The following is a 43,173-nucleotide window of genomic DNA, read 5'->3' as shown; positions in this document are numbered from 1 at the left end:
GCCGGTTGATGCAGATCAAGGACCATCGGGCATGCTGCCCTATCAAGGCGTGTTCGCCATCGAAAGGATCGCCCCGTCATGCTGCGACTTGCCCTGCGTCAAACCCTGGTGACACTGATGCTGACGGCACCGGCGTTTGCCATATCGCCAGCCGAGCAGCGCGGCAAGACGTTCGCGCTGACCAATTGCGCGCGGTGCCATTCGATCGACCGGGTAACTTCCAGCCCGCTCCAGATCGCGCCGCCATTCCGAAGCTTGCACAAGCGCTATCCGATAGAGTCCCTCGCCGAAGCCCTTGCCGAGGGAATCGTCACCGGCCACCCGACCATGCCGGAGTTCCAGCTTGAGCCCGACCAGATTCATGATCTGCTATCGTTTCTGAAGACGCTGGAATAGCGCGTTCGCAGCTATGCGGCTGAAGCGGAGACCCAAACCCGCTGCCGGCGTTATCGTCGCTTCATATTCGTAGCTTGAGCTTGACGTTGCAAATGCCATGCTCGTGAGGATCGGCTTTCACTTCAAATCCGAGGTCCCGGCACATCCCCAGCATCACGGTATTTTCCTGCAGGACGTCGCCCGCGATCACCTTGAGGCCCTCTGACCGTGCGTATTCAATGATCAGCTGCATCAATGCCCAGCCGAGCCCCCTGCCCTTGAGATCGGACCGCAGCAGGATGGCGTATTCGCCGCTCTCGTAAATCGAATCCGAATGAACTCGAACGACGCCAACCACCTCATCAGTGGACTCGTCCACGGCGACGAAGGCCATCGCGCGGGCATAGTCGAGCTGAGTCAGCCGGGCAATGAACTCGTGGCTAAACTCTTTCATCGGCGCAAAGAATCGCAACCGCAGATCATGGCTGGTGACGTGCCGCAGGAATTCATGGATCAGAGGTTCATCCTCGGGGCGGATCGGGCGCACGAAGATCCGCCAGCCGTCCTTGACCTCGATATGCCGCTGCCATTGAGACGGATAGGCCCGCACGGCAAAATTGCCGGGGCCCGACCCCTTGAATTTTCGCTCCGCCGTTCCGACCACGACACGCGCGTCGACCGCGAGCGCACCGGCTTCGTCAGCCAGCAGCGGATTGATGTCCAGCTCGCGAATCTCCGGAATATCCGCCGCCATCTGCGCCAGCTTGACCAAAACCATTGCGACGGCGTCTGGCTTGACCGCAGGCACATCCCGGTAGGCGCCTAACAAACGCGAGACACGGGTGCGCTCGATCAGGTCACGGGCCAGTTGCAGGTCGAGCGGCGGCAGAGCCAGCGCCTTGTCGTTGATGATCTCGACCGCAATACCACCTCGGCCGAACACGATCACGGTGCCAAAGGTGGGATCGTCGGCGAAACCAAGAATGAGCTCGCGCGCCTTCAGCCGAACCGCCATCGCCTGCACGATAACGCCGGCTATTCGCGCTTCCGGGCGAAGCGCCCTGGCCCGCGAAAGGATCGCGGCCGCCGCGTCACGCACTCCCTCGGGGCTGGTAAGATTGAGAACGACGCCGCCGACGTCCGATTTATGAACGATGTCCCGCGACATGATCTTGAGCACAACGGTAGCGCCCTGCGCAAAAATCTCGGAAGCGTAAGCAACCGCCTGCTCGGCATCGGCGGCCGCATATGTCGGAACCATCGCGATGTCATAAGCCTCGAGCAGCCGCCTGACTTCGATCGGGTCGAGCCACCGGCGGTCATCGGCCAGCGCGCTTGCCACGATCCCCCGAGCAACCTCGCTGTTGGGCGCGAACTCGCCTGGCATGGCGGGCGGAACCTGCGCCAGCGCCGTCACGACCTCGCGATGTTTTACGAGGTGCATGAAGCCGCGCACGGCATCATCCTCGGTGGGATAATTGGGTATCCCGGCGCCGCTCAAGAGGTCGCCGATGGTCTGATGCGCCCCGACCCAGACCGCAAGCACTGGCTTGGCCGACCGGCCATGCTTCTCGCGATACTTGCCGACCACGGCGGTCACGGTAGCGGCGATGTCGTCAGCCGAAGCGATCGCGGTCTGGACGTTCATGACCAGGACGGCATCATTGCTCGCATCGGCCAGCAACAGCTCGAGCGCCGCGGCGTAACGCTCGGGGCCGGCGTCGCCAACGATGTCGACGGGATTTGAGCCGGACCATGTCGGCGGCAACACCGCATCGAGCTCCTGTATGGTCTCAGGGCTGATCGCGGCGGAAATTCCCCCGAGATCGGCAAGCCGGTCGACCGCGAGAACGCCGATGCCGCCGCCATTGGTCAGAATAGCCAAGCGCTTGCCCGGCGGCGATTCCAGACGGCCCAGCGTCTCGGCACAATCGAACAATTCCCGCAGATCTGATACCCGCAAGATGCCGGCACGGCGGAACGCGGCATCGTAGACCGCGTCCGATCCAGCCAGCGCGCCGGTGTGTGTCGCAGCCGCCATCGCGCCTTGCTCCATACGACCGGACTTGACGACCACGACCGGCTTGATCCTGGCGGCGGCGCGCGCTGCTGACATGAACTTGCTGGCATCCTTGATCGCTTCGACATAGAGCAGGATCGCCCGCGTCTTGCCGTCCATCGCAAAATAATCCAGCAGATCGGCGATATCGACATCGAGCTGGTCGCCGATGGAGACGATTCCGGAAAAGCCCACCGCGCGTTGCGCTGCCCAATCCACCATCCCCGTGGCGATCGCACCCGATTGGGAGATCAGCGCCAGATTTCCCGATCGTGGCATGTTCGCGGCAAAACTGGCATCGAGATTGCCGCCTGGCATCATGACGCCAAGACAATTTGGTCCTATCAGCCTCATTCCGTACTTGTGCGCGGCGCGTTGGGCGGCGTCCGCCAGTGACCCCGCACCGTGGCCAAGCCCGGCGGTCACAATCAAGGCGCCCGCCGCGCCCATTCGTCCCGCTTCATCGATGATTCCGGCGATCGCGGTTGCGGGCGCCGTAATCACCACGAGTTCAGGGACAAACGGCAATTTATCCAGGCTGCCGACGGTAGGAACCCCGTCGATCTCCGCATACCGCGGATTCACCAGCCCGAAGTCACCCGGGAACTTTGCTTTGCGAATGTTTCCAAGAATGGCGCGCCCCACCGATGCCCGTCGTGGACTCGCCCCAACCAACGCGACCGAACGAGGCGAAAGCACATTTTTCAATCGATAGATCGACATCGGCTCAACTTCCGGCTCGCGCCGTCCTGATGGTTGCAGTCCATCGCTTCAGCGTGTCATCAGGTCACCCAACATAGCAATCATAACCCGGCATGGTGGCCGCTGGATGACTGTTTTGGCCGCACGAACGACAAGCGATAGGCTATCACACACATCTGTTGTTGATTTTCATCAAAACGACAAGAGCTCCACAAACTGAGCATTATCCCGCCCGACATCCGGGTTCCTTCGGGCGGAAACAGGTGCGCGGTACGGCGCGGCATCTGGAATATCCAAACAAACTCTGGAACACTACTCAACTCGGATCGTTTGCGGTGAGGCGCTCAGGCCGATAAACACGAAATTGCAATGGCCCCATCCCCGAAATCAGGCAGCCGAGCTGCCGCCCGCACCAGACGAGCGCATCCACGCCGCGATCCTGCCCCGCGACTGAATACAACGATGGCATGCGACACCGCATTTCGAGTAATCGCGCGTCGCCATCTGGTCGATCTGACCAGGCATCACGATGCGACCTGCAAAGGCGACCCGGTTGCCTTACACCGGATGCGCATGGCGTTGACGCACTTGCGTACAGCCATTCTGTTCTTCTCGCCGATGGTCGCGGACGCCACGCGAACGCGAGTAAAGGTTGAATTGAAGTGGCTGAACGCTCATCTTGGGATCATGAGGGATCTGGACGTCGCGATAGAACGCCTGAAGGCAATCGACAAGCGGCGGCCGCAAGCCGCACCCCATTATCGCGCCTGGACCACAAAGCGCGCAGAAATTCACCGACATCTGGCGCGCGCACTCCGATCCGCCAGATATCAGCGTCTGGTCAAGAGTGCATCCGATTGGATCGAACGCGGACCATGGTCAATCAACGAAGAAAAACAAGCCGTGTTGATGCGCGCCTCTCCAGTCGCAGCCTACAGCCTGCGCAAGCTGGCACGATGGCAAGAGAAACTTCTAAAGAAGAGCCGAAAGCTTGTCACAATGGGCGTGAAGAAGCGGCATCGGGTACGCATTCTGAACAAGAAGTTGAGCTATTCGATTGGCTCTTTCGAGGACCTGTTTTCGGACAAAAAGTTTTCGCGGTATCAGACCGCGCTCAAATACCTGCGCAAGGCGCAAAAGTCGCTCGGGCAGTTGAACGACGATGCCCGAGGTCATTCTCTGGCCGCCGCCCTGGAGCGAGAGGGCGTCCGGGTGTCCTTCCAATTTCTCAGCCACAAGCGCGAAAAGAGACTGATACAGGAGGCGACCGCGGCCTACCGAAATCTGGCTACGCTGGAGTGAGCGCGGCCGGACGAAGTCCGGCACCGCTGCTGGCGTTCGCGCCAGCCCCGCTGCACCCGTATGCGCTATACGCGTTCGATGATGATCGCCGGCGCCATGCCGCCCGCGGCGCACATGGTCACCAGGCCGCGCCTGAGATCCCGCCGCTCCAGTTCATCAAGAATGGTCCCGATCAGGATCGAACCGGTCGCGCCGATGGGATGACCAAGCGCAATCGACCCGCCATTGACATTGACCTTGGCGCGATCGAGTTCGAGATCCCTGATGAATTTTTCGGTCACGACCGCAAAGGCCTCGTTGATTTCGAACAGGTCGATATCATCCAGCGTGAGCCCGGCCTTGGCCAGTACCTTGCGCGCCGCGGGGACCGGTGCATTGAGCATCAACGTGGGCGAGTCGCCCATATTTGCCATCGCGACGACGCGCGCGCGGGGCTTGAGGCCGTGGGTTTTGGCGTAGCTGGGCGATGCCAACAGGATGGCTGCGGAGCCGTCGACCACGCCGGACGAATTGCCGGCGTGATGCACGAAATCGATCTCAAGGTCGGGAAATTTCTGCAGGATCAGGTTGCGGTAGGTGGTACCCTTGTCATCGAGCGGATAGTCCGCCACCGCCGTGAAGGCGGGCTTCAAACCGGCCAGCCCTTCGAGCGTGGTCTGCGGCCGCGGATACTCCTCCCGGTCGAGCGCGAGGCTGCCGTCCTCGCGGTAAACCGCAACCAGGCTCTTGTTGAAGTAGCCGGCTTTGATAGCGGCAGCGGCCTTCTGCTGACTTTCGAACCCGAGTCTGTCGACGTCCTGCCGTGTGATGCCTTCCTGCGTCGCAACGGCGTCAGCGCAGACACCTTGATGCGATTGCGGGTGCCTGGCGCGCAGCCGCAGATTACCTGCGTCCATCATCAACGGGCCTTCGCCACGGCGGCCTTCCATCGACATCATCTCGGTGCCACCCGCGATCACCAGATCCTCGCAGCCCGCCATGATCGAAGCAGCCGCCATGTTAACGCTGGTGATGCCCGATCCGCAGAAGCGATCGAGCGTGACGCCGCTGGTGCGAACGTCATAGCCGGCGTCGAGCGCCGACATCCTGCCGAGATCGCCGCTCTGCGGGCCACGCTGGGAACTGGTGCCCCAGACGATGTCCTCGACGTCGGCAGTATCGATTCCGGTGCGGTCGGCCAGCGCCCGCAATACCGCCGCGCCGAGCTGCTGCGGGTGAATACCTGCCAATGCACCCTTTCCGGCCTTGCCGATTCCCCGGGGCGTTCTGCATGCGTCGATGATCCAGGCCTCAGCCATGATGTTTCCTTCCGTAAAATCGCGGTCCGCATTTGCAGCCGGCAGAGTTTCAAAGTCAACTCAAGCGGCCGATTTGGGGCCTACGTGACCGGCTCGGCTGCTGTCGAGATCTATGCTATCACGAATCTTTCGAAAGCACCTGGCGGCTCGCCACAGCTGCGAGGCCTTAGCAATTTGACGGTCACCCGCGGCTGACCGCTAAAGAGGCTTGCCGCCGGCCCGAAGAACGACCCATCAAAATTTGCGATCCGAATCTGATGGGCGGACATGCAGCGAGGCAGTGACGGAGACATTTCATGCATACCCTCTCCAAAAGCAAAAAAAGCCCGGTGGCCGTCAGGCCACCGGGCGGGTATCGCAGTCTCGGAAGGAGCCGCAACATTCGCGTCCCTATATTACAGATTTTCGCCAGTAAAGTGTGTTCGGGTACGCCCATGGATATGGTGGCTGGTACAGCCAGTAGCCGGCGCGGATAAAGTTGTTCGAGGAGGCAAGGTTGTCAGTGCTATCCGAGACCACGGAACTCCATCCATTGCGCCGTGCTCGAACTTCCAGCGCACGCATGAGCCGCAATTGCAGCGCATGGCCACGGTGCTTCTTCAATACGCCGACCCGGCAGAAGTATCCCGCATTGTGCGCGCGAGTCGATTGAACCACACCGGCAAAGGCGACCGGGCTGGCTTCGTGAAAAGCGCACCACCAATGCCCCTGCTCGAATTCCGGCATCGGAGCTTCATCGAAGAAAGTGAGCCGGTGAAGATCCGTCAGCGTGTCCTCGACCTCATCGTCATGCGCGTCGACCTCACGGATCCTGTACATGTTCACCCTCTGGAAAATCAACCGCCAAACGGCGTCAGGCGGGTCAGCGTCGAAGCCGCAGACGGCGGCGCGGGTCATTTACCGAGCATGACCTTGACGCCTAGCCACACCGCTCCGACAAAGCCAGTAACGATCACCGTGATCATGGCCTTGAAAGTATAGCTCTGCGCCTGCTCGACGCTCTTGCGCCAGCGACGCAGATGCTGGAAGTCCGCGCGCAATTCTCGGCGGTCTTCCTCCTCGATCCCGAACGAGGTCAGGATAGTGGCGACGGTGCGGAGGGCCACGGTGTCGATTTCACCGTGATGAAGTCTTTGCTGTTCGGCCAGCGTCTCGATCACGATAGCCCGGATTTCCTCGCAACGCATTTCGATCATCGCAGGCTTTTCTCCGAAGTCATCCCCTGATAATCTCTGCGGTCATCGCCTGATGATCCGCGCAACGTTCTCAAAGCCCCGCTTGGCGAAATAGAACGACATTACAAGCCCGGCCCAATTGGCGACCTCGCCGCTGACCGCGTCGGTGGTTCCGAGCCCCAGGCATTTGTCGTAGATCAAGACCTTCGCATAGAAGAACAGCGTGACGTAGGCGAACAGCTTCTCGGGCTCCCAAAAATGCCCGATCTCTGCTATCCGCAACCGCGTCTGCGCTTCGATCTCGGCGCGCTGTGTGGCGACCTCCGACGAGGCTAGATCGGCGGCAATCTTCTCGGATGTATTGCCGGCCGTGAGTTTGGCTTGATACGCCTTGATGAGGCCGCTGACGACGGGGCCTCCAATGAAGGAAAGCAAGGTCATCCACATATCAATCGTCCCCCTTCACGCCGGGTTCCTGTGTCGCGATATTCCTGGTGCCAACCGGACCTGTCGTGATGTAGCGCAGCCAGACGCCGATGGCTGAAACGACGAAGCCGACAAGGATGGCCAGCCACCATGTCATGTATTGCGACAGATCCATCGACGCGAGCTTGTCGAGCGAAACCAGAACGACCGGCGCGACGCCGAGAAAGCCGTTCCAGATGATCGTTTTCCAGCCGTTCAGCTTCTTCTTGAAACACCGCCACATGCTTAAAGCGCTTCCCTGATCGCCCTGGCCTTGGCCCCAAGTCGCCTGACGAAGCTTGCGGTCCGGCCATAGGATTTGATGAGCCAGTCCCTGGAGAACCAGCAGGCGGCGAAACCGGCGGCGAAGACGATGATGTCAAAGATCGACCACATGAGGATTATCTCCGTTTGAAGATGATGTTGAGGATTGCAGCCAGCCAGCCGGTCGCTGGCTTGGGCGCTACTGGCGGAACGTCGATTGGCCGGGGGCTCGGGAGGATCACGGCGGGGCCGCGCGGAACAGGAACAGCAACCATCGCCGCCTTCCATTTGGCGAGCCATTGCTTCCGCTGATCCAGACCCACCGTGCCGCCGTTCAATCGCCTGGTGACCCCGAGCAAGTCGTCACTCTTCGCGTAAGGAAGGCAACCGCAGTTGATGAAGTCCGCGACGCCGCATTCCATGAAGTACCGGGGGTCGTTCACCAGATCCGGATGATTGACGACATCAAGCCCCGTCGCCCTCGCAAGCCTCCGATAACCTTCACGTCCCGTAGTCTGCGACGCCCCCCGCCCGCGGAAATGGTATCCGTCGTCCGAGCCCAAGGCATTGCCCATGCGCCCGTTGTAGACCTTGTTCGCGAGCGCCCTGGGATTTCCGGCATAAGGCGCTCCGCTCGCCAGGGTCGGAAAGCGGGACGGCCAGACCTGCATCATGCGGCCGGCCGTATAGTTCAGGTTTTCAACCACGTCATGCCCGGCGCCACATTCGTGGGAGATTTGCGCCATCACATGTGCGATCAGCAGCGGGGAATTGATGCCGTGTTTGCGGAATACTGCGGGCGCGGTTTCGATCATACCCGCCCGCAACCCCGGTATCTTCTGATCGCCCCGCGGCCACAGCCGCGTCAAAGCCTCGCCGAAAGACGATTGGGACATGCTTGCTCACTCTTCAATTGTGATGATAGAAGCGCGGATGCCCAGCACCCGAGCGATGAAGATAATTTGCAGTATTCTCTGCCTGCTCGTCCTGGCGTCGAACCTATGGACGATGCGGAACTGGACGGAACGAACTGGCGTCTATGACGACATTTGCTACCTGAGGCAGGCGCACTTGTTCCAACGCTTCGGTCTCGGTGGATTTGATACCAATATCACTCGCGACGACGATCAGTACTTCGCAACTCTCGCCCGGGAGATCGGCTATCCGGCCTGGGATGATCAGGCACGCGCGCCCTGTCACACTCCAATAGGGGATAAACACGTCATTCAGTATCCGCCCGGCACGGGTCTTGCGCTCTCATTTTTTCCAGCAGGCTTCCAAAGGGTGCCGCTGTACGCAGTAGCGAATTTCGTGATTTTCCTTGTTGCGACTCTCGCGATTTGGTCAGCCCGTTCACGCCGCGCAACTGCCGGCGCCGGGGTAATCGGTATGGCTGCCATCTACTTCATGGTGAATCCGTCGAAAGCCAGCTCTTCGATGGCCCCCACGATGATCGTCTGCGCGGTCGTTGGTTACCTGACAGCCATTTTGGCGAACGCTGCTGAACGATCGCGCCGGCTCACAGCAGCTGTCCTGATCGGCCTTCTCCTGGGGCTGGCCGTTTCGTTCCGGCTTCCAAATCTCTTTCTGTCCGCCGGCTACTTCATTGTTCTGCTGGGGATCGCCGTTCGATCGAAGGCGTCTCGAGACATCTGGCGGTTTTCTGCTTTCGGTGCGGCCTATCTGTTGGGACTGATGCCGACCTTGATCGCCAATGCGATCAATGCCGGCAACGTCCTGGCGACCACTTACGGCGCGGTTGATGCAACGCCACCTGACTTTAGCCTTAGCATCGCGCGAGAATATTTCACGGATATGCAAGGCGCGCTGATCCTGCTGACCGCCACTTGGACCATCGTGGCTCTAGCTTCCAATGTTCAGAAGACTGCCGCATCCATCGTTGCCATCAACCTCGCGCCAAATCTCGCGTTTTTTCTGACCCATCCGATCTCTACGCCGTACTATCTGATGCCACTGGCGATGCAGTGCTTATGGACGCTGCTATTCTCCTACTTGAATGATCCGCGTCATGAGAACGGCGGACCGCGCGATGTTGCAATCGGCACGAAGGCCGCCAAGAATCATTGATGCGGTGTGCGGTCGATACAACGATGTCTCATTGCCAGGGCGAATGAGGCCACATGCGCGCGAGGCCCCTCTCACAACTGATGAGCGGTGCACGCCATTCAAAACGTGCGTGGAAACCCAGTCCCAAGAATCGCCTTGCACCAGCGACGGGACCAATTCTGCGAAGAATCTCGCTGGTGCGTCACGGCCATAGGACTACGGGATACCGGTCCTCTTCTAGATGGTCAAATTGCGCTGTATCAGCCATAGTTCCGCGCCCCTTCTAGTGGAGTCGGGCCTTGCTCGGTGTGGAGGTGGGATGGTAGATTTCAGTAAACGGATGAAATACAATTAACTTCCACATCGGTGACGGCATCCCTGCTTCTCGTGTTGTTGCTGTTAGCTATTGGCGCTGCACACGAGCTAGATAATCGAAAAAGAGGCTAAGCGGATGCGCCAATTAGTTGTGTCTGCCCTGAAGGGACTGAATTTTGTCGTCAGGAAGGTTTCCGCCTTCACTCATTTTGCCCAGTTCGCCGTGCAATGGGGCTTCCACCCCCGCCCGGAGTGGTTCGACCATTACCTTGATCAGCACTGGCAGCATTCGGCAAAAAACAACGGCCTTTGGGTAGAACGTGGTGTATTCTCTCGCATGGTCTTAAAACCGAACTCCAAGATGCTCGAAATCTGTAGCGGCGATGGGTACAATGCGCGCCACTTCTATTCATCAGCCGCCTCGACTATCATTGCCATTGACTTTGACAAGGACGCCATCCCTCACGCAAGACGATATAACTCGGCCCCAAACATTACTTACCTACAGCACGACATCCGCAATGGATTGCCGCCCGGCCCCTTCGATAACATCGTGTGGGATGCGGCCATTGAACATTTTACCGAAGCTGAAATCGATAAGATCATGCGCGAGATCGTTCAGCGGCTGGGTCAAGACGGCATACTGAGCGGCTATACACTGACCGAAGCCAAGGACGGGAGAAAGAGTAACGACCTTCACGAGTATGAGTTCAAGGACAAGGAGGATTTGCGCCGTTTCTTCACGCCGCATTTCAAATTCGTGAAGGTCTGGGAGACATTTTACCCAACGCGCCACAACCTTTATTTTGCTGCCTCGCAAATGCCGATCGAATCCTTCGATTAAACGATGCGCAGAATGTAATTGCAGATTATCGTTGGCTGCACATTGTTATGGGCACCACCGCCGCCAGCGCTGGCATTGATTATAGTAACGCCAGTGGTGTTCATTGCTGTGGTTGACCCGGTACCATTTCTAGCACTCTGAATAGCAGAACCACCAGGAGCATCAGCTACTTGACCATAGTTATGTGCATGGCCTGGGTCGATTAGTGTGTTAACGTGGGTATGCGCGGCAAGTTGCGCTGTTGTCAGAGTATGGCTTTCACCGCCGCCGACTGCACCAAGAGCTGCTGCGCTTGTTCCAAAGTAACTTGGCGTCAACCGAGACGCTGGGTTGCCGCCCATGTCATCCTTGCCGGCCAGAACGCGCCCACGAAGATCAGGGACGTTGAACGTGGTCGATCCGTCGCCAGTGCCGTAAGTCGTACCAAACAATGCGAACAGGGCTGAATAGGTCGCTCGAGAAATCGCCTGACCGTAAGGAAACACAAACGAGCTGTTCGGTGCAGTCGGGCCGAAGAACGGCAACCCGCCCCCCAACGGGATGTTATACGGATTGCCAAAAAATCCATGGAGGTAGAAAGCAGCACTCGCATGATTGTAGACCACGACATAGGGCGTGCCCTGGATCAGCGTGCCTGCTAGCAACTCGACGCCGGGCGCCGACCGCAGCGGCCGGGCACCGAGCGAATCCACATTCAGCGTCACTGTCGCGCCGTTCGTGACATGCGGCGTGAACGCGATCATCTGGCCGTTGAGGTGGACGAGCGTTTCGAACACTTCGTAAGACGAAACCGTGTATGCCGTCGATATCCCCGCGGTGACGATGGCGCCGGCAATGTCGTCGCGGTATTTGGCCGTCGCGGCCATCATGGCGCGGGCGGAATCGTTGACGCTGGAGGGCGACTGCCCCTCCGCCCAGTTGATCGTGCTGTCGGCAGTTGCGTCCGCGGAAGCCGTCTGCGACCATTTGTAGAGGGTCATGCCTGTATCCCCTGAAATGAAAACGGCGACCGCGAGGGTCGCCGTTCGTTGCTGGCGCTTTCAAATTCGCGACCGGAGCCGTTGCGCAAGTAACGGGAGTGACGGCTGGAGCCGGCCAGCGAGTATCAATGGAGCAGAGGCTACATTGTTATCGGGTTGCGGATACTCGTGCCCCGCCTTCTTGACCCTCGCCGCTGATCTCGAGGTATTGCGCGCAGGGGCAGGCCGGCGCGCGCGCGGTCAGCAGGCTGCGGATCACACCGAGCGGAACGCCCGGGCTTTGCTTCGCCGCCGCCTCTGCCCGTGCGTCGACGATGGCGTCGATTTCGGAGCGAATCTGCCTGATCCGTTCTTCAAGCGGCGGCGTTCGGGTCGACTTCACGTCCTTTGCGATCATCTGCTGCTGTTCCTTCTGCTGTTGTGCCGCCGGTCGCCGCGGGTTGCTGCGCCTGCAGTGCTGCCAGTTTCTGTCTGGCGATGGCCGTCTCGTTCTGGGCCCGCCGCAGCGCCTTTTCGCGCTGCGCCTCGTGGGCAGCGACATACACCTGCAAATCATAAGGCAACGATGCGAACCGCTGCTTGCGGTCGTCTGGCCAGGAGCGTGGCGGTAAAATACCGCCGACCTTGTTGATGGCAACTGCCGCAACGCCGCCGAGCGTCGGATCGGCAAGACCGAGGGAGCTATGTACTTTCGAGATTTCCTGCACCGCCGGCCACAACCGTTCAATACCGAGCGAGACGCCATCTGCGACAAACCTAGCGACATCGGCGGGCGCCGCCGGGCACCAGGTGGATCCGTTCAGCTCGCACCATTTGGCAAACATGGGCGCGGCGCGCATGCGCGCCTGCGCGAGTGCGGCCAGCACCGGGCTCCCCATCGCTCCACCTACCGCCTGGCCTTGCGAAGCACGGCATGGACACCGCCCATCTTCCTGCGCAGCGCCATCAATTGCACCCGCCGCCGCAGACTATGCGAACCGGAATCGACCTCGTCCCGCAATTCGCCATCGAGGTCTTCCAGCGCATCGGCACGCTTCTTCACACCATAGAGCGCGAAATTGTCCGCGATCTGCTCGATCGTCGCCGGCTTGCTGGAGAGCTTCTCGGTCAAGGACTCGCCGCGTTCGATGAAGGCTCGATCATCGTCTGACATGGGGAATTCCTCCTTACAAGCGCGTATGGTGTCGGGCGCAGCAGCGCGCAGTCTATCTCAGTCAGTTCTTTCGACCGAAGCGCTTCTGGCGTCGATCATATAACGGCAGCGGGAATGGCAAGTCCGGCATCGGTTCGCGTACGGTAGCAATCCATACGCATTTCTATGTCGCTGCGAACCGGCGGTTACGGCCCAGGGTGAGAGATTTCCTTAGCGCCTGGATTTTCGCGCATGATACAGCGCCACCGCATCCTTGATGTCACCCGAGCTTGAGAGCCTTGCGTTGAGCGACCGCAGGTCCGCATGTTCGCGCTCGGCGACCGTTCGCGCCATGCCCGGACGCTGCACCGGCGGCACCGGCCTGGCGGCAGCTGCGTCCCTGGCTTTCAGCATCAGACGATATTTTCCGGCATCATACATCATTTGCTGGAACACCGCGTTGCGCATCAGCGGTTCGCTGTTGAACAACCTCGTCAGCTCGGCGGGCTCGACGCCGCTGGCCCTCGCTGATGCAAAAATCTCGGCGGTGACGGCCTGCTGGACTTCCTTCGACTCGCCCTTCAGCATGGTTTCGAGGCGCGCGTCCTCCGATTTCGCATAATCATGAAAATTCTGCTGCGCCAGCACGGCCTGGCGCCGGCTTTCCTGCGCCTGCTGTGCGAACATGTGTTCGGTTGTCGCGATCATCGCCTCCACGCGGGCGAACCTTGCCGGATCCTGCCGCGACATCAGCTCGAGCGCGCTAGGCAGCTCGTCCGGTACGACGCTCGCCAGCTCAGGAAACTGGCTGACAAAACTTACCTGTGCAATCTGCGTCGCAGCCGCCAACCCATTGCGATAGTCTTGCCTCGTCCGTTCCGCTTCACCAATCTTTTCCTCAATGGCTTGGCGGACCTGCGGATGCTGCATCGCCTTCTCTATTTCCGAAGCGAGGCCATCTATGCTGCGGTCGCTCGCGTCGAGCGGATCGGGTTTCGCCCTTCCAGATTCAGGCTTTTCGGGTTTTCTTTCATCGGCTTCCCGCCGCGGCGGCTCAAATCCGTAAAACTCGGCGGCATCGGAATCGGCAGCCATGGCTTCAGCGCGCATTGCGTCGATCCGCGCGGCCAACGCTTGGCTTGACTCATTCTGCACCACGAATTGATCGACAGCGGTGGCGCTGGCATAGTCGCGGGCGGCGCGGTCGAGCGTGATCGCCTCGTCGGCCGGAGCTGGCTTGCCATTGTCATCGACGTATGCCCAGGCAACTATGTCGTCTGAAGGGCCGCCGCGCTGCTCCGCAGCGGCGCGCAATGACGCACTGTCAGTTCCGATCGTTTGTTCATCGTCTTTTTTTCCTGTGTCCGACATCGGCCTGAAGCCGGCATTGGCCAGATCGTAAGCGGCGCCGGTCAGCGCGGAATCGGATTCATCGGCCATATTTGGTGCTCCAGTGAAATTTGGTGTTGAGTTCGTGCAGAAGGGCGCGACCCAAAATCGGGGGTGTCATTGGCCGTGGATAGGCCATCAGCGTGCTGCGCCGGTCGGTCATGTCAATCGCCTCGCATCTGCTTACTGGCGATAGGTGCGGCGCATCAATCGTCGTCGCTCTGGTGGCGCCTGCTCCGACGAGTCTTGCGGATTTGAATTGAAGCTGCGTTCTGGTTCCAGCTTGCTCTGCCGCATCAACTCGTAAAGCATGCCAGGCAGACCACCGACGCTGGCCGCCGGCGCAATGCTCGTCGCGGAGGCGACGCCTTCCGGAGCATAAGTGATCGAGCCGCGTCGGTCATCCTCGATCTGAGATTCGTAAGACGTAAGCCAGTTTCGTGGAACAGCTTCTTCTCGTCCCGAAAGATTTTCGGTGATGAGTTGGGATAGCTCGGGGGATCGACATCATGCGGCGGAGGTGCTGGTTGAGGCGGAGGTTGGGGGGACGGAATGGGGAGCTTCCACTGCTCTGGAAGTGTCCGCGGATCGATACCCCAGGGGAGATCGGGTTTCGGCTCCGGAAGACTCGGGCGAGACGGCAGAATCCACTTGACCTCAACTTTTTCGGGTAACGCTCCGTCAGTCGCAAAATTGGGGCGCCGATAGGAAAAGTTGGGTCGTCGATAGGAATCGTCTTTGAACGAGGAGGCCATTTTGCTTTCCCGTGTTGGATTGGAAATTGTCGTTTCAGCCGGCTTCTGCGCGCAGACTGCTCTCACCCAGAGAGACCGATTTTCCGATGGAAGGATCGATCTACGGATCGTAGATGACCGACAGCGACAGACCAATCCGCTTCAGGAGGGCGTCAACCTCGTCCTGGCTTTGTGGATACGCCTCGTAAGAAACCTTCGTCCTGATTGCACCAGGGTAGTACCGCGGATTCCACGTCCAATGGAAGTTGTAAGGATATCTACCGGTCGCGTCGAACTTGCGCTTCAGGATTCGTCGGACGTCGAAACTTTGCGGAGGGTTCCGGAACTCCGGCCGAAAAACCCTTCTGTCATGAAATTTATTCTTGAGTTGCAGGATCTTTAGGATACGAGCATCACTGAAATAACCCGCGCATGGATACCCTAAAAAATATGGCGCAGTGGGCTCAGACGTTTCCGAAAATCCGATACAGTCATTATCCGGTCCGGCCCCATGGTTTATCCACGCAACAAGGGAGTCCTTGGGTACGAAGGTTTTGGTTGAGGCGATGAAAAGATAATCGGCACAGATGGCGAGGCAATAATCGGAGACGACGACGGTTGCCTGCTTCATCAAGAGCAATTCGGCAAGCTCCATGGTAAGCGCCATATCTCCGCTGTGGCCACGAACCACGAAAACACCACCCTGTTCGAGGCCATCAGCAAGCAAAACCTCCGTCACCTCGGAAATCCCGCCGTCGAGGCACAGGACCCGTCTGTCGCTCCGCAGCGCCACTGGACGTGCCATAACCTCCCGACAATAGGCCAGTGCGTCCGCGTAAGTTGCCTTTTCGGCCTCCGACACTTCTGCGCAAGCCATCCCCGTGCCCCAGACAGGAAAAGCAACGAGGAGAGCTGCGAACCGTGCGATGCGGAGAGAGCGAAAACTGATCGGTGTCTTGTGCCTCTCGCAGGATCGCACGCCATGTCGATAAGCCGGCGAGCGCTCCGCTTGATCATCGTCCCTCTTACGGCGCGACATCGCTACCAGGGTCCTCTAGACAACTGTCGCCGAATTCTTTAGAACAAAACAAGAACAATGTCAACCCACAACGACTATCTGCTCAGGGCAATCGGGCGAACGATTTTGAAGACGGCAAATGCATCACGTTTGAGGCCGGCGGCGACGGCTGATGCCAAGTATTTTCCTCATTGGTAGTGCATCGGGTCGGACTTCACATCATGCGAGTCCGAGACGTCTGGAATCGGGCAAAGTAAGCGTGCTGGATTCAGCGTTTGTTCCTTCGCCCGATTTCCCTGACTATCTGCTGAGTCGCCTCGATTACAGCGCGAAACATGGCGGGGGCGAAACATCCGACGATGGATCTCAAATGCAGGATGATCTCGTGCTGTTCACGCCTCACTTATTGAACGCATTCACCCACTGCCCATTCGAATAGATCTCTCGATTGATCGAAATCCGAAGTGCGGCCTGCGCATTCTTGATTTCGATTTTGTAGGTACGCGTGAGAAAGTTGCTCTCGGAAGCAACCTTCAAATCCTTCTCGGTGTTCGCAAGAAAAACTGTAATCGTCGTCGGCGCCAGGATGGCGATCCCGGTAAAATCCAGCGGCTTAGATGGATTGAGAAATCGCACCACTGTTTCTCTATACCCGATTTTTTCATCCCGGTCCGCCGGCGCGCGTGATTTGGAAATCCCGTTTCTGTGGATTTTTGGTATGTGTCTTACTAGAACTTCCTTCTCCACCTCTCCGTCCCGCTCATACCGTTTCACCGTCAGCACATATCGGCAAAACGTATTTTGAATGACGAAGTCAGCGCTCTTGTCCTCCGGGCCGCTGCCCTCCAGATAGACAGTCGTTTTGGCGGCGTCAGACAGACTGATATTTGGCGTCACCCACTCGAGCTTGCCGCCCGCAGAGAAGAACAGATTTGCGAGCGTCGGGCACTTGGTTTCAGTATCGTCGTCGAACTTGACGATGGTCACCCTGTTATTCCTGGCTTCCGCCATTTTATTCATGACGGCATTTCTTCTAACGACCAAGGCATCTTCACCGGGGGCGGGCTGGGGCAGCCAGGAAAGCACATCCGCATCGGGCTCCGCTGAAGCTCGGGAGCCATCGATGAGCAGTCCGATGAATACAGCACCGACTATCCCAAGGACCTTTTGCGGCATTGTCAAAAACCTTGAGGAGCTTTCGCAGAATTCCGGCGGACAGGTTCGCCAGCAGCAATTATACCGTCGTTCAAAAGGACTTTTGTATGGCGACTTCCCCGGTGTTTATATCTATATCGGCGATATCTTCACCCGTCACGGTGATCGTCTTCGCTCGACCATCTTTGCAGGAGAAAGTGACGACGGTACCATTCGTCACCTCCAGACTTCCGTCCTCCTTGCGCCTGATATTTCCTTCTCTTACCCCGGACACATGATCTTTCTGACTGATTGTATTTCCTTCATTTCGCTCCTGAATGCCCAGCAGTTCTCCGATTGCCTGGTTAGGGTTGGTCGGAATTTCGAAATACCCGATCTTGCTTAAGCCAGGCGGTTGTTCGCCCGCTATTGAATTGGCTTCGCCGCTCCCTCCGGCCCGGTCGCCCGCCTCACTACGCCGTCCAGAACTCAGGCCGGTGATACCGTTTGCAAGCCCCGCGACCGGATTGCCATTCGGCGCATGAGTCCAGCTTTGATAGCCGGCGCTCCGGCGATCGCCGGGATTGGAAGGCTGCTGCACGGCCTGCGAAACATCCGCGCTTCCGGATTGAGGCATCGGGTAACCTCGAAAGGGAATGTCTGGCGTCGGCCGGTAGAACGCCGTCTGCGGACTAGCTGCAGGTCCATTGGCCTGCAATATCGGCCGGGGCATAGGCAAAGGTACCGGCATCAGAGCTCTGGCCGGCTGTCGGTTATCGGCTGAAACCTGTGGATCGAAATCCACGCCCCGCTGATATAGGCCTTGCATCGGTGGCAGCGAGACCAACCGGCCGAGCAAGCCGCCACTGGCCTGAAATTGCTCCGGATCAAAATAGCCGTCCAAAAGCCCCATCAGCCCGCCTCATGGATTCTTCGAGCGGCTTCGGTCGCGGCGCGGTAATCCACCGCCTTGTAGCCGTTGATTTCGATCACCGCTCCCGGCGTGATCTTTTCCACATCCTGCGCCATCAGACCGATGTGATAGGCCGGTGCTCCCTTGTAGCGATAGCCGTAGACTGGCGTACCGTCGAACAAGGTACCGACCGGCGCGATGTCTTCCTTCAGGCGCATGTCAGATCTTTTGAAGGCGCCATATCCCGACAACAGACTACCGATCCCGCCTGCGATTCTGCTGAATTGATCCACGCCGGACATTTCCTGGGTTGTCGTGTCAGTGCCCGATTTCTGCTGCCCAAGCCCTGCAATGGGAACGCCGATCTGCGCGAGCAGGCCCAGCGCCTGAACCGGAATACCCCGGCGCTGCGCTTCAGCTGCCAGTATTGCATTGGCGCCGTAGTTGCCGGCGTCGAGAGCGTTGCCGGCTACGGTGACGCCATGGCCCTTGTTGGCGACGCCCTGCTGCTGCAATCCACTCAGGATGCCGGCGTTGGTATTGCCGGCCGCGTACGCCGCATCCTGCGCGGCTCGCTGGTTGGCGACATCCTGATTGTACTGCGCGGCGATCACGGAAGCTGTGCCGGCGGCGATCCCGCGGCCCAGCGTGTTGGCGTTTGCGCCCGAAAACTCCCTGCCCGCCGCCGCGAACTGCCCGTTCACCTGGTTGGTGACGTCGGATTGAATCTGCGCGAGCTGCGCCGCCAGGGCCGGATTGTTGCCGATCATCGAGCCGCTGGCATACGGCGTCAGCGCGCCTCGATAGTCCAGATAGTTCTGATTGACGGCGCCCGCCTGGTTGGTCGCCCCGCCCCCGCTCAGAAGCTCATTGGCATAATTCCCGATCTGCGGCGCATAGGGATTTCCTCGCGCCGCGTTATTCGCCAGGCTGTTGAGCGCACCGGTTTCCGCTGACGTTAGTCCGGTATTGCTCAAGCCGGCGCCGAGCTGCCCAAGAATGCCCTGCAGCATCGGTTGTGCGGCCTCCCACGGCGCGGTTTGTGATTGCTGCGTTTGCGTCGATGACGATTGTCCGCCCATTTGCGTGTGTCCTTCTATCTGACTTGATGGTATTTCAGGGTTTCATGAGCGAAGTCAGGTCAATTCCTTGTCCATGATGACGTGCCTCTCCTCAAAGCCTTCGAGCACATGCAGCCAGCCCTTGCGGCCGTAGATACGGACCCGCTTGCATCCTTCAAGCTTGGCATAGTTCTCGATCTGGTCGATCAGCGGCAGCCAACGCTTCATGTCGCTGCCACCGCATACCGTGATGATGCAGACCTTGCCGATCTCGGAATTGATCAGGATAGTCGCAACCGCGGCCACCACCGTGCGTCCATTCCAGGCCACCCACAACAGGCTGCGGCCGGCGAGGAAATCGGCCTCGATATCCACGAATGCGTTCAGCTTGGTCCGATAGCATGCCGCTTTCAGCAACGGGCTGACACACGGCCAGAGTTCGTGAACCCGCTTCGGGTCAACGCAAACCAGTTCAGCCGTGGAGGACATAGAGAGGCGTTCACTAGCGGTTGCGGATTGCGTCACGGGGAATATGCGAGCTTTTGGGGACTGCGCTTACGAACAGGGCGTCAATACTGACTTCCGAAGAAGTGGTTGCGTGAATAACAGACAATAGCCACGGATCGTCATGCGAGACATACCGCCACCGCTTGGCATTCCGACGTTCATCGCGAAACTCTCGACCGCAATCGGTGCCGGCGATCAACCGATATGCATAAATCCATACGGCAGACTGATCTTATCGAAAGATTTGAGCGACAGCACTTGTTGTTCAGTAATGGTACCAACCAGAACGCAAAATCTGCAACGATCGAGTTCCGCGCCGGAGGTCATACCTCCACGCAAAAAACCGACTTAACCGCGTAGATTATCGGCTCTTGAGGACAACCCAGTTCTCTCAGTCCTCAAGTTTCCTCGCAAGAACTACCGCATCCAGCAGGGGATCGTGTCCCTCGGCGTGGTGTAACTGGCGGTGGGGCACCGCGTTCGCCGGCCAGAGCCGGGCCGGTCAGCTGGCGTGGTCGCCTAATTTAGTAATGATGCAGACCTTGCCGATCTCGGAATTGATCAGAATGGTCGCAACCGCGGCCTCGACCGTGCGTCCATTCCAGGCCACCCAGAACAGGCTGCGGCCGGCGAGGATATCGGCCTCGATATCCTCAAACGTGTTCAGTTTGGTCCGATAGCGGGCTGCTTTCAGCAACGCACCGACGTGCGGCCAAACCTCGTGAACGCGTTTCGGGTCCACGCAAGCCAGCGCAGTGGATCGCGCAATCAAGGTTTCTTGCGACGTCTATTTAGTTTCTTGCGAGCAAGTATCCGCTTGGCGATCTGGTTCGCTTTCTTCTCGATTTCAGTGTCGATTATTTTGCAAAGTTTCCAATGAAATTCGCGCCCGAAGCAAAAAGGGACAAGTCTCGGGAAAGCAATCTCGTACGGCAGGACATTTTGACGGACATTTTTCAGGCCATCGAGCGTCTTTCGAATTGCAGTATTCGCCGTCGTCAGCGCTTGAAGTCCGTCGTCACCGCGCGTCTCAAGAATCCTATCATCTTTCATTCCCTTGATTTGGAATGAACACACCCATTCGCCGGGGTACGCTTCATCGGGACGCGGAAATCCCAAGCGAGCCACAGCCGCTCGCCGTCGCGAGCCAAATTGAAACTCATATTCCACAAGGCAAGGCTCGCTCCATTCCATATCGCCATTCCAGCCTTTCCTCTTCCGCGAAAACCTGGCCACGCCTCACGCTTCATCTAATCTCGAACAAAACAGGAACAATGTCAACGAGAGTTTTAGTCCGGACCGAACTCACTCGCACACCACCCTTTCTTTACGGCTTCGGACTCGCGGGATTTCGTAAAACATATCGCTCTTGGCTGTCCCGGCGGCATACTGCGGCAGAAATTGTCCCACTGCAAAGTTCCTTGTTCAGCAGCTTTCATGCAGCGATCGTAATCGTTGTTTCCACCACCGCCTCTGCCAGACCAGGTTGTTGAGTCGAGTTGCAAAATTCTTCCGATAGCCTTCAACCATTCCGGGATAGATGGCATCGGGATCTGCGGGATTGTGCCAGGTCCGATGGGGATTGCCCTTCCGATCCGCGCGATTCCGGCGACGACCGGCGCCGGCCTTTCGTTATCCGCACCGGGTTTCTGGAAGCTCTGGTTCGATTCGCGCAAAGCGTCTGGCGGAAGGGCCGCTTCAACGGCAGAATGAGAAGGATGACTGAAAACGTCGCCCCCGTCTTGCGGCTGAACAACCGGCGAGATCCGCACAAGCCTGAACTTAGGTTCGGCTGGCGCGGACGGCATACCTCCACCATCTCCTTCTGACCACTGAGGTTGTTGCTGAGCAGCTTGCAATTCAAGCCATCTGCCGAGTAAGCCGCCTGGCAGAGTGCTGCGATCGTCCACTGGCGAAGCGCCTGGTCGCGATGCGTAAGCAGGCCTTTGCTGGCGCAGGCTTTGCGCTTGCAGCGTCTGTGGCAGCATTTCAAGCGAGCTATCCCGAGTCGACCGATAGCCTCTGGAATCAAACTCATTGGGATACAAAAAATTCAGACGAGTCATCAATTTGGTTCCTTGTCCGTAGTGATGTCCCTATTACCGTAGGCGTTGAGCACACTCCGCCAGCTGTTTCTGTCGCAGATGCTACCGTCTCCTGCAGTCATGGTGCCTTTTGCAAGCCTGGGATTGATCGATCGGCGAGAGCCGACACCTCGTGTCGCGGCCTTCCATATGCCGCAGCAAATGTGGACTTGCCGATGCCAGTCTTTGATCCGGATTGTCGCCATTGTGAGCTGGACTATGGCCTATCGCGTGCGCAACAGGCCGTAGCGAGAGCGGCCACAGGGTTCAGTCTGCTCAAGACGTTTTCCAATCAAGTTTTGTGGTCAGCAGCGGCTCGGGATTTGGCAAGCTCTCGTGAACCCGCTTCGAGCCGATGAAATCCGGCTCAGCCCTGCAGGACATAGAGAAACGCGCGCCCCGTGGTCGCGGAGCTGGCGTGGCTGATGGTGAACGAGCCATTGGCGACGGCCGAGATATGCATCGTGCCGTTGCCGATTTCCGCGGCCGCGTTCGCAGTCATTGGCGTCAACAACGGCGTCGACCCGACCGCGCAGTTCTTGTCGATAACCACCGTTGACGCCGCTCCTGTCGCGAGCGTCACCGTTCCAACCGCGTTTGAGCGTCCAGCGGCCAGCTGTTGAATGGCGAGTACGATCTTCTTCAGGTCGGTCTCGGTAATGCCGGGAATATATGCCGTCATAGCGTTCCACCGGTTGCGATATCAGGCACCACACCCGCGCAGAATGTCCAGGGCGTGGCCGCCGGAATCCTCACCTTGAATCGGGAGTAACGGGTGTCGCGCATCATGTCGCAGCGGCCGGTCCTTGCATTGACCAGCACTTCCGGGCCGGAGGTCGCCGACGCGGACGGCGTATCGCGATAGGAGACCGAGCCGTACAACGTCGCCGCGTCCGTCACGGGACGAAAACCCCGAATCATGATTCGGTTCTCGTCCGTGCCTTGCTCGGCGCTTTCGATCGTCGCCTCGAGATTGCTTCCCCTGAAAAACCCAAGCACGTGCGCGCTGGAAAATTGTGCGATTTCCGGCTGCACTGCCGTGGCATAGGCATCGAGGCTCAACGTCAATTCATCGAGCGACGGAGCGATGCTGTCCAGGTTCTCCAGGGTCAGGCCGGTCTGTGAATTGCCAAGCAGATACTCGCCGCTGACTGACACCGGGAAAAATCGATCGAGCAGGAAATCGTAACCCAGCAGCCTGTCGTACGTTCCCACCGTGCCGGAGACCGATTTGTAGGCCCAATAGACCCGCGTGCTGCGCGGATCCGCGGCCCCCATGAACAGCTGCAGATTGCCCTTGTCGAGATCCACGAGAAATGTCCGGTCGATCTTCTCGCGGCCGATCTGCTCGGGCACACCGCCGGGCTCGATCTTGTGAAAACCCTGGCCCGCATAGAAGAAGATTCGCTCGCCCGCCCGGATGATAGAGTATGGCGCATACAATCCCTTGTCCTGCGTGATGCGATCGATCTGGAAGATGATCGGCGATCCCGGCACATACGACATGCGGCGGATGGCCTGATCCTGGAAGATGATCCCGGCCTCGCCGCCGGCGACGCCGCGCACGATGCCGCCATCGGGGAAATCCTGAAAGTCGGACGAGTTGACGCCGCTGGTCCAGCTCGTTGGCGCGTTAAAGCTGTTCAGGCCCGACCACTGAACTCGGTATGGCGTGGAAAGCAGGCCAGAGAGAACCAGAAACCGCCCGACCACGCTGATATAGGCCGACTGAGGCGGCGCTCCCAGCGCATCGGAAAAGGTTGTCGCGGACGAAAGGTCGAACACCTGCAGCACGGCATTGGCCTGAGTCGCGAACACCAGGTTTCCGGCTTGCGCGAACTGCCATTGCGCGCTTGAAGTGAGTGCGGAGTAACTCGACGTAACCGAATGCGTTCCTGTTCCGGTCGAGGCCGTATTGATCGCCACTCCGCCGGGAGTAGCCGAACCAGTGAAGGTGTTCGCGCTCAGTACCGTCTTGACGTAGTAGGTCGTCCCCGCCGTGAAGGCGACCGGCAGAGCACCGCCCGAATTATAGGGAATGAACGGTTCGTTTGCAGCAAAGCCATGAGCCGCAAGCGTGAATACGCCTGGGCTCCCGCTGGAGATGGTGACCGTCGCCGCCCTGGAGACCGGCTTCCATGTGAAATCGGTATTGTTGAGCATGTAGAGCCTTGAGTCCGTCAGCGATGACGCCCCGGCGAAGGTGACAACCGTGCCGTCGGATTTCAGCGCGTAGAACGCCCCTCTGCAGGCAGCAGGAAGTGCGGAGCTGTAAGCCGAGAATGAAGGAAACGGCCCGTAGCCATCGCCCCGCGGAATCACGTTGAGCAGATTTCGGGTGGCCTTGCCTTCATAGTCACTGACGTCGGGGCGATAGTCGCCGGGAGCAAGGAGCGGCATTATTCTGGTGTCCACGGATCGGGTTGGATGATGACCGGCGTCCATGTCTCGGCCGGCGTCGGGGTCGCAGACCATGGCTCGGCATGTTTGGCGTTCGGCGCCCACGCTCCCCGCTGGATTGTCCCAGCGGTCCAGTTATCAACGTCGAACGGGCGCGGAAGCCAGGCTTCGAAATCGCGCAAGACACCGGCATCATACCCAGCGAGAAGATACGAGCCTGAACCGGACAAGATCGAGGTAGCGAGCACTGCCGCGTGTGCCGTCATTGTGGCCGAGCCTGGACCCGACGAGAATCTGACACTGAGTTGCGCCGCTTTGCCCGCGACGGATTGATTTCCACCCTCCATCAGGAGCCGTATCGAAAGCGTAGTGGCGTTGTCCGCGATAGAACGGGCACTGGCCAAACCGGCGAGCCTGGCGCCAAATACCGCAGCGTTAACTGTGACGGCAGCCTCAGCCGCGCTTGATGGCTGCGCTGTCTTGAAAAACACCGCTTGTCCCGACACCAGGTAGGAGCCGGGACCGGCTGTCAGCACGATATTGGCTAGGCCGATCCTCGGGAGTTGCCCGAGCGCAAGGCAGCCAAGCGCGTCGAAGCCGAGCACCGACATTTATCAAGTCCTTTGCCTGTACCAAGATGTCTTTCTGCCGCCATGTCCGCACTAGCTCGCGGAACACGTCGCCACCGGATCGCCATCGATCGGCGTTTCGATCTTGAGGCGCCGAGTGCGCTCCTGTGATGGTCGGCGTTGACGTGTCCTGATCGAGTGGCATCTACTGACCAACCTCAAGCAGTTTTGATACCCGTCACTTTCACTGTTACCGTAGAACCGAAATTGCTGTAGATGCTGTAGCCGCCGCCGTTCCAGGCCACCGAGAGTTTCCCGGCGGCGGGGGTCGTGGTCGCCGCCACCCAGGTTCCGGACAGGGTAACCGTCGTCGCGCTACCGCCGTTAAGGAGATAGACCGAGGAGTAGCCGTTCGTCGCGTCCACAACGATCAGCAGGCCATAGATGCCCGTCGCAAGGGCTTGGCTCCCGCCATTCGCAATCAAAAACGGGGTGGCAGCCGACGTATCAAGTGCGGCGGCGCTGGCCGGGGAAACTGACGAAACAAAGCCACCTGCGGTTCGAACAAGTCCGCCGAACCATCCCGCACCACCGACGCCGACGCCGCCCGAAACCACCACGGCACCGGTTGCCGTTGACGTTGAAGCCGTGGCGCTTGTGAACGCGGCGATGCCGGCGACGAACAGTCTTTTCAGAACCTCCACGCCGCCGGAAATGATTTGTGCAGCCGTGGTGCCGACGCCCGTGGCTTCCGTGGTGTCGGTGAACGTGTTCGGCTCGGTCAGGCCTGGCAGATCTTCCCTCAAGGCAACGATGGCGACCTGCGGCACCGTCGAGAAATTTATCTTCGTTGTCGTGCCCGACGAATTGAACAGCACGGCGGTACGCGCGAAGGTGCCCGTTCCGCTGTTGTAGGCGCCCTCGCCCAACTCCCATTGGCTGAGATCGACGCTCTCGGCGCGATACTTGTAGGACCTGCCGTTGACGGCGCCCGCCGCCGCCGGCGGCTGATAACCCGGCACAGGCGACGAATAAGTCCAGTCGGTGGTGCCGCCGGCGGCCGGATTGAACCGGCACGCGTTGAGAAATGCTGCCATGTCAGGTGATCGTCAGAATGCCGTTGACCTGGTCGATATCGACCGTAAAGGTGTTGCCGTTGGTCAGCGTGATAGGCACGCCGTAGTCCCACCAGCCGATCAGGGGCTTGGTCGACGATGTGAAGTTGTAAAGCACCGCGTACTGGAACGGCCCAATTGAACCCCCCGCGGCGGTCCACGCCGGGTCGGCGCCACCGATGAACCTGAAGGTGCCCGATGTCTGCGATCCAGTGACGGTGCCGATGGTGACGCCGCCGGCGGTATAACCGTTGGCGGTCGATAGATCCGCCGGCGCGTTGTAGACCGTGTTGGTCACGACCGGCGCCGTGTTGCTGAGGTAAACCCTGTAGACCTGGGCGGTTCCGGTTTTCATGTCGTGCAGCGCGTTGGCCAGGTCGAGCACAAGGCAATTGAATTTGTTGAACGATGCCATTTTTCCCTCATGGCGTTTTCGAGCGTGAGCCTGCTCCCCACTTGATGTGGAGCAAATCTCGGTTCGCGCGAAGAAAACGCGTTAAGACTGGAGTTACCTAGATAATCTGGCCCGGGACGCGAACCGTCATCGGCCCGGCGTTGAAGGTCGATGTCAGCCCAAGATTGTTCAGTTCGTTCAGCGCGGCGGTAAGACCGAGACCCCAGGTCTGGATGCGGCCGTCTTCTTTGATGTAGGGCGCGGATTCCAGCAGCGCGCCGTACAAATAGAGATCGGGGGCCAGCAACAACAGCCAGTTCGGATCGTTGACCGCGAGAGGCGGAATGTTTCTCCGGTAAACCATCTCGATGGTGTAGGCTGCGTCCGGCGTCGGCGCGATTTCGATCTCATCGCCGAACACCGTGAAATAACGCGGCTGACCCGCCGCATCCGAAATCCCGAACCGGTATTCGTCGATCTGCGTTCCGGATTTGAATTCCAGACAGGGTCTTCCTGTCACGCTGGACAGGCGAACCCTCCGCATCGATTGAAAATCACCCGGCAACGAAATGAATTCCGGTGCGCCCGAGGCGCTATCGACCAGCGCCGTCGAACGCTGTTCCATCTGACGGACGAACAGCTGCCGGTTGAACTTCGCTTCTGCGAGCTGGATAAAGGTCGGAATCCGCGCAATCAGCGTGGTGTCCTGGTTCCTGGCGAGATATTCGGTCACCGCCACCTGCAGCGATGCATAGTCCACAATTTTCATCACGATACCTCCGCTGACCAGCCGGCCCGCAGTTTCGGCCTATCGGTCCGTAAGTATGCCCATTCGGGATCGCCGAGTTTCTTCTGCACGATGAGGTCGAACTCTGGTGTGAACATGCGCAGGGCAACGTTCCCCCTGGCATGTTCCTCGTTCAGCCATCGCACGTAGATGACGTTGGGGATGCGCGCGACGTGCCGTCCCCAGTCGCCGTGCTGCTCATCGCGGCGCGATTGCCGGTTCCACTCCAGGATCGGCTCGACATCCTGGACATGCTCGACCGCAAGGTCCCTGCCATTGTTGTCGAAATGAGTCCGGATCAGGACGCCGCCCATCACGACATCTCCGTAATCCACAGCGTTCCCGCGGTCGCCGTGACAAGCCCGTCGGTGGCTGCCTTGATGGCAGCGATGCGTTGACCTGGACTGACGATGACATGCTCGATGGTGTTGGCCGGAAGAAAGATGTCGGCCACGGTCGCGGTCTGCGCGCCGTCGCCCACCCGGTAGCAGCAGGCGGAATCCGCTACGAGGCGGAGCTGCCAGGTCTCGGGACCGAATGCGTTGGTAACCGCGACGCTGGCGTCAAACGCGATTGTCTGCGTGGCCCCAGAGCGGGACGATGGTTGTTTGGGGAAAAACGACATCTTATGCGGCCCTCACGGCGACGGAGAAATGCATCGGGATCGACGCGCCAGAGGCACCTGTCGGCGTCAGCACGATGACGTCGTCTTCGTTCAGGTAGGCTGGCGAGGGTGGCCTGGCCGAGAACAGTTGCCCCGCAGCCGAACCTGCCTGCGTGACCGTGAAGCTCGCAAGCGTCGTTGCGTTGGCCGAAACCGTGACGGTGCCGTCGGCGATCGTGATAGTGCCGCCGAGAATGCCGCTCGCTTTCAAAAGTCGGCACCGGAAGGGAATGCGGATATAGGCGGCTACAGGCGTGGCGCCACAAGAGGGCGTGTAAGCGGTGAGGTCTGTCGTGTTGAGCGTGTGATGGTCGGGAAGCGGCATTTTCGGTCTCCAGAATGTGGGGCGACCGCAGCCAAGTCTGCTTCTTGCTGGGCCGCCCCGAGAAATGGTCGTCCTAAGACTCACGACGCGGTGTTGTCGAACACGCCGCCGGAGGCCTTCTCGTTGCGGGCGACCAGCGCATACTCCGCCAGGATCTGGCGCCGATCGGAATCGCCGGTTTTCGCCAGCGGGATCGAGATCATGTTGCGCCCGTTGAGATAGGCCACCGCCCACTTGTCCATCTCCAGCACCAGCACGTCGCGCGGACGCTGGAAGCGGTTCGCCACCACCTTGAGCTTGCCGAAATCAGACTCGTAGGCGTCGACCGAGGCCACGATCTTCTTCGATTTGGCTTCCTCGACCGCCGTGGCGCGCCCGGTGAAGGTCGAGAACACCTGCTTGTTGAAGGCGCCGGTCATGATGGTTCCGGGCTTGCCGCCGTTGATCCAGATCGACGACAACACGCTCTTCAGCCGCGCTTCGGTGAACGCGATCGGCGTGCCATCGTCACGGGTATCGGAACCGTCGGGAGCGGATGGATCGGCGGGCGAGCCGGCCGTCCCCTTCGAGGTATTGCTCGCGATCCACGACAGGATCGAGGCGGTCTTGCGCGGGGTGGCGGTGTCTCCGGCAACCTTGGCCTGGTTGGTGCCGACCAGGATGGTTTCGATGTCGCGTTTCAGTTCGAGGCCCTTCAGCATTTCCTGATAGGCGAGTTCGTTATCGCGGCCGGCATGATCGACTGCCTGCTGGGTGCCGGACACGCGCGCCACCTTGTAGGAGATTTGACAGAGATTTCCGAGCCGCACCGTAGGCGTCGTGGCGGTGGTGGTCGGATCATCGCCTTCAAGCTGCGCGTTCGCCGCGGAAGCTGCGGCGAGCGCCTGGGTCTGCCATTCGTGGTTGACAGCGGACGCCTTCTCTTTCTCGACGCCGCTCATGAAAGGCGTATCGGTCGGATCGATCCGGTAGATCATATCCGAGAGGTCTTCGCGGTTGCCAACCGCCTGGTAGGTGGCAAAGGTGGAAGTCGGTAAGGCCATAGTCGTTGTTTCCCTAAAATTGATGCCCAGCGCCGGACAGCCATCGGCTGTACCGTGCAGAAGCCTTGACCAGGCGACGCGCCGGCCCGTTGAATTCCTGATTTGGGTTGCGTCTGAAGACCTCGGGCGCGCGATGGCGCGGAAGCTTCGCTTCCGGTTCGGCTGTCGTAAGGTCCCGGCCGGGCGCCTGCCTTGGCGGCAGGGTCGGCGTTGGCTGATCGCCAATTCGGTAAATTGGTTTTCGAGTGCGGCGATAGCGGCCATTGTCACACGGCCGCTCGATACGAAAAACCCGCGACCGATTTTCCGGCGCGGGCTCAATTCTTGCGATGTTGAATATATGCCGGTGATTTGCCCGACGTGTCAATTCCTGGGATCAAGTCAGATGCACATTTCGAGAATTTTTGTGCCGCGAGAACTGGCGTGGCTGCCCGTCTTCAAGATCTCATATTCGGTCGAGATGTGGAGCACCATCGCCCTCAGGGTATCTGATAAACCGTATGAATGGTTTCATATGAATTTTTTTGGTGTCAGCGGACAATATGCCTCCCGCGACGGCCAAGGAATACGCTCACACGATCCCAAAACGCTTCCTGCGTTCGGTTACTTGCGACAGTTCCTTCAGTTCAGCCTTAGCCAGTTTGCCGTTGGCCACGACGACGCCGAGATGATCGCGCACCTTACCGACGACGTTGATGGCGAGAAACAATTTTTCTCTCGCGCCGACATCATCGATCGTGGTGGCCCGCCATGCCGCCGTGTAGTTCTCCTCTAGCAAAGCGAACGCTTCGCTCAGTATTTCATCATCAAGTAGTTGCTGGGCGCGCACGGCTCTTGCGGCGGCCTGTTCGAGCCTGTTCTCGTCAGACATCGGATGCGTCCTTTTTGCTCTCGTTCTTGGTCTGAAGTGCTGGCGCCGGCCTTCATGACGGATTGAGCCGGTCGACCCATCCCTTAATGATGGTCGTCTCCGGCTTCTCGCGAGCTTGGCGGATTGCAACGCTGCATTTTCTGCGTTTCGACAGCAGCCTTCAGATGCGCATCGAGCACCGCCATTTTTGCGTTGAGCTCGGCCTTGATCTTTGCCAGTTCGATTTCGGCCTGCGTCTTCACCTGCTGATGGATGGCGTCGTTTTGCGCCCTCTGCTGTTCGAACTGCGACTTGTGCGCGGCGGCAGCCTGGTCGGCCTGCGCCTTCGCCTGCAGCGCCAGCAGTTTGGGATCAGGCGGCGGCGGCGGTGGCAGCCGCGGCGGATTCAGCAATTGGCCGGTCTGCGGATCAATGGCGGTGGGATCGCAGAAGAACCGGTCGGGATTCTTGTGCCCCATGATTTTGGTCAGTTCCGCCGCGGTATTGTAAAGCTCGCGATCTCCGACCAGATGCGCCTTGCCGCCTGCCACCAGTTGCTTCTGGATGTTGGCGAGCGCCATCACTTGCGCGAATTGCTGCGCTTTTCCGCCAGCGCCCAGGCCCACATTGATGGTCATGTCGTCGCGGGTCTTCCAGCCGCGCGGATCGACATCAACCCAAGCATTGCGCAGCCGCACCGTCTCTCGGATCTGGCCGTGCTTGCGGATCGTGCCGTGCAGCAACGCGAAGATATCGCGCACCCCTTCCGCCATGATCCGCGCGATCAGCTTGATGCGCATTTGCGAGGCCGAGAACACCTGCGCCACTGCGGTGGCGGATTGGTTCTGCAGCGCGTTGGCATCGATGCCCTGGCTTTGCCGGGCCAGCCCGCTGCGGGTTTCCAGCTCGGCATCGATATACCGCAACATCGGGTAGATCGACGTGGTAATGTCCGGCACCACCTGCCAGTTCAACCCGCCCGCGGTCCTGGTGCGGACCACCCCACCCGGGCGCGACACCAGGAGATCGTCAAGCGTATTCGGCCCGGCGTTGGATTCCGCCACCTCGACGCGCGGGTTATTGTGCAGATAGAGGTTGTCGAGCGCGCCGCGCTTCAGGGCGGTCTTTTCCCGTTGCAGCGGCATCACCAGGTCGGCGATCGATCGACCGAAGAACCGATGCGTCATCGGCACCGGCGTCGTCGTCGCAAACGGGATGGTGTCGAACGGCGTGATGCACTCACGGCCGTCCTTGCGCAGGATCTCGCTTTGATCGCCGCCGGTAACGACCTGGTAGAGGCATGGCCGGCCGTTACCCTCGTAATCCATCCGCACGTAATGCTCGGTGATGCGCACCAGCCGCGTTGCCGAATTCGCGTCACCGGCGCCGGTGTTGAGGCTTTCGCCGACGGTATCGCGGGAAAGCATCTCGGCGTCAGTATTGCCTGCGGTTTCGCCGAGCGACTTGATCTGTTCCCGATCAAAACCTTCGGCGATCAGCTGCCCTTCGGTCTTGGTGACGACCTCGTGGAAGCAGTAGTTGCAATCGCGGATGCTGCGCGCGCCTCGCTCGATGCCGAACTCTTCCGGCGGCACGCCGAGCACTCTGGCCTGGGCGAGTTTTCGCGTGGAGATGATGGTGACGTCGTGAGTGATCGGGGAAGCTGGAGAAATTGGAGGCGCCGGATTTTCTGGAAGATCGCCCGCGCCGAGTACCGTATGCGCCACGATCTTCATCACGCCGCCGGATTCCATCACCGCCTGCGCCAATAGCGCGAACTGGTCGTCGGTGAGATCGTAGTAGGTTTCGCGGCTCTCCTCCTCGCGCTCCTCCCACCACACCTTCACGATTCCAACCTTGGAAAGCAGCGCGTCCTTGATGAAGGAATACAACACCATAAAACCTGGATTTTGCTGCATGAAGACGTGATTGACGTAGTCGGTCTCCTGCTGCGCCGCCGCTTCGTCCTCGGGCCCCACCGGCTCGAACCGCACGACCTCGTCGGATCCGGCGAAAATATCCATCAACGACGGCATCAGCCCTTCAATGATGTCGGCGACATCGGTCGAGACCGCGCGCGAGCGGCCATCCTGCGCCGGCATGTCCTTGCGCATATCGCCGAGGTAATAGTCCATCGCATCGGCGCGCTCTTCCATCAGTCGCGCCGCCGAGATGCCGGCCAGCGCGTCGGCTTTCTCGGAAGCGAGCATGGATTTGAGATCGGATACGGACATTCTTGACATGGGAGAAAGTCTCGATTTTGAATGAAGGGAACGCTTGCGCGGCGCCTAACGCCGGCCGCCGAAATAGAGCCCGAGCAATCCACCGGCTGGTGGCACGGGTTGGTCCGGATGATCGGGATCGATGCCGGCCATTTCGGCAATCCGCCGCGCGAGCCCGCCCAGGGCGTTTGAGTTGCCGACGGGAACAAGCGGCGCAGCCGGTACGCGCGGATCGAACAGCGACGCGCGCGATGTGCTGCCACCTCCAGAACCGCCTGCCGGAACAGTAAACCCGCTGCTATGGCCCAGAGATCCGGAATGATCGGACATATCCCGGTTCAGCGGTAGCGTAATCCAGTACGGCATCGGTTCGCCGTGAAACGTCCCGGGCGGCCAGCCAGGCTCTGGCGGCGGCTCCGGCAGGTTGGGATTACGCGGGCTGATGCCTCCACCGCTGGAAGTCCAGCTACCGAAACGATCATTGAGTGAGTCGCCGACAAGCCTTCCGCTCAGGCGTCGAACGGGCGGTACCCCTTGTGAATTCTGCGGCCCAGGCATTGACGAAGCGGGACGACCACCGGAGGCGTCTGCCGGAAGAGAATTCCGGCTTCCGTTGCCGCCACTGACATCACGCAGGACGTTTAGCTCACTGCTCGGGCCGATGGGAGCCTCCCACGGTTCGTTCAAGCCCGGCGTGAAAAACTCCAGCAACTCGCCGGCGGGTCCCTTGGGATCGCGAGCCACGCCCCGCGGTCCCGGAAGTTCGCCGGCTCGAAGAGCCCAGCCTGCGAACGTGTTGCTGTTCTGGCGATGACCTCGATAGGCGAACCCCGCACGGTTGACCCCATGCGCATAGAGCTGCATCCGCGAGAGATGGCCGCTGAGATCGTCACCCTCCGCAATGACCTCATAGGGAGCATCTGGATCGTCGCTCCGGAACTTTCGAGGGTCTCTCGCTTGATTGCCACGAATAGTTGCCTTAACCCGGCCGAAGCGAGACGGACCGTGGTCCGTGCGCAGTGCCTCTTCCATGACGCCGTGTGCCTTTTCTGGGATGCCCAGGTGTTCTTTTTCGGGGTCTGCTTCAATAACGTCATGCCTGATGATATTGCCGGCGGAGTCCGTGCGCTCATAGTGGATCGCCGTATGATAACTTTCCGGGCCGCCGGTTGGCGTATAGGTGACATAGATCCTGTCTGGCATCGACGTATTGCTCCGTACTACGAACCTCAAGAGAAGCTGCGGTCAGGTGTGATCAGTTGAGGCTCGTCAATTTTCCCTGTTTCCTTGTCCAACCGAAATAGGATGCCCATCTGTCCGTTTGTCAGACGCATCCATTGACCAGCACCGTCGCCTCGCGGCTCCACAAGAAACCTCGACTTGCTCAGAGTTGAAGTAACTTCATCGGCTGTGCAGCCCGTAGGTGGCAGGTACTTTCTCATCGCGGCCCAGAAAAACTCATCCTTGAGTACTTGCTTGCCCAAAAGGTCATCAATCGACTCAACGAGTCGTTCCATTTTTTCCTGGCACAGGGTCGCGCGTGGCTGCCCCGGGCCACGTGGTGATTTGGGCGTTGCATTTGGAAGATAGAACTTGATGGTGGGATTGGTTTGATATCGTTTGATCTGGATGTCACCGACCGCGGTACTGGCACAGCCAAGATTCCCGAGTAGCAATCCCCCTCGCCACTCGAGCTGCAAAATCAACGCCGACGAGTGGGACAGCAGAACAATCGAGGCATATTGATTACCGTTGAACGGATCGGCGCGGCCACCAGCCGCCCGAAGCGCCCGCCTGAACCTGGTATTGTCCGCACGGAACCAGGCCTGCGCATCCTCCAAGGCATGTACATAGTCCCCGGTGAAGCACACCGTGAGGAATTCCGGGTTTTTCAGCCGAAGGCCCGAGGCATCGACCTCGAACACCTCCTCGAGGTCCGATAATCTGGAGACGGCGATCGTGCTGACGTTGCTGTCGCGCCATGCATTATATGCGAGCGAGGCGGAGGCCAGCGCCGCTCCGAGAACGGCTAGCAACGCAATCGCTCGGCCTGCAATTCGACGCATCAGTCCGTCCCTGTCCGCCCGAAGAACTCGGCAGGTTCGTTCTCCACATTCCGTCGGACCCTTTCGTGTACCTCCCCGTTACTTTTCGCGGATAGTTTCAGGATCTTTTGTGCACGTCCGCGCGACCAACGCACATCGTCAGGCCAACCGGATCGGCGAATGACGCAACGTGCCCCGAAGGCCACCCATGCGTACCGGCGACTGGCTCAGATTTGTCGCGCTGTGACAATTCAGCTTGGTGAGCAACGAAAGCGCGGGTCGAGTAATCGTTTCGCCTGCTCCTCATACCCACCCCTGCTCCCGATACCGGATCGGACGGTTGAAACTCCCCGCCCGCCCCGGCTCCTGGTAACAGATCGCCATCAAGCCAAGCGCGTCCGCCGCATGACTGGACCAGTCATGCTCCGGTCCGAGGCCGACATTGCGAACGTCGTCCTTGCGCTCGTGATAGAAGCCGATGGCGTCGCGGCCGGGTTCGGTGGTCGCCTCGTTCCACCAGATCTGTGGCCCGAGCCTTCGCAGCGCCTCGACGCGCATCATCGCAGCGCCCCTGCCCTGGTTCTTTACCGGCGGCTCGACGTTGAAACCGGCGTCGCGCAGATGATCCTCGTAGCGCTTGCCGGTGATGTTGTTCCGATTGACGCCGTCGTGCGGCAGATAGAGTATCGCGTTGGAATAGCCGCGCGAACGCAGCCAGTTGACGTGAAACGCCAGCACTTGGCCGACGCTCTCGTAGTAGTCGAGAATCCGGACTTCCTGTCCGACCCACTGCACAACCCACATCGTAAAGGCGTCCGCGGTGGCGCCGGAGCCGCCGATGTCGACGAAGGCGCGTAGTGGCAGCAACGGATCGGCCGAGACCTTGCCGATCCGCCCCTGCGCCCGAGCCTCGGAAAGCATCTGGGCAAAATAGGCGCCCTCGAACGCCCTCACATAGTCACCTTCCCAGATATGGTCGTAACGCTCGGGATAGCGCGAAAGGTCCGTCTTGCGTTCATCCTCCAGCACGGCTGGAAACCAGGGATTGTCGCGCCAGTTGGCGTTGACGAGGATCGTGCCGGCCGGCAGCCTCACCCGGAAGAAATCGTCGATCGCATCCGACTTGCGCCGCGGATTCCAGCTCGCCCACAGTTCCGACCCCTCGGCGCGGATGGTGGGACGCAGCAGCGCCAGACTGCGTGCGCTCAGATTTTGAGCTTCATCGATCCAGGCGAGACGAAATCCCTCCAGCGACTTGATCGACTCCGCAGTATGATCCTGCATGCCGCGGAAGATGATGGCGCCGTCGCCGGGCGTGGCGATCTTGTCGCTGAAGATCTTGAACTGGTGACCGAGGCCGAGAGCCTCGATCTTGCTTTCGATCAGCCGCTTGGACGACTGCGTCAGCGTCCTTTGTGCCTCGCGAATGCAAACCGCCAGCGTGCCGCGCTCGGCTTGGCAACTCTCGACCAGCAGCTCACCGAAGAAGTGGGATTTTCCCGAGCCGCGGCCGCCGTAGGCGCCCTTGTAGCGCGACGGCGCCAGCAGCGGCTCAAATACCTTGGCTGTCGGGATTTTCAGGATGGACAATGGTACGCTCGATTCTGTAGATCAGTTTCCGGAGTTCGTCCTCGCCATTCCCGCTCGGTTGAGTGGCCTTGCCCCAACCGCGATCCAGAATGCTGTTCGCGGCGGCGATTTTCGCGGCCGCCGACGTCTTGGGGTGGCACATCACGGTAACCAGCGTCCGAATCGCGCTCCGGGTATAGGTTCGCGCCAGCGAACGGATTTCAGTAAGCGCCTTAGCCATCTTCAATCCCGATTCCTTTTGGGGTTTGCCCCGATGCAGCCGGTTGGCACCTGGTGATGTTTCGGGCGCGGCACAGACAGGATAATTTCGGCACTCACTGAAACACCTCCCACGCGACAACCGCGACGAGGCCCGCCAGGGCGAGTGCGATCAATGATGCGGTCATGTCGGCCTCCAGCTCGGTATGAAATAAATGTGCGGCATGATCGCTTGATGCGATCATTTCCGGCGCGAACCGTATCTCCAGCCGATGGAGGCCGCGTGCGGCCGTGGACTTCTGCCACGCCGCGTCCCGGCGCGTTCGCGCGCGCCGGCAGAATTCAGGAACAGGCTCGGACGGCGTCCCGCTTGCGACGCTTCTGGCAGCGATGCATGGGATGATGTGCGCCATGACGTGCGGCCGCCGTCCGATTCGGGAAACTCGGATTGAAAAAGCCCGCGGCCGGTTTCCCGGCGCGGGCTTTGGAATTCTTGCGATGGTGAGATTATGCCGGTGATTTGCCCGACGTGTCAAATGTCTTCGTTGCGGCGGCCGATCGCCGGGGTACAAGCCGGTTCTATTCAAACCCCTGAACCGGTGGCGGCGCGGCTCTCTTGGCCGGAAGCGGCGACGTCCTGACCGGTGGCGGCGAATTTGTCGCGGCGGCTGCTTGTCGCTGGGGCGCGGGACCGGATTGTGTTGCATGCCTTGCGCGGGATCGCGATGAGGATCGCTGCATTCCCCAGGAGCGCGCGATCGAGGGTCCTGCGGTGTATCCGATGAACGCACCCGCCACCGCGCCGATCGGTCCCAACACGACGGCACCCGATACCGCGCCCAGGGCAGCACTTCCGGCACGCTCTTGTGCGCTTGCCACAAACGGGAAAAATGAAGCTGCGATCAGCGCGCCCACGAACAGTTGTTTCATCGCGACATCCTTGAGCCCAGCGCGGGCCACGGGACTGCGAAATTGCGGCGGCACAAAGGAGATGTGACGGCAATGACCGCCCGATTCAAACCTCCGATACGAAAGAACCCGCAGCCGGTTCCGGCGCGGGTTCCACTATTTCTGCGATGCTGAATTTATGCCGGTGATTTGCCCGACGTGTCAAAACATTTCTGGCGCGCGGAAGGCGCGCTAGTTCTTCACCAGGTAAAGCGGCGTTCTCACCGTCAACTGATAGGAGGGCTTCGGCACCCACGAGATCACCGCCGTCACGCCGAACAGGCGGTTGTCATCGTCATCCATCCGGTCGAGGTCGAGCCTGACGATCGGCTGGGTGAAAGACTCGAACGGCGTCCGGTTGAGAAGTTGCGCGCCGCCAAAGGATTGAACCCCGACGCGACCGGTGAACTTCCAGTTGTTGTCCCACTGGTAGTAACCGCCGACGTAGCCGACGATATTGGGGTTGATCCTGACCAAAGCGGAGTCCACCGCAACCCCGGTGTGCTGGACGCCAGCCAGCAGCCCCCGGGTTTCGTCGGTGTTCAGGGCGTAGGCGAACTCGACAATGGTGTTGAGCGAGGTCGTGGGCAGCACGGCGTGTGGCACCGGCAGTGTCAGCGTCGACTGCACGGTAATTGTCGGAATGGATCCGCCGTTCTGCTGATAGACGTCGGCCTGGAAACCGACGTTCCAGCTGTAGATCGTGAGTGCGGACCAGTCGGACAGGTCGGTGCGCGACGCGCTGGCACTGAAGCCGCCATACACAGAAAACCGGTCATTGAGATCGCTCGTAAGGGGAACATCGAGCCCGACGCTCTGGCTGGACGGTGACGAAAAGGCCGGTAGCGTCGTGAGGTTCGAAAATCTCGAAAAGTCCGCGAGGGCCGACAGCGCTGGATGGCCGTTGAGCGTCCCGATGCCGCCGAAGCCGATCGAGAGCGAGCCGGCCGGAAAGGTGCCGTAGTTCGTCCTCAGGTCCAGATAGAGGTTCGGCGTCGTGGCGGCCTTTACCGATTCATCGTCGCCGTCATCGGCGTCCTTGCCCAAGGCGAGGCCGGAAAAGCAAACCAGCACCAATCCGGCGAACGCCACGCGACAGACTGGCCGGACGTGCGCGGCCCTTGCCATTCGAATGTCCTCCAACTGCTCCAAAGCTATACTGCGAGGACGTCCACGTTCAAGGTCACAATCGCCCCCAAACGTGTGGTGCTCCTGATTGAGAAAGCCCGCGGCCGGTTTCCCGACGCGGGCTCTGAGATTCCTGCAACGCTGTCAAAATGCGCCTGATTTGCCCGACACGTCAAGTTTGCCGTTCGACCGCGCGGCGCTGAAGTGGCCGGGCATAGTCCGGTAGTTTCGCGGATTGATTGGGGAACCGAAATATCGTTCCTCGGGCGCATTTTCTCGACATGGAACCTTTCTGTGATCCATAGAGGCGTCCCATACGGCGTCGCGCCGACCGTCGAGCCGGACGTCTGGCAATGGCAATTCCAGATCGGCGATGACGTCAAGGCCGGCAAGACCAGAACCAGGCTTGCCGCCATGGCCGCCCGCCGCGTTCAGTCAAGAATTGACGCCGCGCTCAGGCTGGCCGGCCCGAGACGCGTCGGCGAGGACAACAACAGCGTCGATGTGCCCTAGCTCGCACGAAGCAGGTCCCTTGCCTACGCAAGCTCGCTTGCTTCAAGCACGCGGGTAGCGGGGACACGCACGGTGAGGAACTGGTCCTCGAACGCTTGAGCCGGCATCGGCCGGCCGAAGAAATAGCCCTGCCCTTCCTCGCATCCCATGCTCACCAGCACATCGACGGTGGCGCGGTTTTCGATACCTTCGGCAATCACCGACAGGCCGAGTTTCTTGCTGAGGCCGACCGTCGAACTGACGATGGCCGCATCGTCGGAATCGACATGCAGTTCGAGCACGAAGGAGCGGTCGATCTTGAGCCCGTCCAGCGGGAACTTCTTGAGATAGCTCAGGCTGGCATAGCCGGTGCCGAAATCGTCGAAGACGACACGCACGCCGAGTTCCTGAATCCTCAGGAATGTATCGAGCACCCGCTGTTCGTCCAGCAGCAGAATGTCCTCGGTTAGCTCGAGTTCGAGCAGCGAAGGCGCCAGGCCGGTGAGGTCGAGCATCTCGGCGACCGATGCTGCAAAGTCACCTGACTGGAGCTGCGAAGGCGAAAGATTGATGCCGACACGGATGCGATGGCCGGCCCGCTCCCAGATCCGCGCCTGCCGGCATGCGGTTTCCAGAACCCATCCCGCAATGCGCTCCGAAATGGAGGATGTATTGACGACCGGCATGAATTCGGCTGGCGAGACCAGGCCGCGGACGGGATGGCGCCAGCGAATAAGGGCTTCCGCGCCGACCAAGCCCCCATCCGCGAGACGAACCTGCGGCTGATAGAACAGTTCGAATTCATTCCGCTCGGCGGCGCGGGCCAGTTCCGTCTCCAGCGTCAGACGCGATTCAAGTTCATGCCGGATGGCGGCTTCGAATACCACATGCCCGCCCCGCTTGGTCGCCTTGGCGCGGCAAAATGCGAGATGGCTGTTGCTCAGCAATTCTTCGGCCGTACCGCCATCGCGGGGATAGACGGCGGCCCCGATGCTGGCCTTGAGACGGTGCAGCCGCATTCCGACCAGGAGAGGTGTAGCGAATGTGAGCGCGATGCGTTCGGATAGCTGTACAGCCGTTCCGGTCATGGCAGCGCCAGGAATGGCGATCGCGAATTCATCGCCGCTCAAGCGCGCCACGATTCCCGCACCAGCAATCTCGGCTTTCAGGCGTTCGGATACAGCACGCAGCACGCTATCGCCGCAGGCGTGTCCGAGCATGTCATTGATCTGCTGGAATCCGTCGAGGCCAACAACCAGCAGCGCCACTTCTGCGGCCTGCTTTTCTGCGTTGAAGATCATCACCGACAGACTGTCGTGAAGCGTATCGCGGTTGGCGAGCCCTGTAAGCGAGTCGTATTCCGCCAGATACCTGATGCGCTCGGCTTCGCGTTTCCGAACCGAGATGTCGCGCAGGATCGCGCCGTACTGAAAGCCGTCGGTACCCTGCCAACCGGAGACGCAGGCCTCGACTGGAAACACCTCGCCGTTCCTTCGCAACCCGTCGAACTCCATTACCACGCCACCCGGCTGTTGCGACCGGGCATAAGCCGCTTCGAAAGTCGAAATCGAACCAGCCGCAGCCATGGCTGGCGCGGCGCAAATCGAATCGAACGGTTTTCCGATCATTTCATCGGGCTCGTAGCCGAAGATCGCGACCGCCCCGGGATTCCACACCGTGATCCGGTGATTGTAATCGGTGCACACCAGACCGTCGCCCAGCGACATCGCGATGCGCTGAAAGCGATTTTCGGCGATCCGGCCCAGCAGGTCCCGAAAGTCGATTTCGTCGAGTGCGATGGCGGCCATGTATACGGCGATCGCAGTCAAAAAGAGCGAGGTGTCAAGCACAAGAGGAAATTTTGCCTGCAGCAGCATGGCAATGGCTTCGGCGGCGGCGGCCATCACGACCAGAACGATCACCCGGGCGCCCGCGGAAACGCGACGCCACGAGAACATCATGATCAGCGAGATAACGCATAACCCCGCCAGCGTCACGACGTCGGAAGTCCAGCGCAGCGTGCGGTTCTGCAGGATAGATTCGGCGGCGAGGGTTTGCAGGATTGGCCCGGCGATAACCCCGCCGTTGGGGACGCTGAAACGATCGCCGAGTTCGAGCGCGGTACCGCCGATGATGACCTTCTTGCCCTTCAGCCGGTTCAGGGCGGCCTCTTCGCCGCGCAGCACATCGACGTAGGAAACGACCGGAATCGAGGCGGTGCGAATACCGAAGTCGATCAGGAACGGGGCGCTCTTTGCAGCGTGCTGCCCCGCCAGTGCGGCCCCCATCGAGGGATGAAACTCCCCGTCGAGTGTATCGCCGAATGGGTAACGACGGACAAGTCCGTCACGTTCGACCGCGACATTGACGACGGCAGTCCACGAGTGCTCGCCGAATTGACCGAGTGGACGATTGACGTGGACGGGCTTTGCGTTTCCGGCGTCGGCAGCCGGCTGCTTGAAAGCCGGCAATATGACGGATCCGCCCGTTGCCCGAAGCGCCTCGACGAATGCCTGGTCCGACGCAGTATCGGACGGCGTCGAGAAATCGACATCGAAGACCACGTCCTTTACGTCGGCGCTTTCCAGCCGACGCAACAGGTCGGCGTGGAACCGGCGCGGCCAGGGCCAAACTCCGATTTTTTCGATCGACGGCGCATCGATCGCTACCACGACAATGTCGCCGCTGGCCTGGCGCGACTGCCACGCGAACCGCAGATCGGTCAGTGCGCTGCGAAACGCGCCATGCCAGCCTGACGACAGCACGATCACCAGCGCAACCACCACAAAGATATGCGGCCGGTAGTGTTTCACGTTAACCCCCCCCTGCACGCCTCCCAACCAGGAAGCGCGCCCCCTTCGATCTATCCGGTCAAGCCTGTGCCAGGCAGCAACGCGTTAGCGACCGCGGCCGCGGCCATTGCCATTGCCGTTGCCATTGCCATTGCCATTGCCTCCGCCGTTCGCGCCGCCGTTGCCATTGCCGTTCCCGTTGTTCCCGTTCCCGTTTCCGTTGCCATTGCCGTTGCCGTTATTGCCGTTTCCGTTTCCACCCACCGGCGAAGCCGTAGCCGCTATCGCACCGGCTGCGCCCGAACCGGCCACGCCACCTGCGTTGCCATTTCCGTTATCTGCGCCACTCGCATTGCTGGAGCCATTTGCCATCGCAGTAGCCACGGCATTCCGCGGACCCCAGATGGTATCCCGGCTGGCCACGCTTCTCGTCGCGCCATGCGACTGCGCCGAACCGCGGGCGATACCGTTGGTGACCCGGTGGATATTCAACCGGACCTCGCCCAGCGACGAGGAAATCCGGGTCGGAGAGTGCCTCGTCGACACACCCATTGCATTGCGTTGTGGTTGCAGCGATGCGCGGCCGGGTTTGGCGGTCGTCGCCGGGTTACCCTGTCCGATCGCGCGGATCGCCGGGCCATTGGCAGCGTGGCGTGGTACCGTGAGGCCCGACTTCGGAACCGGAACCCGGTCGATCGTCGGAGCGCGCGGCTGGCCGCGTTCGATCGGACTGAAGGTGCCGGATCCACCCAGGGAAAGGCCCGAATTGCCCTGCGCGAAGGCGGTCGCGTGCTGCCCCGGCATTACTTGCGCGATCTGGCCGGACTTGAAGTCGGCGACCTGGACTTGACCCTTGATGACGTCGACGCTGGTGGAGGTGGCGTTCACGGAGACACGAAACTGGGTGCCCTTGACGACTGCGGCGAGGTACGGCGTCTCAACCTCGAAATGTTTGACGTTGCGCTTTTCCACTTCCAGCAGGATCGAACCGGCCCGCTGCACGATGGTTGTCGCCAGTCCCTCCTTCTTTTCCGCGGGCAGGCCGATCACCGAGTTCGGCGAAACCATGATGGTCTCCTCGCCGCGAACCAGCAGCACCCGGCCGTTGCGGCCGGTACGAATGCTGTCGCCCGGTTTCAGTAGCTCTTCCTTGCCGAGCGAAACCGGCTGGGCGCCGGTCGTGGTCATCCAGACTTCGCCGGATGATTTGCTGACCGACCAGGCGCCCTCGTCCGCGGCGAGCGCACTGGAAGCGGTTCCCACGACAAGCGTCATCACCAGGATGCGCAAAAGCCGGCCAGTCGCAATCATGAAAACCTCCGCTTGTCTGAAATGCCCTTTAGACCTACCGCAAATGTTTCAACATTGAGTGAGTGGAAACCCCGGGATCAAGCAGGCCCCTTAACGATTCATTGACCATAAAATCCTATGAAAAATCATGCGTGTAGTTGCTCAGCAGGGAAGCAGTCGGATCTATCCGTGGAACTACGGATATGCGGCGCCGTCAGCGAGCGGACGCCGGGGGACTGGTCTCGCCCGCTCCGCCCTTGCCGCTTTTCTGATGCAGGCTGTCATCGTCCCAGACCCGGCAACGGCGCAGCAGGCCAGCCAGCCGGGCTTCGACCCCCGGCAGACCGAAAAACGTTTCGACGCGTTGCAATCCGAGCAGGCCGCGGCCGCCGCCCGGTCCGGCGTGCAAATCCCACGTGTATCGCGCGCGGAGGCGCCTGCGGATTCCACACCGCTGGTCGTTCTCCGTAAGGTTTCGTTAACCGGCGCCAGCGCAATTCCGC

At 60.1% G+C, this 43,173-nt stretch carries 48 protein-coding genes (1 of these 48 only partly in view); 6 read left to right on the top strand and 42 right to left on the bottom strand.

What is annotated here, in order from left to right; translation table 11 throughout:
* Positions 1-78 precede the first annotated feature (78 nt).
* A complete protein-coding gene (locus tag Q8N40_RS13675) occupies positions 79-396 on the top strand; it encodes a cytochrome c (protein WP_305321223.1) in 318 nt (105 codons plus the stop codon).
* Between the two features lie 61 nt (positions 397-457).
* On the opposite strand, the gene Q8N40_RS13670 is transcribed toward Q8N40_RS13675, so the two are convergent.
* Positions 458-3,157, bottom strand: a complete 2,700-nt coding sequence (locus Q8N40_RS13670) for a bifunctional acetate--CoA ligase family protein/GNAT family N-acetyltransferase (protein WP_305712187.1) — start codon at positions 3,155-3,157, stop codon at positions 458-460.
* Positions 3,158-3,598: 441 nt separating this feature from the next.
* Between Q8N40_RS13670 and Q8N40_RS13665 the strand changes: the two genes are divergently transcribed.
* The gene (locus tag Q8N40_RS13665; RefSeq protein ID WP_305712186.1) at positions 3,599-4,438 is read left to right on the top strand and encodes a CHAD domain-containing protein; all 840 of its coding nucleotides are present in this window, start codon (positions 3,599-3,601) and stop codon (positions 4,436-4,438) included.
* A 65-nt stretch (positions 4,439-4,503) separates the two neighbouring features.
* Here the strand turns inward: Q8N40_RS13665 and Q8N40_RS13660 are convergent, their stop codons facing one another.
* From Q8N40_RS13660 to Q8N40_RS13630, 7 genes are all read right to left on the bottom strand, one after another.
* Positions 4,504-5,736: an acetyl-CoA C-acetyltransferase gene (locus Q8N40_RS13660; protein ID WP_305712185.1), complete on the bottom strand. Its 1,233-nt coding sequence runs from the start codon at positions 5,734-5,736 to the stop codon at positions 4,504-4,506.
* Between the two features lie 390 nt (positions 5,737-6,126).
* Positions 6,127-6,633, bottom strand: a complete 507-nt coding sequence (locus Q8N40_RS13655; protein ID WP_371135696.1) for a GNAT family N-acetyltransferase — start codon at positions 6,631-6,633, stop codon at positions 6,127-6,129.
* Positions 6,630-6,923: a hypothetical protein gene (locus tag Q8N40_RS13650; protein WP_370870909.1), complete on the bottom strand. Its 294-nt coding sequence runs from the start codon at positions 6,921-6,923 to the stop codon at positions 6,630-6,632. Before Q8N40_RS13650 ends, Q8N40_RS13655 begins: the two co-directional genes overlap by 4 nt.
* A gap of 51 nt (positions 6,924-6,974) precedes the next feature.
* Positions 6,975-7,352 carry a hypothetical protein gene (locus tag Q8N40_RS13645; protein ID WP_371135695.1) on the bottom strand — a complete coding sequence of 126 codons (378 nt, stop codon included), beginning with the start codon at positions 7,350-7,352 and terminating at the stop codon, positions 6,975-6,977.
* Between the two features lie 7 nt (positions 7,353-7,359).
* Positions 7,360-7,620 (bottom strand): hypothetical protein, encoded by a 261-nt coding sequence (locus tag Q8N40_RS13640; RefSeq protein ID WP_305321228.1) that lies wholly within the window; start codon positions 7,618-7,620, stop codon positions 7,360-7,362.
* Between the two features lie 2 nt (positions 7,621-7,622).
* Positions 7,623-7,772 (bottom strand): hypothetical protein, encoded by a 150-nt coding sequence (locus Q8N40_RS13635; RefSeq protein WP_305321229.1) that lies wholly within the window; start codon positions 7,770-7,772, stop codon positions 7,623-7,625.
* Positions 7,773-7,777: 5 nt separating this feature from the next.
* The gene (locus tag Q8N40_RS13630) at positions 7,778-8,536 is read right to left on the bottom strand and encodes a glycoside hydrolase family 19 protein (RefSeq protein WP_305712184.1); all 759 of its coding nucleotides are present in this window, start codon (positions 8,534-8,536) and stop codon (positions 7,778-7,780) included.
* On the opposite strand from Q8N40_RS13630, the gene Q8N40_RS13625 reads away from it, so the two are divergent.
* The gene (locus Q8N40_RS13625) at positions 8,535-9,728 is read left to right on the top strand and encodes a hypothetical protein (RefSeq protein ID WP_305712183.1); all 1,194 of its coding nucleotides are present in this window, start codon (positions 8,535-8,537) and stop codon (positions 9,726-9,728) included. The two genes, Q8N40_RS13630 and Q8N40_RS13625, sit on opposite strands and share 2 nt — an antisense overlap.
* A 430-nt stretch (positions 9,729-10,158) precedes the next feature.
* Entirely contained in the window at positions 10,159-10,866 is a 708-nt protein-coding gene (locus tag Q8N40_RS13620) for a class I SAM-dependent methyltransferase (RefSeq protein ID WP_305321232.1), read from the top strand.
* Here Q8N40_RS13620 and Q8N40_RS13615 read toward each other — a convergent pair.
* The 32 genes from Q8N40_RS13615 to Q8N40_RS13460 form a co-directional block, all read right to left on the bottom strand.
* Entirely contained in the window at positions 10,863-11,846 is a 984-nt protein-coding gene (locus tag Q8N40_RS13615; RefSeq protein ID WP_305712182.1) for a phage tail protein, read from the bottom strand. The genes Q8N40_RS13620 and Q8N40_RS13615 overlap by 4 nt on opposite strands.
* 148 nt (positions 11,847-11,994) lie before the next feature.
* Positions 11,995-12,243 (bottom strand): hypothetical protein, encoded by a 249-nt coding sequence (locus Q8N40_RS13610; protein WP_305712181.1) that lies wholly within the window; start codon positions 12,241-12,243, stop codon positions 11,995-11,997.
* The gene (locus Q8N40_RS13605) at positions 12,200-12,712 is read right to left on the bottom strand and encodes a hypothetical protein (RefSeq protein ID WP_305712180.1); all 513 of its coding nucleotides are present in this window, start codon (positions 12,710-12,712) and stop codon (positions 12,200-12,202) included. The genes Q8N40_RS13610 and Q8N40_RS13605 overlap by 44 nt, the downstream gene beginning before the upstream one ends.
* A gap of 20 nt (positions 12,713-12,732) precedes the next feature.
* Positions 12,733-12,999 carry a hypothetical protein gene (locus tag Q8N40_RS13600; protein ID WP_305321236.1) on the bottom strand — a complete coding sequence of 89 codons (267 nt, stop codon included), beginning with the start codon at positions 12,997-12,999 and terminating at the stop codon, positions 12,733-12,735.
* A gap of 210 nt (positions 13,000-13,209) precedes the next feature.
* A complete protein-coding gene (locus Q8N40_RS13595) occupies positions 13,210-14,418 on the bottom strand; it encodes a hypothetical protein (RefSeq protein ID WP_305712179.1) in 1,209 nt (402 codons plus the stop codon).
* 804 nt (positions 14,419-15,222) lie between these two features.
* A complete protein-coding gene (locus Q8N40_RS13590; protein WP_305712178.1) occupies positions 15,223-16,140 on the bottom strand; it encodes a hypothetical protein in 918 nt (305 codons plus the stop codon).
* Between the two features lie 378 nt (positions 16,141-16,518).
* Positions 16,519-17,295: a hypothetical protein gene (locus Q8N40_RS13585; protein ID WP_305712177.1), complete on the bottom strand. Its 777-nt coding sequence runs from the start codon at positions 17,293-17,295 to the stop codon at positions 16,519-16,521.
* A 70-nt stretch (positions 17,296-17,365) separates the two neighbouring features.
* Entirely contained in the window at positions 17,366-18,166 is an 801-nt protein-coding gene (locus Q8N40_RS13580; RefSeq protein WP_305712176.1) for a hypothetical protein, read from the bottom strand.
* Entirely contained in the window at positions 18,166-19,179 is a 1,014-nt protein-coding gene (locus Q8N40_RS13575; RefSeq protein ID WP_305712175.1) for a tail fiber domain-containing protein, read from the bottom strand. Before Q8N40_RS13575 ends, Q8N40_RS13580 begins: the two co-directional genes overlap by 1 nt.
* Before the next feature lie 123 nt (positions 19,180-19,302).
* Entirely contained in the window at positions 19,303-19,602 is a 300-nt protein-coding gene (locus tag Q8N40_RS13570) for a hypothetical protein (protein ID WP_305712174.1), read from the bottom strand.
* 634 nt (positions 19,603-20,236) lie between these two features.
* Complete coding sequence (locus tag Q8N40_RS13565) at positions 20,237-20,431, bottom strand: hypothetical protein (RefSeq protein ID WP_305321244.1); 195 nt, start codon at positions 20,429-20,431, stop codon at positions 20,237-20,239.
* Between the two features lie 71 nt (positions 20,432-20,502).
* Complete coding sequence (locus Q8N40_RS13560; RefSeq protein ID WP_305321245.1) at positions 20,503-20,928, bottom strand: hypothetical protein; 426 nt, start codon at positions 20,926-20,928, stop codon at positions 20,503-20,505.
* A 95-nt stretch (positions 20,929-21,023) separates the two neighbouring features.
* A complete protein-coding gene (locus tag Q8N40_RS13555) occupies positions 21,024-21,800 on the bottom strand; it encodes a hypothetical protein (protein WP_305321246.1) in 777 nt (258 codons plus the stop codon).
* A 385-nt stretch (positions 21,801-22,185) separates the two neighbouring features.
* Positions 22,186-22,500, bottom strand: coding sequence for a hypothetical protein (locus tag Q8N40_RS13550; RefSeq protein ID WP_305712173.1), 315 nt, complete (start codon positions 22,498-22,500; stop codon positions 22,186-22,188).
* Positions 22,497-24,218: a hypothetical protein gene (locus tag Q8N40_RS13545; RefSeq protein WP_305712172.1), complete on the bottom strand. Its 1,722-nt coding sequence runs from the start codon at positions 24,216-24,218 to the stop codon at positions 22,497-22,499. Before Q8N40_RS13545 ends, Q8N40_RS13550 begins: the two co-directional genes overlap by 4 nt.
* Complete coding sequence (locus Q8N40_RS13540) at positions 24,218-24,829, bottom strand: hypothetical protein (protein WP_305712171.1); 612 nt, start codon at positions 24,827-24,829, stop codon at positions 24,218-24,220. Before Q8N40_RS13540 ends, Q8N40_RS13545 begins: the two co-directional genes overlap by 1 nt.
* A 176-nt stretch (positions 24,830-25,005) precedes the next feature.
* Positions 25,006-25,884 carry a hypothetical protein gene (locus tag Q8N40_RS13535; RefSeq protein ID WP_305712170.1) on the bottom strand — a complete coding sequence of 293 codons (879 nt, stop codon included), beginning with the start codon at positions 25,882-25,884 and terminating at the stop codon, positions 25,006-25,008.
* A gap of 1 nt (position 25,885) precedes the next feature.
* A complete protein-coding gene (locus Q8N40_RS13530; protein WP_305321251.1) occupies positions 25,886-26,317 on the bottom strand; it encodes a hypothetical protein in 432 nt (143 codons plus the stop codon).
* Between the two features lie 97 nt (positions 26,318-26,414).
* Positions 26,415-27,065, bottom strand: a complete 651-nt coding sequence (locus Q8N40_RS13525; RefSeq protein ID WP_305712192.1) for a hypothetical protein — start codon at positions 27,063-27,065, stop codon at positions 26,415-26,417.
* Positions 27,065-27,418 (bottom strand): hypothetical protein, encoded by a 354-nt coding sequence (locus Q8N40_RS13520; RefSeq protein WP_305712169.1) that lies wholly within the window; start codon positions 27,416-27,418, stop codon positions 27,065-27,067. Before Q8N40_RS13520 ends, Q8N40_RS13525 begins: the two co-directional genes overlap by 1 nt.
* The gene (locus Q8N40_RS13515) at positions 27,397-27,708 is read right to left on the bottom strand and encodes a hypothetical protein (protein WP_305712168.1); all 312 of its coding nucleotides are present in this window, start codon (positions 27,706-27,708) and stop codon (positions 27,397-27,399) included. Before Q8N40_RS13515 ends, Q8N40_RS13520 begins: the two co-directional genes overlap by 22 nt.
* Before the next feature lies 1 nt (position 27,709).
* Positions 27,710-28,072 carry a hypothetical protein gene (locus Q8N40_RS13510; protein WP_305321255.1) on the bottom strand — a complete coding sequence of 121 codons (363 nt, stop codon included), beginning with the start codon at positions 28,070-28,072 and terminating at the stop codon, positions 27,710-27,712.
* Between the two features lie 80 nt (positions 28,073-28,152).
* Positions 28,153-29,115, bottom strand: coding sequence for a DUF5309 domain-containing protein (locus Q8N40_RS13505; protein ID WP_305712167.1), 963 nt, complete (start codon positions 29,113-29,115; stop codon positions 28,153-28,155).
* Positions 29,116-29,686: 571 nt separating this feature from the next.
* Entirely contained in the window at positions 29,687-29,986 is a 300-nt protein-coding gene (locus Q8N40_RS13500; RefSeq protein ID WP_305321257.1) for a hypothetical protein, read from the bottom strand.
* Between the two features lie 83 nt (positions 29,987-30,069).
* A complete protein-coding gene (locus Q8N40_RS13495; RefSeq protein ID WP_305712166.1) occupies positions 30,070-32,208 on the bottom strand; it encodes a hypothetical protein in 2,139 nt (712 codons plus the stop codon).
* A gap of 45 nt (positions 32,209-32,253) precedes the next feature.
* Entirely contained in the window at positions 32,254-33,390 is a 1,137-nt protein-coding gene (locus Q8N40_RS13490; RefSeq protein WP_305712165.1) for a hypothetical protein, read from the bottom strand.
* Between the two features lie 26 nt (positions 33,391-33,416).
* Complete coding sequence (locus Q8N40_RS13485; RefSeq protein ID WP_305321260.1) at positions 33,417-34,253, bottom strand: hypothetical protein; 837 nt, start codon at positions 34,251-34,253, stop codon at positions 33,417-33,419.
* Positions 34,254-34,535: 282 nt separating this feature from the next.
* Positions 34,536-35,822, bottom strand: a complete 1,287-nt coding sequence (locus tag Q8N40_RS13480) for a PBSX family phage terminase large subunit (protein WP_305321261.1) — start codon at positions 35,820-35,822, stop codon at positions 34,536-34,538.
* Positions 35,785-36,042 carry a hypothetical protein gene (locus Q8N40_RS13475; RefSeq protein WP_305321276.1) on the bottom strand — a complete coding sequence of 86 codons (258 nt, stop codon included), beginning with the start codon at positions 36,040-36,042 and terminating at the stop codon, positions 35,785-35,787. The genes Q8N40_RS13480 and Q8N40_RS13475 overlap by 38 nt, the downstream gene beginning before the upstream one ends.
* Positions 36,043-36,136: 94 nt before the next feature.
* Positions 36,137-36,433 (bottom strand): hypothetical protein, encoded by a 297-nt coding sequence (locus Q8N40_RS13470; RefSeq protein WP_305712164.1) that lies wholly within the window; start codon positions 36,431-36,433, stop codon positions 36,137-36,139.
* A 166-nt stretch (positions 36,434-36,599) separates the two neighbouring features.
* A complete protein-coding gene (locus Q8N40_RS13465) occupies positions 36,600-36,950 on the bottom strand; it encodes a hypothetical protein (protein ID WP_305712163.1) in 351 nt (116 codons plus the stop codon).
* A gap of 210 nt (positions 36,951-37,160) precedes the next feature.
* The gene (locus tag Q8N40_RS13460; RefSeq protein ID WP_305712162.1) at positions 37,161-38,096 is read right to left on the bottom strand and encodes a hypothetical protein; all 936 of its coding nucleotides are present in this window, start codon (positions 38,094-38,096) and stop codon (positions 37,161-37,163) included.
* Positions 38,097-38,390: 294 nt separating this feature from the next.
* Between Q8N40_RS13460 and Q8N40_RS13455 the strand changes: the two genes are divergently transcribed.
* Positions 38,391-38,609 carry a hypothetical protein gene (locus Q8N40_RS13455; RefSeq protein ID WP_305321265.1) on the top strand — a complete coding sequence of 73 codons (219 nt, stop codon included), beginning with the start codon at positions 38,391-38,393 and terminating at the stop codon, positions 38,607-38,609.
* A gap of 23 nt (positions 38,610-38,632) precedes the next feature.
* On the opposite strand, the gene Q8N40_RS13450 is transcribed toward Q8N40_RS13455, so the two are convergent.
* Complete coding sequence (locus tag Q8N40_RS13450) at positions 38,633-41,401, bottom strand: EAL domain-containing protein (protein ID WP_305712161.1); 2,769 nt, start codon at positions 41,399-41,401, stop codon at positions 38,633-38,635.
* Positions 41,402-41,485: 84 nt separating this feature from the next.
* Positions 41,486-42,691: a FecR family protein gene (locus tag Q8N40_RS13445; RefSeq protein WP_305712160.1), complete on the bottom strand. Its 1,206-nt coding sequence runs from the start codon at positions 42,689-42,691 to the stop codon at positions 41,486-41,488.
* Between the two features lie 250 nt (positions 42,692-42,941).
* Here Q8N40_RS13445 and Q8N40_RS13440 point away from each other — a divergent pair, with 250 nt between their 5' ends.
* Positions 42,942-43,173, top strand: the 5' end (the start) of a protein-coding gene (locus tag Q8N40_RS13440; protein ID WP_305712159.1) for a ShlB/FhaC/HecB family hemolysin secretion/activation protein. The gene runs 1,460 nt beyond the window's last position; 232 of the gene's 1,692 nt are visible here — the first part of the coding sequence; the start codon lies at positions 42,942-42,944; the stop codon falls past the right edge of the window.

Origin of the sequence: Bradyrhizobium sp., from assembly GCF_030693485.1 — a bacterium.
GTDB lineage: Bacteria > Pseudomonadota > Alphaproteobacteria > Rhizobiales > Xanthobacteraceae > Bradyrhizobium.
Note: the sequence above shows the minus strand (reverse complement) of the source record. Positions and strands in the feature narration are given on the sequence as shown.

Coding starts and splice junctions, on each gene's coding strand:
- Q8N40_RS13675 (WP_305321223.1), top strand. CDS start 79: ATGCTGCGACTTGCCCTGCGTCAAACCCTGGTGACACTGATGCTGACG.
- Q8N40_RS13670 (WP_305712187.1), bottom strand. CDS start 3,157: ATGTCGATCTATCGATTGAAAAATGTGCTTTCGCCTCGTTCGGTCGCG.
- Q8N40_RS13665 (WP_305712186.1), top strand. CDS start 3,599: ATGGCATGCGACACCGCATTTCGAGTAATCGCGCGTCGCCATCTGGTC.
- Q8N40_RS13660 (WP_305712185.1), bottom strand. CDS start 5,736: ATGGCTGAGGCCTGGATCATCGACGCATGCAGAACGCCCCGGGGAATC.
- Q8N40_RS13655 (WP_371135696.1), bottom strand. CDS start 6,633: ATGACCCGCGCCGCCGTCTGCGGCTTCGACGCTGACCCGCCTGACGCC.
- Q8N40_RS13650 (WP_370870909.1), bottom strand. CDS start 6,923: ATGCGTTGCGAGGAAATCCGGGCTATCGTGATCGAGACGCTGGCCGAA.
- Q8N40_RS13645 (WP_371135695.1), bottom strand. CDS start 7,352: ATGACCTTGCTTTCCTTCATTGGAGGCCCCGTCGTCAGCGGCCTCATC.
- Q8N40_RS13640 (WP_305321228.1), bottom strand. CDS start 7,620: ATGTGGCGGTGTTTCAAGAAGAAGCTGAACGGCTGGAAAACGATCATC.
- Q8N40_RS13635 (WP_305321229.1), bottom strand. CDS start 7,772: ATGTGGTCGATCTTTGACATCATCGTCTTCGCCGCCGGTTTCGCCGCC.
- Q8N40_RS13625 (WP_305712183.1), top strand. CDS start 8,535: ATGCTTGCTCACTCTTCAATTGTGATGATAGAAGCGCGGATGCCCAGC.
- Q8N40_RS13630 (WP_305712184.1), bottom strand. CDS start 8,536: ATGTCCCAATCGTCTTTCGGCGAGGCTTTGACGCGGCTGTGGCCGCGG.
- Q8N40_RS13620 (WP_305321232.1), top strand. CDS start 10,159: ATGCGCCAATTAGTTGTGTCTGCCCTGAAGGGACTGAATTTTGTCGTC.
- Q8N40_RS13615 (WP_305712182.1), bottom strand. CDS start 11,846: ATGACCCTCTACAAATGGTCGCAGACGGCTTCCGCGGACGCAACTGCC.
- Q8N40_RS13610 (WP_305712181.1), bottom strand. CDS start 12,243: ATGATCGCAAAGGACGTGAAGTCGACCCGAACGCCGCCGCTTGAAGAA.
- Q8N40_RS13600 (WP_305321236.1), bottom strand. CDS start 12,999: ATGTCAGACGATGATCGAGCCTTCATCGAACGCGGCGAGTCCTTGACC.
- Q8N40_RS13595 (WP_305712179.1), bottom strand. CDS start 14,418: ATGGCCGATGAATCCGATTCCGCGCTGACCGGCGCCGCTTACGATCTG.
- Q8N40_RS13590 (WP_305712178.1), bottom strand. CDS start 16,140: ATGTCGCGCCGTAAGAGGGACGATGATCAAGCGGAGCGCTCGCCGGCT.
- Q8N40_RS13585 (WP_305712177.1), bottom strand. CDS start 17,295: ATGCCGCAAAAGGTCCTTGGGATAGTCGGTGCTGTATTCATCGGACTG.
- Q8N40_RS13580 (WP_305712176.1), bottom strand. CDS start 18,166: ATGGGGCTTTTGGACGGCTATTTTGATCCGGAGCAATTTCAGGCCAGT.
- Q8N40_RS13575 (WP_305712175.1), bottom strand. CDS start 19,179: ATGCTGCAGGGCATTCTTGGGCAGCTCGGCGCCGGCTTGAGCAATACC.
- Q8N40_RS13560 (WP_305321245.1), bottom strand. CDS start 20,928: ATGGAATGGAGCGAGCCTTGCCTTGTGGAATATGAGTTTCAATTTGGC.
- Q8N40_RS13555 (WP_305321246.1), bottom strand. CDS start 21,800: ATGACTCGTCTGAATTTTTTGTATCCCAATGAGTTTGATTCCAGAGGC.
- Q8N40_RS13550 (WP_305712173.1), bottom strand. CDS start 22,500: ATGACGGCATATATTCCCGGCATTACCGAGACCGACCTGAAGAAGATC.
- Q8N40_RS13545 (WP_305712172.1), bottom strand. CDS start 24,218: ATGCCGCTCCTTGCTCCCGGCGACTATCGCCCCGACGTCAGTGACTAT.
- Q8N40_RS13540 (WP_305712171.1), bottom strand. CDS start 24,829: ATGTCGGTGCTCGGCTTCGACGCGCTTGGCTGCCTTGCGCTCGGGCAA.
- Q8N40_RS13535 (WP_305712170.1), bottom strand. CDS start 25,884: ATGGCAGCATTTCTCAACGCGTGCCGGTTCAATCCGGCCGCCGGCGGC.
- Q8N40_RS13530 (WP_305321251.1), bottom strand. CDS start 26,317: ATGGCATCGTTCAACAAATTCAATTGCCTTGTGCTCGACCTGGCCAAC.
- Q8N40_RS13525 (WP_305712192.1), bottom strand. CDS start 27,065: ATGAAAATTGTGGACTATGCATCGCTGCAGGTGGCGGTGACCGAATAT.
- Q8N40_RS13515 (WP_305712168.1), bottom strand. CDS start 27,708: ATGTCGTTTTTCCCCAAACAACCATCGTCCCGCTCTGGGGCCACGCAG.
- Q8N40_RS13510 (WP_305321255.1), bottom strand. CDS start 28,072: ATGCCGCTTCCCGACCATCACACGCTCAACACGACAGACCTCACCGCT.
- Q8N40_RS13505 (WP_305712167.1), bottom strand. CDS start 29,115: ATGGCCTTACCGACTTCCACCTTTGCCACCTACCAGGCGGTTGGCAAC.
- Q8N40_RS13500 (WP_305321257.1), bottom strand. CDS start 29,986: ATGTCTGACGAGAACAGGCTCGAACAGGCCGCCGCAAGAGCCGTGCGC.
- Q8N40_RS13495 (WP_305712166.1), bottom strand. CDS start 32,208: ATGTCAAGAATGTCCGTATCCGATCTCAAATCCATGCTCGCTTCCGAG.
- Q8N40_RS13490 (WP_305712165.1), bottom strand. CDS start 33,390: ATGCCAGACAGGATCTATGTCACCTATACGCCAACCGGCGGCCCGGAA.
- Q8N40_RS13485 (WP_305321260.1), bottom strand. CDS start 34,253: ATGCGTCGAATTGCAGGCCGAGCGATTGCGTTGCTAGCCGTTCTCGGA.
- Q8N40_RS13475 (WP_305321276.1), bottom strand. CDS start 36,042: ATGGCTAAGGCGCTTACTGAAATCCGTTCGCTGGCGCGAACCTATACC.
- Q8N40_RS13470 (WP_305712164.1), bottom strand. CDS start 36,433: ATGGCGCACATCATCCCATGCATCGCTGCCAGAAGCGTCGCAAGCGGG.
- Q8N40_RS13465 (WP_305712163.1), bottom strand. CDS start 36,950: ATGAAACAACTGTTCGTGGGCGCGCTGATCGCAGCTTCATTTTTCCCG.
- Q8N40_RS13460 (WP_305712162.1), bottom strand. CDS start 38,096: ATGGCAAGGGCCGCGCACGTCCGGCCAGTCTGTCGCGTGGCGTTCGCC.
- Q8N40_RS13445 (WP_305712160.1), bottom strand. CDS start 42,691: ATGATTGCGACTGGCCGGCTTTTGCGCATCCTGGTGATGACGCTTGTC.